This is a genomic window from Lentzea sp. NPDC037011, assembly GCF_055607425.1.
In genome coordinates this window covers 653130-710107 of the sequence record NZ_JBVJRT010000005.1, presented here as the reverse complement: position 1 = coordinate 710107, position 56978 = coordinate 653130, and the positions used below count along the sequence as shown (strand labels likewise).

53 protein-coding genes are annotated in these 56978 nt (G+C 69.4%); 28 read left to right on the top strand and 25 right to left on the bottom strand.

All coding sequences use genetic code 11. The annotated features are described in order from the left end of the window. Positions 1-62: 62 nt before the first annotated feature. The 4 genes from ACZ7CH_RS18960 to ACZ7CH_RS18945 are packed head-to-tail and all read right to left on the bottom strand — an operon-like array spanning position 63 to position 3404. Positions 63-2141, bottom strand: a complete 2079-nt coding sequence (locus ACZ7CH_RS18960) for a P-loop NTPase family protein (RefSeq protein WP_470374433.1) — start codon at positions 2139-2141, stop codon at positions 63-65. Further along, positions 2138-2740, bottom strand: a complete 603-nt coding sequence (locus tag ACZ7CH_RS18955) for a hypothetical protein (RefSeq protein WP_470374432.1) — start codon at positions 2738-2740, stop codon at positions 2138-2140. Before ACZ7CH_RS18955 ends, ACZ7CH_RS18960 begins: the two co-directional genes overlap by 4 nt. Continuing rightward, complete coding sequence (locus ACZ7CH_RS18950; RefSeq protein WP_470374431.1) at positions 2737-3069, bottom strand: hypothetical protein; 333 nt, start codon at positions 3067-3069, stop codon at positions 2737-2739. The genes ACZ7CH_RS18955 and ACZ7CH_RS18950 overlap by 4 nt, the downstream gene beginning before the upstream one ends. Then, positions 3066-3404 (bottom strand): WhiB family transcriptional regulator, encoded by a 339-nt coding sequence (locus ACZ7CH_RS18945; protein WP_470374430.1) that lies wholly within the window; start codon positions 3402-3404, stop codon positions 3066-3068. The genes ACZ7CH_RS18950 and ACZ7CH_RS18945 overlap by 4 nt, the downstream gene beginning before the upstream one ends. Positions 3405-3752: 348 nt before the next feature. Between ACZ7CH_RS18945 and ACZ7CH_RS18940 the strand changes: the two genes are divergently transcribed. The 3 genes from ACZ7CH_RS18940 (at position 3753) to ACZ7CH_RS18930 (ending at position 6183) form a co-directional block, all read left to right on the top strand. Then, on the top strand, positions 3753-4136 hold the full coding sequence (locus ACZ7CH_RS18940) for an XRE family transcriptional regulator (protein WP_470374453.1): 384 nt from the start codon (positions 3753-3755) through the stop codon (positions 4134-4136). A gap of 128 nt (positions 4137-4264) precedes the next feature. Beyond that, positions 4265-5836, top strand: a complete 1572-nt coding sequence (locus ACZ7CH_RS18935; protein ID WP_470374429.1) for a helix-turn-helix domain-containing protein — start codon at positions 4265-4267, stop codon at positions 5834-5836. Further along, a complete protein-coding gene (locus ACZ7CH_RS18930) occupies positions 5833-6183 on the top strand; it encodes a signal peptidase I (protein ID WP_470374428.1) in 351 nt (116 codons plus the stop codon). The genes ACZ7CH_RS18935 and ACZ7CH_RS18930 overlap by 4 nt, the downstream gene beginning before the upstream one ends. Here ACZ7CH_RS18930 and ACZ7CH_RS18925 read toward each other — a convergent pair. Next, a complete protein-coding gene (locus tag ACZ7CH_RS18925) occupies positions 6172-7722 on the bottom strand; it encodes a transcriptional regulator (protein ID WP_470374427.1) in 1551 nt (516 codons plus the stop codon). The two genes, ACZ7CH_RS18930 and ACZ7CH_RS18925, sit on opposite strands and share 12 nt — an antisense overlap. A gap of 205 nt (positions 7723-7927) precedes the next feature. Between ACZ7CH_RS18925 and ACZ7CH_RS18920 the strand changes: the two genes are divergently transcribed. The 4 genes from ACZ7CH_RS18920 (at position 7928) to ACZ7CH_RS18905 (ending at position 10093) form a co-directional block, all read left to right on the top strand. After that, positions 7928-8053, top strand: coding sequence for a hypothetical protein (locus ACZ7CH_RS18920; protein ID WP_470374426.1), 126 nt, complete (start codon positions 7928-7930; stop codon positions 8051-8053). 13 nt (positions 8054-8066) lie between these two features. After that, positions 8067-8240: a hypothetical protein gene (locus ACZ7CH_RS18915; protein WP_470374425.1), complete on the top strand. Its 174-nt coding sequence runs from the start codon at positions 8067-8069 to the stop codon at positions 8238-8240. Positions 8241-8288: 48 nt separating this feature from the next. After that, positions 8289-9188, top strand: a complete 900-nt coding sequence (locus ACZ7CH_RS18910) for a helix-turn-helix domain-containing protein (protein WP_470374424.1) — start codon at positions 8289-8291, stop codon at positions 9186-9188. A gap of 62 nt (positions 9189-9250) precedes the next feature. Next, complete coding sequence (locus tag ACZ7CH_RS18905) at positions 9251-10093, top strand: DUF5753 domain-containing protein (protein WP_470374423.1); 843 nt, start codon at positions 9251-9253, stop codon at positions 10091-10093. Positions 10094-10216: 123 nt separating this feature from the next. Here the strand turns inward: ACZ7CH_RS18905 and ACZ7CH_RS18900 are convergent, their stop codons facing one another. Beyond that, entirely contained in the window at positions 10217-10906 is a 690-nt protein-coding gene (locus ACZ7CH_RS18900; RefSeq protein ID WP_470374422.1) for a hypothetical protein, read from the bottom strand. 266 nt (positions 10907-11172) lie between these two features. Continuing rightward, positions 11173-11844, bottom strand: a complete 672-nt coding sequence (locus tag ACZ7CH_RS18895; RefSeq protein ID WP_470374421.1) for a hypothetical protein — start codon at positions 11842-11844, stop codon at positions 11173-11175. 1051 nt (positions 11845-12895) lie between these two features. Here ACZ7CH_RS18895 and ACZ7CH_RS18890 point away from each other — a divergent pair. After that, entirely contained in the window at positions 12896-13273 is a 378-nt protein-coding gene (locus ACZ7CH_RS18890; protein ID WP_470374420.1) for a hypothetical protein, read from the top strand. A 105-nt stretch (positions 13274-13378) separates the two neighbouring features. Here the strand turns inward: ACZ7CH_RS18890 and ACZ7CH_RS18885 are convergent, their stop codons facing one another. Together ACZ7CH_RS18885 and ACZ7CH_RS18880 are read right to left on the bottom strand one after the other, a co-directional pair. Beyond that, complete coding sequence (locus ACZ7CH_RS18885; RefSeq protein ID WP_470374419.1) at positions 13379-14227, bottom strand: serine peptidase; 849 nt, start codon at positions 14225-14227, stop codon at positions 13379-13381. 19 nt (positions 14228-14246) lie between these two features. Next, positions 14247-18461 (bottom strand): hypothetical protein, encoded by a 4215-nt coding sequence (locus ACZ7CH_RS18880; protein WP_470374418.1) that lies wholly within the window; start codon positions 18459-18461, stop codon positions 14247-14249. A gap of 667 nt (positions 18462-19128) precedes the next feature. On the opposite strand from ACZ7CH_RS18880, the gene ACZ7CH_RS18875 reads away from it, so the two are divergent. Beyond that, positions 19129-19341 carry a hypothetical protein gene (locus tag ACZ7CH_RS18875; protein ID WP_470374417.1) on the top strand — a complete coding sequence of 71 codons (213 nt, stop codon included), beginning with the start codon at positions 19129-19131 and terminating at the stop codon, positions 19339-19341. A 5-nt stretch (positions 19342-19346) separates the two neighbouring features. On the opposite strand, the gene ACZ7CH_RS18870 is transcribed toward ACZ7CH_RS18875, so the two are convergent. After that, positions 19347-20051 carry a hypothetical protein gene (locus ACZ7CH_RS18870; protein ID WP_470374416.1) on the bottom strand — a complete coding sequence of 235 codons (705 nt, stop codon included), beginning with the start codon at positions 20049-20051 and terminating at the stop codon, positions 19347-19349. A gap of 240 nt (positions 20052-20291) precedes the next feature. Between ACZ7CH_RS18870 and ACZ7CH_RS18865 the strand changes: the two genes are divergently transcribed. Then, a complete protein-coding gene (locus ACZ7CH_RS18865) occupies positions 20292-21296 on the top strand; it encodes an LLM class flavin-dependent oxidoreductase (RefSeq protein ID WP_360386459.1) in 1005 nt (334 codons plus the stop codon). A 10-nt stretch (positions 21297-21306) separates the two neighbouring features. Here the strand turns inward: ACZ7CH_RS18865 and ACZ7CH_RS18860 are convergent, their stop codons facing one another. Genes ACZ7CH_RS18860 through ACZ7CH_RS18845 form a run of 4 tightly spaced genes read right to left on the bottom strand, consistent with a single transcriptional unit; the run spans position 21307 to position 24104 of the window. Then, complete coding sequence (locus ACZ7CH_RS18860) at positions 21307-22047, bottom strand: zinc ribbon domain-containing protein (protein WP_360386456.1); 741 nt, start codon at positions 22045-22047, stop codon at positions 21307-21309. Continuing rightward, complete coding sequence (locus tag ACZ7CH_RS18855) at positions 22044-22868, bottom strand: Nif3-like dinuclear metal center hexameric protein (RefSeq protein ID WP_360386453.1); 825 nt, start codon at positions 22866-22868, stop codon at positions 22044-22046. The genes ACZ7CH_RS18860 and ACZ7CH_RS18855 overlap by 4 nt, the downstream gene beginning before the upstream one ends. Further along, positions 22865-23860, bottom strand: coding sequence for an Rv2231c family pyridoxal phosphate-dependent protein CobC (gene cobC, locus ACZ7CH_RS18850; RefSeq protein ID WP_360386450.1), 996 nt, complete (start codon positions 23858-23860; stop codon positions 22865-22867). Before cobC ends, ACZ7CH_RS18855 begins: the two co-directional genes overlap by 4 nt. A gap of 37 nt (positions 23861-23897) precedes the next feature. Further along, positions 23898-24104, bottom strand: a complete 207-nt coding sequence (locus tag ACZ7CH_RS18845; RefSeq protein WP_030472678.1) for a hypothetical protein — start codon at positions 24102-24104, stop codon at positions 23898-23900. 63 nt (positions 24105-24167) lie between these two features. Here ACZ7CH_RS18845 and ACZ7CH_RS18840 point away from each other — a divergent pair, with 63 nt between their 5' ends. Genes ACZ7CH_RS18840 through ACZ7CH_RS18825 form a run of 4 tightly spaced genes read left to right on the top strand, consistent with a single transcriptional unit; the run spans position 24168 to position 26719 of the window. Next, the gene (locus tag ACZ7CH_RS18840) at positions 24168-24620 is read left to right on the top strand and encodes a low molecular weight protein-tyrosine-phosphatase (protein WP_360386448.1); all 453 of its coding nucleotides are present in this window, start codon (positions 24168-24170) and stop codon (positions 24618-24620) included. Beyond that, complete coding sequence (locus ACZ7CH_RS18835) at positions 24617-25333, top strand: fructosamine kinase family protein (RefSeq protein ID WP_458429247.1); 717 nt, start codon at positions 24617-24619, stop codon at positions 25331-25333. The genes ACZ7CH_RS18840 and ACZ7CH_RS18835 overlap by 4 nt, the downstream gene beginning before the upstream one ends. A 5-nt stretch (positions 25334-25338) precedes the next feature. Beyond that, positions 25339-25887: a DUF1349 domain-containing protein gene (locus ACZ7CH_RS18830; RefSeq protein WP_458429248.1), complete on the top strand. Its 549-nt coding sequence runs from the start codon at positions 25339-25341 to the stop codon at positions 25885-25887. Between the two features lie 4 nt (positions 25888-25891). Next, the gene (locus tag ACZ7CH_RS18825; RefSeq protein WP_470369361.1) at positions 25892-26719 is read left to right on the top strand and encodes an SURF1 family cytochrome oxidase biogenesis protein; all 828 of its coding nucleotides are present in this window, start codon (positions 25892-25894) and stop codon (positions 26717-26719) included. Here the strand turns inward: ACZ7CH_RS18825 and ACZ7CH_RS18820 are convergent. Further along, positions 26627-27559 carry a cobalamin biosynthesis protein gene (locus ACZ7CH_RS18820; protein WP_470374415.1) on the bottom strand — a complete coding sequence of 311 codons (933 nt, stop codon included), beginning with the start codon at positions 27557-27559 and terminating at the stop codon, positions 26627-26629. The genes ACZ7CH_RS18825 and ACZ7CH_RS18820 overlap by 93 nt on opposite strands. Before the next feature lie 72 nt (positions 27560-27631). Between ACZ7CH_RS18820 and ACZ7CH_RS18815 the strand changes: the two genes are divergently transcribed. From ACZ7CH_RS18815 to ACZ7CH_RS18790, 6 genes are all read left to right on the top strand, one after another. Next, the gene (locus ACZ7CH_RS18815) at positions 27632-29104 is read left to right on the top strand and encodes a DUF2397 domain-containing protein (RefSeq protein ID WP_360386434.1); all 1473 of its coding nucleotides are present in this window, start codon (positions 27632-27634) and stop codon (positions 29102-29104) included. Then, positions 29101-30291, top strand: coding sequence for a TIGR02678 family protein (locus tag ACZ7CH_RS18810; protein WP_360386431.1), 1191 nt, complete (start codon positions 29101-29103; stop codon positions 30289-30291). Before ACZ7CH_RS18815 ends, ACZ7CH_RS18810 begins: the two co-directional genes overlap by 4 nt. After that, positions 30288-34436 carry an SbcC/MukB-like Walker B domain-containing protein gene (locus ACZ7CH_RS18805; RefSeq protein WP_470374414.1) on the top strand — a complete coding sequence of 1383 codons (4149 nt, stop codon included), beginning with the start codon at positions 30288-30290 and terminating at the stop codon, positions 34434-34436. Before ACZ7CH_RS18810 ends, ACZ7CH_RS18805 begins: the two co-directional genes overlap by 4 nt. Positions 34437-34728: 292 nt before the next feature. Beyond that, positions 34729-34863 carry a hypothetical protein gene (locus tag ACZ7CH_RS18800; RefSeq protein WP_360386426.1) on the top strand — a complete coding sequence of 45 codons (135 nt, stop codon included), beginning with the start codon at positions 34729-34731 and terminating at the stop codon, positions 34861-34863. A gap of 120 nt (positions 34864-34983) precedes the next feature. Next, positions 34984-36123: a response regulator transcription factor gene (locus ACZ7CH_RS18795; RefSeq protein ID WP_360386423.1), complete on the top strand. Its 1140-nt coding sequence runs from the start codon at positions 34984-34986 to the stop codon at positions 36121-36123. Between the two features lie 24 nt (positions 36124-36147). Then, positions 36148-37164 (top strand): DUF2399 domain-containing protein, encoded by a 1017-nt coding sequence (locus ACZ7CH_RS18790; protein WP_470374413.1) that lies wholly within the window; start codon positions 36148-36150, stop codon positions 37162-37164. Here ACZ7CH_RS18790 and ACZ7CH_RS18785 read toward each other — a convergent pair. Further along, positions 37150-37620, bottom strand: a complete 471-nt coding sequence (locus ACZ7CH_RS18785) for a MarR family winged helix-turn-helix transcriptional regulator (RefSeq protein ID WP_360386418.1) — start codon at positions 37618-37620, stop codon at positions 37150-37152. The two genes, ACZ7CH_RS18790 and ACZ7CH_RS18785, sit on opposite strands and share 15 nt — an antisense overlap. A 56-nt stretch (positions 37621-37676) precedes the next feature. Here ACZ7CH_RS18785 and ACZ7CH_RS18780 point away from each other — a divergent pair, with 56 nt between their 5' ends. Next, positions 37677-38882, top strand: a complete 1206-nt coding sequence (locus ACZ7CH_RS18780; protein WP_360386416.1) for an FAD-dependent monooxygenase — start codon at positions 37677-37679, stop codon at positions 38880-38882. Between the two features lie 18 nt (positions 38883-38900). On the opposite strand, the gene nudC is transcribed toward ACZ7CH_RS18780, so the two are convergent. The 4 genes from nudC to ACZ7CH_RS18760 are packed head-to-tail and all read right to left on the bottom strand — an operon-like array spanning position 38901 to position 44179. Continuing rightward, positions 38901-39863 carry an NAD(+) diphosphatase gene (gene nudC / locus ACZ7CH_RS18775; protein ID WP_470374412.1) on the bottom strand — a complete coding sequence of 321 codons (963 nt, stop codon included), beginning with the start codon at positions 39861-39863 and terminating at the stop codon, positions 38901-38903. Further along, positions 39860-41248: a M16 family metallopeptidase gene (locus ACZ7CH_RS18770; protein WP_360386412.1), complete on the bottom strand. Its 1389-nt coding sequence runs from the start codon at positions 41246-41248 to the stop codon at positions 39860-39862. Before ACZ7CH_RS18770 ends, nudC begins: the two co-directional genes overlap by 4 nt. Continuing rightward, on the bottom strand, positions 41245-42528 hold the full coding sequence (locus ACZ7CH_RS18765) for a M16 family metallopeptidase (protein WP_470374411.1): 1284 nt from the start codon (positions 42526-42528) through the stop codon (positions 41245-41247). Before ACZ7CH_RS18765 ends, ACZ7CH_RS18770 begins: the two co-directional genes overlap by 4 nt. 10 nt (positions 42529-42538) lie before the next feature. Then, entirely contained in the window at positions 42539-44179 is a 1641-nt protein-coding gene (locus tag ACZ7CH_RS18760) for a DUF2207 family protein (RefSeq protein ID WP_458429256.1), read from the bottom strand. Positions 44180-44688: 509 nt separating this feature from the next. Here ACZ7CH_RS18760 and ACZ7CH_RS18755 point away from each other — a divergent pair. Together ACZ7CH_RS18755 and ACZ7CH_RS18750 are read left to right on the top strand one after the other, a co-directional pair. Next, a complete protein-coding gene (locus tag ACZ7CH_RS18755; RefSeq protein WP_360386403.1) occupies positions 44689-45777 on the top strand; it encodes a neutral zinc metallopeptidase in 1089 nt (362 codons plus the stop codon). 15 nt (positions 45778-45792) lie between these two features. Next, positions 45793-46692, top strand: coding sequence for a neutral zinc metallopeptidase (locus ACZ7CH_RS18750; protein WP_360386401.1), 900 nt, complete (start codon positions 45793-45795; stop codon positions 46690-46692). A 32-nt stretch (positions 46693-46724) separates the two neighbouring features. Here the strand turns inward: ACZ7CH_RS18750 and ACZ7CH_RS18745 are convergent, their stop codons facing one another. Then, entirely contained in the window at positions 46725-48029 is a 1305-nt protein-coding gene (locus ACZ7CH_RS18745; RefSeq protein ID WP_470374410.1) for a sensor histidine kinase, read from the bottom strand. Further along, positions 48026-48694, bottom strand: coding sequence for a response regulator transcription factor (locus tag ACZ7CH_RS18740; RefSeq protein WP_053739297.1), 669 nt, complete (start codon positions 48692-48694; stop codon positions 48026-48028). Before ACZ7CH_RS18740 ends, ACZ7CH_RS18745 begins: the two co-directional genes overlap by 4 nt. 79 nt (positions 48695-48773) lie before the next feature. Here ACZ7CH_RS18740 and ACZ7CH_RS18735 point away from each other — a divergent pair, with 79 nt between their 5' ends. After that, positions 48774-49346, top strand: a complete 573-nt coding sequence (locus ACZ7CH_RS18735; RefSeq protein ID WP_360386396.1) for a single stranded DNA-binding domain-containing protein — start codon at positions 48774-48776, stop codon at positions 49344-49346. A 74-nt stretch (positions 49347-49420) separates the two neighbouring features. Further along, positions 49421-49849 carry a hypothetical protein gene (locus ACZ7CH_RS18730; RefSeq protein WP_360386394.1) on the top strand — a complete coding sequence of 143 codons (429 nt, stop codon included), beginning with the start codon at positions 49421-49423 and terminating at the stop codon, positions 49847-49849. Here ACZ7CH_RS18730 and ACZ7CH_RS18725 read toward each other — a convergent pair. Beyond that, the gene (locus tag ACZ7CH_RS18725; RefSeq protein WP_360386391.1) at positions 49821-50861 is read right to left on the bottom strand and encodes a potassium channel family protein; all 1041 of its coding nucleotides are present in this window, start codon (positions 50859-50861) and stop codon (positions 49821-49823) included. The genes ACZ7CH_RS18730 and ACZ7CH_RS18725 overlap by 29 nt on opposite strands. Further along, positions 50858-52267, bottom strand: a complete 1410-nt coding sequence (locus ACZ7CH_RS18720; protein ID WP_470374409.1) for a M20/M25/M40 family metallo-hydrolase — start codon at positions 52265-52267, stop codon at positions 50858-50860. Before ACZ7CH_RS18720 ends, ACZ7CH_RS18725 begins: the two co-directional genes overlap by 4 nt. Positions 52268-52329: 62 nt before the next feature. Here ACZ7CH_RS18720 and ACZ7CH_RS18715 point away from each other — a divergent pair, with 62 nt between their 5' ends. Together ACZ7CH_RS18715 and ACZ7CH_RS18710 are read left to right on the top strand one after the other, a co-directional pair. After that, a complete protein-coding gene (locus ACZ7CH_RS18715; protein ID WP_360386387.1) occupies positions 52330-52710 on the top strand; it encodes a DoxX family protein in 381 nt (126 codons plus the stop codon). Between the two features lie 75 nt (positions 52711-52785). Next, positions 52786-53325 carry a hypothetical protein gene (locus ACZ7CH_RS18710; RefSeq protein ID WP_197289137.1) on the top strand — a complete coding sequence of 180 codons (540 nt, stop codon included), beginning with the start codon at positions 52786-52788 and terminating at the stop codon, positions 53323-53325. A 53-nt stretch (positions 53326-53378) separates the two neighbouring features. On the opposite strand, the gene ACZ7CH_RS18705 is transcribed toward ACZ7CH_RS18710, so the two are convergent. Then, on the bottom strand, positions 53379-56738 hold the full coding sequence (locus ACZ7CH_RS18705; RefSeq protein ID WP_470374408.1) for an ATP-dependent helicase: 3360 nt from the start codon (positions 56736-56738) through the stop codon (positions 53379-53381). 38 nt (positions 56739-56776) lie between these two features. Here ACZ7CH_RS18705 and ACZ7CH_RS18700 point away from each other — a divergent pair. After that, positions 56777-56978: hypothetical protein (locus ACZ7CH_RS18700; protein WP_470374407.1), on the top strand; the 202-nt coding region annotated here is incomplete at its 3' end.

Here is a 56978-nt window from a genome sequence, read left to right as displayed (position 1 = left end):
GAGGACAGGTAGGGCCGCCGGAAGGTTGACCTTCAGCTCCGCGTGGTCCGGGTCCGCACCGGTCATAGCTGGTCCACGTCGGGTATGTGCGACGAGCCGATTTCAACAATCGCAGCTCGGATGTCCGCGGTCAGGTAGCCCCGGACCCGTCGTGTGCCCTCGTCCTCCTGGACGTACTGCCGCGTGGGTCGGCAGCCAAGGTCGCCCATGTCCTTGCCGAACGTCGTCGGCTCGACGTTCAGCGCCTCCACGAGCTCGGCCGTGGGCACGAACTCTCGCTCGTCCAGCCCGTCACCGAGGTAGTCCATGACCGCGGCCAACGGCTCCGGCAACTCGATCTCGTTCCTGCTCGGCCCGTCGATCTCCCGCACGACCTCCGCGTGATGGAGCAGAGGCTTGTCCTGACCTGCGGCCTGCCCAGTCAACGTCCCTTCGGTCTCCCGGAGCGCACGACCGCGTTCGCAGATCGCCCGCCAGTCCTCGTTGGGCATGTAGAACGTCCGCACGGTCAGTGCGAGCACATCGGCCCCGGCCTGTGTCTCTCCGTCCGGCCGCAGGATGCCGACGCCCTTGTGCGATGGGAGCAGTCGGCTGCTGTCGTAGCCACGGGTGTTCATCTGTTCCCCGAGAACGATGTTGCTGTCCCGCCAGTCCATGACCCGCAGTGCGAACCGCGATCCGAGCACCGCCCGCAGCTTGGACGGGATCGTGTTGCTGTCCGGCCGCTGCGTAGCGAGCACCAGCACCAGGCCAGCCGCGGGCGCCTTCTTCGCGAGCCACGTCAGCAGCTCACCAATCTGCTCCCCTGCGGTGAGCTTCTTCCCATGCACCACAACAGGAGTGCGATCTTCCAGCGCAATGTGGACCTCATCGACGATCAGCGCCGTGATCGGCATGTCCAGCGACGGATCACGGGACATCGCCGGCGTCACCTTCGACTCGGGACACGTGACGTCGTCCAGGTCCTGCATCCGCCCATACCGCCGCTGAACGTCCGCGACCAGCTCAACGAGCCAGTCCAGGAACGCCAACACGTGCTCGCTGTCGTCGCCGGCCATGAACCGGTGTGCGACCTGCTCCGCGGCCTGCCAGTCCTTCCCGTTTTTGAAGTCGGCGACGTACAGCCGCGCGTGTGGATCCAGGATGAGCCCAGCCGCAGCCAGCCGTTCCGCCATCGTCTTCCCCTGCCGGGGAATCGCACCGATGAGCACCGACGTCCACACCAACGGCAGGTCGATCCGCCGTCCGCGAGCGTCGGTGCCGAACGGCACCGGCCGCCACGCGTCCCACCGTTCGACCGTGAGCAATGGCGTGCGGATCGGCGGTGAGGCGTACGGATCCTCATCTGCCACCCACATCGCCACGCGACCGGCGTGACCACCGTTGCCACGCACCCGCTCGACGCTGAGCTGGATCTCGTCTACCGCCAGCGCCGACGCCAGATCCTCCCGATGCTTCACGACGTCAGCAGCCTTGCGCGTCGCCGGCAGGTCCACGGTGATCGCCCAACCAGCCCCCTGCCGAGACGCCCGCTCGACCAGCCGCAGCGACTCGTCCTTACCGATCAGCTTGGCGTCCCGGAACGCGTCGACCAGCACCTGAGAATCCATCGTCCACGTCAGAGTGCGCGGCCCTGCAAGCACCGACTTCCGCCCTGGTGAACCGTCCTTCACCCGCCCGACGATCGCCAGCACGGCCGCGCCGATGCCCCCAACGCTCCACAACACCAGGTCGCCATAGAGCACCCAAGCCACCGTGATCACCGCACCACCGGCGAGCAACACGATCCCGGTGACCTTCCACCGGAACAGCGTCAGCGCACGGATCTCGACGAACTTGTCCGCCAGCTTCTCCGACTGCTCGGCGGCGTCGCGGTAGTCCCTCACCCGAACCCAGTTCCGCCAGCCACGCGCCGCAACCACCAGGCCACGACCAACGGCACTCACACAGCGCAGTGGAGCCCGAAGCACCCATGCGAGCGCGTCCTTCGCGGCGAGCTTCAAGGCTTCCCGAGACTTCAGCGCCGGAGGCACGACCCGCGAGTAGCGCCAGGTCGTCTCGATCCGCCGAACGAGGGCCGCACGCTCGTCGACCAGCTCCCCTTCGAGAACCTGCTCAGCAGGCACCAGCTCGCCGCTCATGGCTGGTCCCCGTTCAACGCCGCGGCCAGCTTCGAGGACAGCCCGCGCGAACACCCCGTGACCTCGCGAATCCACGCCGGCGAGACCTTGGCACTCGACTTCCGAGCCTTGCGAGCCATCTCCAGGTACTCCGCGAACGACGTCCGCGGGCCGAGTGCCACGGCCTCCACCGTGGCACCCGCAGCGGTCCCGAGCTTGTCCCGCAACTCCGTCACGGCCTCCGCGGCGACGAACACGACGAGCGGCGGCACCGAGTGCAACACCACGAGCGCCGCGGACCCGGCCACGAACGCACTCCAGGTGTTCATGACGTACGTGGCCCCGAGCGTGAACCACTTGGCCGCCCGCACCCATCCACCGAGCCGCACCCCGTGCCGAGCAGTCACCTGCTCGGCACGGAGGATCGCCAGCAGCACCAGCAGCACCAGCGACACCATCGGGTCCAACAGCCACGCCGCGAACCAGGCCAGCGACCAGACGGCAGCGCCAGCCGCGGCGAACTGCTGGACGTTGGTCATCGTGAACGCGAGCCCGAGCAAAATCCCGGTCCAGCACAACCGGTCCACCTGCACGGCAACCCGCTCGATCGGCTCTCTCACTTCCGATCACCACCACGGCCGCGAGGCTCGTACGTGGTCACGGTGAGCGCCTTCGTCAGCGTGTACGACGCAAGCAACGCTGGCACCCCGAGCACCGCGAACAGCAGCCAGCCGTTCCCGCCGTGCGTCACGACCACCCACTGAACGATCACGATCAGCACGGCGTTCACGACCACCCGGCCACCGAGCGACATCAGCCGGACGCTCGACCGTGCCGCGTTAGCCGCGGCCTTCGCCCGACGAGAACCAGCCCGCCAGACCAACACCAGAACCAAGAGGACACCGACCGCGGCCAGCACCTGAGTGGGCGTGACGCTGATGGCGTTCATGAACGCGGCCCCCTCTCGGCCCGTTCACCACGCTGGAGCCAGTGCCGGTGCACCTCGCGCCGCTCGTCTTCCGGCAGCGCACCCCACACCCCGACCGTCTCAGCGCCGGCCGTGCGCAACTCCAACTCCAAGCACTCGTCCCGCACGGGACACCCCGTGCACTGGCGCTCGGCCAGCTCTCGATCGGTCAGGTCCTCGTCCGCCCACGGCGGTTCGCCCGTGAACGCCCACATGCACAGTCCGTCGCTCTCAACGACGTCAGTCAACTCATCGGTCAGTACCCATCGCAGGTGGTCCAGCGACCAGGCGATGCCGACCAGTCGCAGATCAGTCACGAGGCACCCCCGGCTCCGAGAGCAGTCGCCGCAGCGAGCTGTTGGAGACGACGAGACGTCCGTACTGACGCTCAGCGGTCAGGAGCCCGAGCCGGATCGCCCGGAAGACGACGGACTGGCTGACGCCGAGCACCCAAGCGGTCTCGCGGATGGTGTGGACAGAAGACACAGAAGTACGCATAGGAATAGGCCCTTCAAAGAGTGAGCTGACGATTTCAGCTCTAAATGATTGATTTCAGCGCGCATGAAGACGCGTTTGATTGCACGCGGCGCGGAATGCGCCGTGTCACGTCACCGAAGAACGAAAAGCGGCTAATCTCAGCGCTGAGGCGGAGCGCGGAGGAATACGTGTCGGAGGATTGGGCGGCAGTCGCCAAAGCCATCAACCAGCGCGTGAACGAGCTGGGTTGGCGTCAGCGTGAGCTCGCGGAGCGTTCGAACGTCTCGCAGGCGATCGTCCGCGAGATCCAGCACCACACAGTGGAGCGCCGGCGGGGGCCGCGGACGCTGGAGTCGTTGTCCACAGCCATGGGCTGGCACCCGCAGCACCTCGACGCAGTGCTGCACGGCCGCCGCCCGCCAGAACGGGACGAGCCGATCACCGACCCCGGCGACTCGCTCTGGTCGCGTTTGGACAGTGTCGAACAGCGCCTGATCGACATCACCGAACGCCTGGACGACCTCAAGTCGGACCTCGCGTCCGTAGCGAAGCAAGTTCGCGAGAACCGGTAGCGCAGTGCGTTTCTGCTGGTTGAGCGCTTTGATTTCCATGCACCAATTCCAGCGCGAATCGCCACTCAAGCCCATGCATGTCCAATGCAAGTTCAATGCAGCTTCAGCGCTCCGGGGGTAGCGCGAGCATGAGCGAGAACACTGAGTGGACCGGCCAAGCAGCGCGCTGTCTCCAAGCCGCGCTCCGCATGACTCACGAAGCCTTCGCCGAACACCTCGGCGTCGGCGTGCGCACAGTGGCCTCGTGGCACCAGAAGCCGGATACCAAACCGCGCTCGGGCATCCAGCGCGAGCTGGACGCCGCCGTGGCGAACGCTTCCGACGACGTCGTCGACCGCTACCTTGAGCTGCTCGTCGGCGGCCCGCTGAACCTCCCGGACGGCGCTTCCGAGGACGCCGAACTCCGTTTGAGCAAAGACGCCACGATCGTCGCCGCCCTGAACTGGCTCGACGAGCGAGCAGGTTGGGACCCCGGCACAGCACGCCGCGAGGTGGCCGCGCGCCTAGCAGCCCTGGATCTCCACGCCCTCCAAGACCGTGGCGTGCGCCGCGGCCGCGTGAACCAACGCGACACAGCGCGTGCACTCGCCGCCTACTACGGCAGCTCGACGACCGGCCACGGCCGCTACTCAGCCACGTTCGGCGCGAGCACGTCCACCTCAACGACGGTCCTGACGCACCCGGACTGGCTCGACCTCGACTGCCCGCTGTTCCCCAAGCACGACAAGCTGAAGCTCGCCGGCGTGACCCCAGCCGATAACATCACGATGGACGAGGCGAGCGCAGACCGCGCCGCGCAACGCCTGGCCGAAACCCTGGCCCTAGGACACCGCATGGTGAACATGCCGCTGTTCCGGCTGCTCGACGTGGACATGCGAAAGCACCAGCTCGCGGGAACCGTGGGCGTGACGGACTTCGTGGGCTACGTGGTGACGATGGATCTACTCGAAGGCGAGCTGGTCGACGCCCTCACCACGGAGCGGCCGACGAACCCCGGCTCACTCCCCCTCCGCGACACCTACATGCCGAACCTCGCGGCAGCGCTCAACGTCGGCGATCGAATGTGCGCAGGCGGGGCCCTCGCACTAACCGCCATCGCCCGCCCCGCAGACGCGTTCCGGAGCGAGCCGGACTACCTCCTGCTCGTACAGGAACGCTCAGGCCACGTCATCAACGCCGCTCGCCGCCTAGCAGTGATCCCGAAGGGCTTCCACCAGCCGCTCACCGACTTCCGCGCTGACGCCCAGGTGGGCGCGACCCTCCGCCGCGAGATGGAAGAGGAGCTGTTCGGCCGCGACGACGTCGACAACACGGTCGGCGAGCAGCGCCACGCAGACCCAATGCACCGGAGCCGGCTTTCCGAGCCGATGAGCTGGCTACTGGCCGAACCCGACCGCCTGCGCATGGAGTGCACCGGCTTCGGTCTGAACCTCGTGAGCGGCAACTTCGAGTTCGCCAGCCTCATCGTCATCGAGGACGAGAGCTTCTGGACGCGATACGGCGGCGACGTCCAAGCCAACTGGGAAGCGTCCCGTCTGCACCAGTACTCCAGCCGTGACCCGGAGCTGCTGGACGAGCTCGTGAACGATGTAGCTTGGAGCAACGAAGGGCTTTTCGCCCTTCTGCAGGGCCTACGCCGCCTTTGCGAGATCGGCGGCGAGCGCGTAGACCTGCCAGAGATCGAATGGGAGATCAGGTGACCGCCAACTGGCAAGCCGGTAACGCCGCGGACGACAGCACGGACACCCGCGGCTGGCTAGTCGGACACTTCATCGACCCATCGATCGGCGTCCGCTCCCAGAAGGACGTCGAAGTGAAGTGGGGAATCCACCCCGCCGGCGACAAGCGTCCGGAGTGGACCGCAGACGACCAGCGCACGACGCTGGTTCTGTTGGTAGAGGGTAACTTCCGTGTGGACACCACCGATGGTAGCAAGACCATGAGCCGCCAGGGCGACTACATCATGTGGGGTCCAGGCGTCGACCACTCGTGGGAAGCACTCGCCGACTCTGTCGTCATGACCGTCCGCTGGCCGTCACAGACCTGACAGCTCGAAGTTCGGCAGGCTTACCCGCGGGCCGCCGATCTCACGCAGCCGCCGGAGCCCTTGGAGCAACGCGAACAACCCCTCGTTGCTCCAAGCCTCCTGTTGAATCAGGTCCGTGAGGAGTTCGCTGTCCAGGCTTGAGTACAGCGTCAGCCCGGATGTCTCCCAGTTCGCCTCAAGTTGCCCGCCGAACCGCGGCCAAAACTCCTCGTCCTCGATCACCACGAGCGTCGCGAACTCGTAGTTGCCGCTCACGAGGTTGAGCCCGAACCCGGTGCACTCCATACGCATCCGCTCCGGCTTGTCTTCCAGCCAACTCATCGGCGCTGTCCAGCGACTCGGATGCATCGGCGACACCGCCCGCGGGACACCTCCGGTCGCGTCCACGTCATCTCGTCCGAACAGCTCTTCCTCCAGCTCTCGCCGGAGCGTGGCACCGATCCGCACGTCAGCGCGAGGATCGGTGAGCGGCTGGTGGAAGCCTTTCGGGATGACCGCCAGCTTCCCAGCGGCGTTCACCACCTGGTCTGACCGGGTCTGCACAATCAAGGCGTAGTCCGCATCGCCGCGGAACGGGTCCGCTGGCCGTGCGATCGCCACGAGCGTCAGAACCCCACCGGCACAGACTCGTCCGGCGACATCGAGCACGGTATCCATGTTCGGCAAGTACCTGTCCCGCAACGGATTCACTGCACCGGAACCGCTCGCCACCGAATCCGCCAGCTCCGCTTCGAGCAGGTCTAGCGTCAGCGCGTACTCGACAAAGCTTCCCACGTCCACCGTCCCGCCGATGCCCCGTGCACTGACGTCGATCTCCGCCATCCGGTACAGCGGCAGGTTCGCGAACCGCACGCCCAAAGCCGCGGACGTCACGAGCCGCTGGACAGCCGCCTCTGCGTAATCTGCGTCCAACACGCGTGCCGCTCCAGTTCGCTGCACCAAGGCCAGCCGCTCGTTGCCCGCGTCAAGCGGTAGCCCAAGCTCGCTCCATTCCGGCTGCGTGAACACGCTGGTCCGAATATCCAAGCCAGGACCGCGGATGCCGAACGTGTCGCCGGTTCGGTAGTACCGCCTCACCGCATCCGCGACCTGACGCCGGCCGATCCGGCTCCGCCGCGCACGCTGGCCGTGGACCGCTCCGATGTCAGCGAGCTTCAGCCCAGCGCCCACCTTCGCCGCGGCCGAACCCTTGGCCCAACCAGCGGCGTCATCCAGCCACTCGAACGCACCCATCAGGTCAGGGTGAACCGGCACATCAGCCACACGTCCCGCAGGACTGCGCTCCATCGGCGCAGACAACAACTCCTCGACCGGCATACCGAGCATGCTCTCCAGCAACCGGGCGGTACTCGCCTTCACCTGGCCAAGAGACTCTCCAGCGGACCGACGACCGGCAACGAGCCTCTGAAGGTGCCGGAGCCCGAGCGTGCCTGGCTCCCGATGCTCGCGCGCGTACAGCTCGGCTTCCTGAACGAACTCCTCCAGCGTCAGCCGACGCTCCCATATGCGCTGCTCAAGCACCGTGCGGAACGTCCGCATCACTCCTCCTAGCTCCCCAGGTCGCAGCAGGTCGTGCCAGGTCGCCCACAGGCCGTACCGCCGACCGAGCGCTGATGGAATCTTGATTTCAGTCTGACACGCCTGCTCCGCAGACGTCAGACCGTCCGGTGACGTGAGGACTCCGCGTCCGCCTCAAACACGTCACCGGACCCCGCAAGCACGTGCCGCTGAGAAGGGAGCCGCCATGACCGCGCTCACTGTCGCGCTCGGTCTCGTGGCAGGGGTGACGTGGACGTGGGTCATCGGCGACCACCTCGACTGGTGGCGGCGAGCAGCCGCGCGCCGCCGATACCTGAGACACCGCCATTAGGCGGGGTTAGCGGATGAGCGACCTCCCAGCAGAGGCGTATGGCGAGGCGTGGTTGTCGCTCACCAACGAACAGCGCTCCGAGTTGCTGTCACTGCGACGAGACAACCAACTCAGCGAGAAGGCACTGGACAAGGCGCCCACCACCCAAGGCGAGCACGAACAGTCCCGCCGGCCGGAGACCACGTAGCCAGCGAGCTTCTCATCAGTCCTTCACAGCAGAGCAAGGAATCGGGACATGCCCAAGAGGAACTCCACCGCGCGCGGACGCGAGTTCGGCGAGAGGTTGCGAGCGACCATCGCGCAAGCGGGCATGACTTCCCGACAGCTCGCCGACCTGCTGGGCTGGGATGAGGCCAAGGTCTCGAACGTACTCAACGGCAAGGGAGGGATCACCACCTTGGAGCTCGCAGTGGTTCTCGGCATCTGCCGAGTCTCCGAGCCCGAACGCGAGTACCTGCTCAGCCTCTTCCCCGCTACCGAGCTGCACGGCTGGTGGCAGGCACACGGCAAGTACGCGCCAGTCCGGTCACACACAGCCCTCACCAATCTTGCCGCGGCGAAGACCCTCGTCAGCTGGCATCCTCATGCGATCCCGGACCTCCTCCGGACAGCCGACTACGCGCGTGAAGTGCTGGCCGCGTCAGCCACCGTGCCAGCGGCCGAACTGGACGAGCGGCTGCGCGCGATGCACGAGATGCAGGAGTTGCTGCGCAACGACCTCCACTGCACGTTCTACGTCCACGAGTTCGCGCTCGAACTCCAGGTCGGTGGCCGCGAAGAGCACATCGCCCAGCTGCAATACCTCATGCGCATGGCGAACTGGACGAAGATCAGGATTTTGATCGTGCCCGCGGCAGCCGGTGCGCATGCCGGCATGGCTGGACCGTTCACGCGGCTCACGTTCCCGAAGTACCAGCCGCTGATCTGGATCATCATCGAGAACTCCAGCCTCTTCGTCGAAGAGGAACACGCGGTCGAAGGATATGAGGCAGTCGTTCGAGCGCTCGACGCGATCAGCCTCGACGAGGACCAGTCGCTGAAGTGGATCTCGCGCCGATGCGTACGCCTCCAGGAGTCCGACGGAGCCGAGCACGTGATCCACGAGGACGAGGACGAGCCCTTTCCGCCGCTGTAGGCGACAAGTACTTCGCACAGAGATGAGAGCGAGCAAAGTGATCGTGAGGCGTCGAACTCCACATGCCTAAGAACTTCCGAGCTACCGCGCTCGAACGCGCTGTTGGTCGAAAGCTGACCAGGTGGCGAGATCACCACGACCTCAGTCTCGTCGAAGCAGGCAACCGCGTCGGTTTCAGCAGCGCCAAGCTGTCCATGATGGAGAACGCGATACAGCCCTCCGCAGCCGTCGACATCATGGCGCTGGGCTACGTCTACAAGGTGCCCACGCCTGAGTGGCAGTTCGTGATGACGCAGGCGCAGCATGCCGCGGACCTCAGAGCGGTCCTGCAGCCCCAAGCGACCATCTTCGATCCGGCTGAGGACTTCCCCCTCCTGATCGCTGACGCGACACGACTGCGGACGATCGCCACGGACACCGTGCCCACCGTCTTCCAGCTCGCCGACTACACCAGGGCGACGACCCAGTGGGACGCCCCAGCGAAAGCTGCGCAGCTCTCCGGCGCCAGGGAGGCGTGGACAATCCGATCAAGTGGGGACGACTCTCTTGCCGTCGAGGCAATGTTCCCAGAAGCGGTGCTGCGACAGCTCGTGGGCGGCAGGCGCGTGATGAAGGCGCAACTACTACACCTCATGGAGGTAAGCGAACTGCCCGAGGTAAGTCTTCGGGTGGTGCCGCACGCGGCTGGGGCCTATCCCGCGATGAGCTGCCCTTTCACCTGGCTGAGCTTTCCTCACCGACAACACAACGACGTTGTGTACGCAGAGACGTTCCTGCAGTCCGAGTACTTCGAAAACGATGCGCAGGTCGCGCAGGTCGCGGACCGGTTCTCAGCTCTTAGGATGTTGGCGCTCAACGAAGGTGAGTCGTTAGAACTCATCAGTAAGGCCGCCGCACTCATCTAGTCAAGCCCGCTCCTAAAGCGGGTGGTCGAAATCTCGAAGGGCGCACGTGGGAGGAAAGTTGGATTGACAGCAGCACAGAGCCTCTGCCCGTGTGCAATTGAGATCGCGCGCAACCAAACTAGATCATTGCACAGCATCCGAGTTCCTCGCCGACGAATCAAGTGCCAATTCCATCTTTACTGCGTTCATGAATTCTGCTCGCTGGTGCACGTAGTGCTCCTGCAGGTCGCGCAGCCGCACGCGAATATTCTCGTCCACAAGACTTTCATACTGACTACCACCCCGGCCACCTTCACGCTGTTGGAGCGTGATTGATTCGCGCAGGAAGTACATCGTTCGAGTACTTATTTCTTGAAGCTTTCGCGCTGGCCCTAGCGCCCCTTCCCCAGCCACAAACTCCACGGCAACGAGATTTGCGTCGATGTCGGCGATACGGAGGACGATCTCATCTTCATCCATCAGGAGATCATTTAGCATCGCAGCCTGCCGAAGGAATCCCGCAATCCAGCTGCGCTCTGAAAACCATATATGATCCACCGCATTAGCAAACTGTCGATAAATTTCGAACCGCTGCAACCTCCACTCGATTCGCGATTCATGCGCTTGGCGCAGCTCATCCTTTCGCCTGTCCATTTCCAGGCGCCACTGATCTCTCTTATACTCACGCTCCCAGCGAATATCCTCGCGCTCTAGCTCGCGCCGCCATCGACGATCTTCCCGCCACGCGTTGATCAATTGTCCGCTCACAATGCCGATAATTCCCAGCATTGCAACGGCGATAGGCACCCATACCGAGACCTGTCCTGATGGCACGCCATGCATGATATCGGCAACTCGAACTTCACGACAGCGATCAGATCACTGCAGCTCGCGACACGTGAGAAAGAGGGCCCAACCTAGGTGGAGGAACTGCACCCCCCCGGAAGCCACTGCGGGGAGGGGCGAAGTCGTCGGCGACCTTAGCTCGCGATCATCGAACGGCTCCAGCTTCAGCTACTCGCTTCCACTGCCTGTCTGACTGTCACAGATGCCGGCAGACGACCCTACGATGACACACCAACACCCCTTTACCCTGGCAATTATCTAGCTGACGGCAGCATAAATTCAAATGGTTGCTCTTTCATCTGCGCTCCGTCGCAAGTCCACGTTATTACAGTTGGCCAGTCGCGGACTTCGACAGAGCTCAAGGATAGATCGAGATCAATCGGCGGAAGTGTGTATTTAAACCCTGGATACACTACAGTTTCACCGCCATACCACGTCAAGACCCTATAGTAGCCATCGGCATCAAACTCCTCATAAATCCATCCTTCATTTGCCCCGTCCCGATAGAACACCCCTTCATTTCCGACACGAATACGGACAACTGGCCTAAGTGCACCGACATTACCGACGTTAGCTAGAGTAAGCTCGATCACACTTAGGGAATTCCTTGCATGCAATTCAAGATCCGGGCGCCGAATACTGTTTCTATAGGCAACAAAGGCAACGAGTGAAGCGATCAACGCAAGAACAGCCGACCACCAAGAGGTCGCCGCCTGCACGATGCCCATTTTAGTTGGAACATCCATATTGGAGTTCAATGTCACTATCGGAATAATAGCCAAAAGGACAATTGTTGGCACAGCCCCAAGGAGAATCGCTGCTGCTTGCACACCTGAGCCGATGTGATGACGATGGATCACCACTCGGCCGGCGCGGACCTGCGGTCCATGCAACCGGCTTACCTCGCCTGGCTGGTCAGCGCTCATACTTGGCGAAGATACAGAGCTGTGTCCGCCTGGGCGGCACTGTCGGCCGTCCCGTTACCTCAGGCTGCTGGCACAGCCACCAAGACGGGCTCGTCAAGGTCGCCGAGACGGCAGAGCAGACCGGGACCATCGCGACCGCGAGGTGCCAAACGGTCTGACAAACCCGTGAGGAGTCTAGGTGCCGTCAACTGCGCACGGCACACCGACGACGATCAGAGCATCGCCACCCGTCCGCGCCCGCAGTCTGTCGACACTACGTTGACACCAGCCAGCCTGCCGACATACGGGACAGGATCTCGGCTCACGCGTCCTGCCATCCGCGGGACCATCGACGCAGGTGACAAAGCCAGATCTATGGTGAGAGGCCCGTCCCTTGTGACCACCGCGCGGGACGGGCCTCCGATGCCGAACGGCCAGGTCGGCCTACGAGCACCGTGGTACGCACAGCTGGCGCGAACCTCAGAGGATCCAGGGACAAGAGGGGGCGACTGACCGAGGCGACCACCTCGCGGCACGCAGGTGGGACGTTCCGTCCTCTACATACCGACTTCCTCATCAGGCAACCACGTGAAATGACTCTCAGTCGGTCAAGCGCTATCAGAGACACTTACTGTCAATCGGATTTCCGTTGACGGAGACAATCTCGCTTACCCCACTTATTCCGGTTTTGACTCGAATGTCTGGCACGTCCTCAAAATCAAACCGTAGCTCGATTCTAACCTGCGCCACGAGCACCTCTTCGGCGCGATGCACTGCCTTCATCGATGCCTCATACTTATCATGCGGCCGAGGATTTTTCAATCCTCGGCCGCTTTTTCGTCGTGGCGTCTGCTGCCGAGTACGTGAACCCCCTTGTCGAGCACACATCACGACGCACTGCGGAGCCCGCATCATTTCGGACAGTGTCAGCTCGCTGTCTTAGCCAGCCGAACAGCAATCGCAACCTAGCCATGGAATCAGCTCCGATGCCGGATTCCTGGGGAGCTCGCTGGATGTGCACGCACAGGACCCTTCGGCCGTCTTGCCAGAGGCGATCTGGTAGCTCTAGATCGTGTACGTCTTCGGGGGAACGATCAGCGGCGCACATACCGCCATGCAGAAGTCGCTCGATCACTTCGTCGGCGGTTGTGTCGCCGAGTTCAAGCGGGCACGAGCCGAGGAGCTCGGTGAGTCGGAGGAGGCCAGCTGGCGCAACAGCTGGCCTGAGCTGCTCGACGCGCTGGCACAGGCAGGGCTCGGTGACTTGCGACTGTTCCTCGATCGAGCATCTCCCCGCCACCGCAGGCGTGCTGCACAAGTCCTCTCAGTCTCTAAAGCACTTGCCGGACACTGTGGAGATCCTGCACCAGTCATCTGGGCGCTTGGTTTCGACCACCGACTACATCGGCTCGCTCTACAGCGCGGCAAAGCAGCTCCGCAACTTGCCTGATCACGCCGGAACCCTCTCCGAAACAGCCCAGATGACCTACGCAGACCGAAACAGGGCTACGTGGGTGAATAGTGTACAACTTCGTCCTCGCGCAAATCTCCACAACTACAAGTACGGTCGCAAGGCATCCCGCAGCGCAGCCGAAGAAAGGTAATTGTTGAATCTGTGGAAATCGACCGGAGCGATACAGGTCTCGACCTCCAGGTCGATACCTGAGAATTTGTGGCCCAGCAGGCGCGGCACCGCGACCAGGTCACCCACATCTGAGATATTGATCCACGTGCCGACATTCGGAGGGCGACTCCCCCAACCTTCCAAAGGCTGCGGATGAAGTTTGTCGAAGATCGCTCCAGGCAAAGCGAGAGGTGAACCGACTGTCACCAAGAGATCGACATGCCAGTCCAATATAGTCCACAGCGCCTCATAGGCGACCACACTTCCTAGAGAGTGGGCGATGACGACGCGCGGGTGCCTCTGCAATATTTTCTGTGCGACGATTTCTTGAACCGCCGACCGGCGCTCGGGCCGGTTCAGATACCAGGAAACTTCGCGAACAAAACGGACCACCAGGCGAATCAAGCCATGCGACGACTTTCCGGTTTTGTCAACCAGCCAACTGAGCTGCTGTCGGATCGGCATGGTCAGCCACCCTTGTCGCACTGGATCCGGCACACCGATCTCGGCGAACCAATCATTCAGTACTTCAAGCTCCACCTGACTAAACCGATCCAAATCATCTACACCCGAGATGATGTCGCCAGACTGAACTCCGCGCTCTCGCAAAGCGTGTGCGTAGTACGCAGCCGCGACCGAAACCCTCGACGCTCCCGACCGCCCGCCAATAGATTCATCTAGCGACGCTTGCCAGGATTGCCCCAGAGATGAAGCTGCTGCTTCAGGCGATAGATGCGCCTGGTAGTTTCCGATCCCATGTATTGCAACAATTTCCACCATCGCCCTGAACGATAACCCTTCAGTCTTTCTCAATGAAAAGACACTCGACGAGTAGAACGTCGAGACCACAGCCGATAGCCACACCATTCCCGAATCCTGCGATAGCCCGAGGGACGTCCGGAAGTTGCAGCGCCCCCGCTACAGGGCGACCGGTCTTCAAATCCACCGCGCGGACCGAGCAGTTTCTATGTCCCGTAACCGCAACTGCCCGCTGCCGGCCGTGTAGGACGGCAGCACACGTTACTCCAGCCGCAGGCGTGAGCAGTTGCCGTTGCTGAACGGGAGAACTACGCCTGGTCAAAACGTAGTCTAGGACCCAAACTGAGCTGTCCGACAGTAGTACCACAATATCCCCACCGGAGATATGCAGAGAAACCACATGGTGGCTTTCAAACAGCACGTCCTCTGACACGACATCACCGCGCGCCAGATCCACCAGCACCAACTTTCCACTTCCAGTCGCGCATACCAGCAACCTCGCTGTGCATGCGCTTGCGGTAACTGTCTCAGACAACTCAGTCGACCAATGCGTCTCGGCTCGATAGCCGACCTTTGGATCGTCGTGCAACGACCACAAGCGCATACGGCGCCCTGCGATGCTGAGGAACCGCAGTTCTTGTTCCGACGATCCAGCTGTCATGATGCGACTAACCGTGTTCTTGTGGCGTCCAACCTTGCACGCTAGCGCGGCATAGCCATTGGAAGGCAGCACGCGGATAACTCCTCGCACGCCAGCGACTACGTACACTGGACCTTCGAACGTCTCGACAACCGATACCGCACTAACCCCAGTCACGCGGGCGACGGCAGCGTTCCCCCACTTACCATCCTGCCGGACGTCCGTGATCCGAACTGACTCGTCCCCGGCACGAGTGATCACGTGACCACTCGTACCGTTCGATTTCGCGGATTCCGCTGCGACGACTTCTAGCACCGGTTTGCTGTGCCCCGGCTGTGGGTCACCGATCAAGCTCTCCGACAACAGGCGCCACACGTGGACGGGGCCTTCAGGAGAAGCGACGACGGCCATAACATGACCATCGACGCTGGTCAGCGCATGAGCTGCTGTCGCTGCGGGGAGAAGCGCCTCGATCTCGTTGCGGAATCTGTTGGACGTACCGAGAAGAAGCTCGCCTGCATCGGCGGCAAATGTCCTCTGACGTGCCCAGGGACGGAATTCGGGAGAATACTGGTTACGACGATGACGGGTGTCAAGGCTGAAGTGTTTTCTCTCCCAATTCCATACAAGCACTTCGCCGCCTCGCTTCTTGCCTCGCGCTCGCACACGCAGGCCGAGAACGTTCTTTCCTAGTGCCAGCGGAGAGATCTGAGATGAAACAGGCCGACGGACCTCCCCTAGCTTCCGCTCGTCCATCAGGTTCCAGATCTCGATTACTCCGGCATTCGTCCGCGTCAGCAGGTAAGGTCCGCAGTGGTGGGGATAGGGGTACATCTCGATAAAATCCCGATCTGGGTTTCCGAACAACACTGTTCGCTGCACCAAGTTGGGCAGGTCCCACATCACGATCTCACTTCGATTGAGCGTTAATAGTACTTCTTTTCCAGCGACGAATGCGGTGACAATCGACTTTGCAGTTACGTCCGCTCGCCCCTCTTCCTGGAGCGATTCGACGTCCCATGAACGGATGGTGCCGTCTCCGCCTAGCGAGACGACCCGCCTAGCCGAACTTGTAGTGATCCGCAATTCGCTTACCGTCGCATTATGTCCCTGCAAGCTGCCCAGATAGCTGAATCGAACACCCTCGCCTGTGGCGTGTGTGCATATCCACTCAGGAGGGGGCGCGTCAGGGGAGGTTAGTATCAAGGCACCCTTGGCGGGGTCGCCCCAGCGGGCGAGATCGATGTTGAGCAGTTGCCGACGCTGGACTGGGGATGCGGCAAATTGTCGAGGCCCACTAGTCCGATAGGCGGCGGCGAGCAACTGGGCTGAGGGATTCTGGACATCGTGTAAAAACGCGACCACGTGTCGCGGATCTGCGTGGATCAAGTACTCAGTGTCCGCAATCAACTCGTCCACCTGGCCGGCCTCCGCAGCGTGTTCGAGAAGATGACGCAGGAGGTAAGGGTCGGCGTTTCGCCAGTCTGGGAGGTGGCGCGCAGATGCTCGCTCAGCGTCCCGCAGCACCTCGAACACACGCTGCGCGACGGTTCGCGCAGCGGTTTCATTCAGGACGGCGGTCGATGTTGGGTAGGCAGTCATGTGATCCGCAAGCGCCTGGTGGAAGAAGCGGTAGACAGTCAATCCGTCCGGGCCAGCCGTAGAACGCAAGTAGAAACGCACCAGATCCAGCATGGCCGCGACATCGGCTTCATCCGGTGCATTGTCAGTGGTGAATGCCTTCGCTGCGGCGGTCAGCAACCTCCGTGACATACCGTCGCCCTTGGCCCGGCCAAGTGCGGCGAGGACCGGACGAAGGCACGCGTTGTCAGCGCTGAGCTGACCTATGTGAAGTTCAAGCACTTCGCCGAGCGATCTCGGCACTCGAGAGGCAACGTCTTGCACGGTCGTCTGGCCCTCGGGTGTATTGACTAGTACGTTGACGTACAAACCGGCAACTAGGAAGGCGCCCCCGATGCTGGTGGTCGTCAGCGCCCCGGCGATTGCCTGCGCCGCCGCTGATCTGAAGTCCCGATACTCCGGCGCCCGATAGACGGGTGACGTGGACAGCAGCGCTTGAACATAATCTGCAATATCCACGCGAGTCTGCGCGACAGGCACAAGATCAAGGTTAATCAGTGCATCTACCTGAGCAGCGGAACCGATGATATCAGCTGCCTTGAGTAAAGGATCAAACTCGTCCCAAGGCCGCATGCCGACCAGTAGACGACATACAGGCGAGCCAAAGGCCTCTTGAATCTCGATCAGCGGAACCAACAGTTCAGACATAATGGCGATCGGTTCCACTGCTTCGTCAAGCGCGTCAATGACGACCACACCGCCCGTCCTCGCCACAACTTCAAAACAGAAGTCACGGGCGTTCCAGCGGCCGGTACTTGGACTCGAAATATCGAGTTGACGTGCGATTGAATCGATCACTTCATTCAGTGAGAGACCGCGCGCATGCACTGCCACCAAGTTCTCGGTCACTGAGGGCAGCATGCCTGGCCCCACCCTAGAAACAATGCCGGTGGCCACTTCGGCCAACAGCGGGTGGGCAGCGCACACCAGCATGCCGATCAGCGCTGACTTGCCCACGCCGGGGCTACCAGTCACAACCCGCAATGCGCCAGCTTGCTCACGCGAACCGTCCACCCACGCGCTCAGCGCCCGCAGCTGATCGGCCCGACCAGTAAAGAAGCATCTACCAGCAACTGCGGCCTGGTCAGGGTCACCTGATGCGCGACTCATGTAGTGAACGGCGTCGAAAGCTGGATCAAGGTTGTCGAGGAAAGCCCGCAGCTCCCGTTCACGAACATTCCGCGCACTGCGCACGAAGTCACTGTTGAAGCGACGGTTAGGAAAGAACTTTGGCGGCGAGCCAGGTACTCGAAACCGCGGGGTCATTTCCAGTTGCTGGGGCATCCCGCTGCCCTCGTCTGCGCACAACCGGTCCAACTCCCGCTGCACTTCGCCTGCAAACAGGTCGACTGGCACATACTCAAGCGAAGGATCAACGTCGATCACCCCCTTGCTCAATCTGTCCAATGTGCGCGCGACCGCAAGGCTGAAGTAACCCCCGAAGGCATCCGAGTTGTACCCTGCCGCGCCAACGACCCATACCTTCCTTGACGATTCATCGATAGGGTTGCGGATCTGCGAGCGAACAGCCAACCCCGCTCGGCAGACGTCGAGCAGAAGCAAGACGTCTGGGCCGTCCCGGTTGCTCTCGTAGTAGCGAATCAAGCCCTCCACGTCCACACAGGTCTTGCCCTCCCACCCCGGTCGCCACTCGGGTCCGGGCAGCAACAGTGCACCGTCGCGACTGGTCAGACCGTGACCTATATAGTGGACGAGCAACGCTGAACCGGGTACTTCCCCCGCGCCGCGCAGCCTGTCGTTGAGCTCATCCGAACTCAGGTTCAGCAACGGTACGTCCGCTGCGATCTCGAACCCGGTTCTCGTCAGCGAGTCGACCACCTGTGCGACGCGAACGGGCACGAAGGGGAGCGGCTCAAGCTGTTCGGCGTCTTCATCGAGGAGGGGGCCCGTATCCGCGGCGGCCTGCTGCTCCAGGCCGAACCCTGCCACGCCGCTGATGATCGCGGTTCGCATGAAGCCTCCATCCCGATACCCTGACAACCTGCTTCACCGAAGGCGTTCCGAGCACCGCGTTCCGTTGTGCTCCGCGGCTTCGCCCCGTGCGAGGCGGGACCGGTTGGCCGAGCGGCCTCCGTACAATATCGCGATCATGCGCCGAGACTGAGGCCTCTGCACCCGATCTTTCCTGGCACACGTCCACCTCGTATCGCGATGATCGCCTTGGCGCACTAGAGGTGAGGCGCCCAGATTCAACGTATGAGGCCCGTTGCGCGTGGCTATCACATGCATGGGGCCTCAGGTGCCGAACGGGCTGCGTGGGCCTACTCCGGGCCAGGGAGGGTTACGTGGGTGAATAGTGTGCGACTTCGTCCTCGGACACCAGCGTTAACCACACGCACTGAGAGGTCGTCGTACAGACGGCCTCTTTGCTGTCTCCTGCTCAAGGTTTTCGCGCGCCCGAGAGGCACAACGTCCCCCGGCATCACACCCCGAGGACCCTCTGCACGCCGCTGGAACATACCCACCGGTCGTGCCAGTCGGTGGCCACCACCGGCCACCTGTCCGGCTCAGGCCACAGCGAAAACGGCACCTGGCGCGGGAAGTCCTGCCAGCGCGCCCAGCAAGCTCGTCCACGCCAGCAGCTACGGCGGCAACAAGGTCTACTCGATCAACGCGGTCGGTGGCCGTCACGCCGAACGGGCGGTACCGGCTGCTCATGCAGTCGGACTACAACTTCGTCGTCTACACCACGGCGGACCGGCTGGTGGCGCAGAACGACTCCAACGTCGTGCTCTTCGGCCCCGGCCGCACCGTGCACTGGCATCGTCGCCTGCCCGCCGGCGGGCAGGCGACGAAAATCCAGACAGTGCCAACACCCCATCATGACGAGTGAGCCGATCACGCAAGGTCGAAGGTCAGCTTCGTAGCCTTGCCGTGGTCACCGGAGAAGTAGCCGGAGGCGGTGACCCCGACCTTGTCCTTGCCGCCGTCGCTGAACTTGACGATCTCGACCGCGCCGTCGCGCGCCGGGTAGCTGACCCAGCTGACCGAGCCGGCAGGCGTCGTGCCGGGCAGGACGGCACCGTGCGGCATCAAGGTCATGGCGAGCAGCTGGAGGGCGTGGAGCTTGTCGTCGCCCTCCTTGCCCTCCAGCTCGTGCTTGATGAAGGCGAGCATCCCCTTCCACGCCCAGCTCTCCAGGACCACGTGCTCACCTGACTCCCTCACGCAGGCCAGTCGATCGGAGGCCGGGTCGACCTGCCGCACCCGGTGCACGCTCACCAGCGTCGTGCCTGGAACGGCGTGGCCGTAGATCGTGGTCCCGAAGTACGCGAACCCTTCGGCGACCTGTTTCGTCTTCATGTCCGAGGTGGGCTTCTCCCACTTCTTCCACAGCTCCTCGAACGCCAGCTTCCCCTTCTCGACGGCCTTCGCCGCGATGTCGGCCTTGATCGCGTCGCCCAGCTCCGCGAGCCAGGCCCCCGCCGCTCCCGCGAGCATCGGCTTGGCCGCACCGCAGGCGGTCAGCGCTGGTGAACCGACTGCGAGAACCGCGGCACCGCGACCGGCGTTCACCAACGCCTGCCTTCGAGACATCGCCATTTCGCCCACCTTGACAGAGAGGAGCAAGACCCTTGGAACGTACGTCATGAGCCGAAAATCCGCAGAGAATAAGATTTGCGCAACAATCTCGTAGTTTCGGGAACCTGTACGAGGCATGCACCCCGCTTGATCGCAGTTGTCCACAATTCACGAAGAATTGTGTCCACTTTTGAAAATGCGCGCATACCAGCATGTGGACGTGGTGGCCGGGTAGTTGAGGTGTCACCTACCCTGGCGGGCATGCCGTTGCGAAAGCTGGGGTTCCTCACCATCGGGCAGTTCGACGAGCACGATCCGGCTGCCGGCCACCGGTCCACCCTGGAGCTGATCGAGCTCGGCGAGGAGCTGGGCTTCGACAGCGCGTGGGTGCGGCACCGGCACCTGCAGCACGGCATCTCGTCGCCGGTCGCGGTGCTGGCGGCGGCGAGTCAGCGGACGAGCCGGATCGCGCTCGGCACCGCCGTCATCCCGCTGGGGTGGGAGAACCCGCTGCGGCTCGCGGAGGACCTGGCCACGGTGGACGTGCTGTCCGGTGGGCGGCTCAACCCCGGGCTGAGCGTCGGGCCGCCGATGCACTGGGACGACGTCAAAGGTGCGCTTTACCCGGACACGGCCGAGGTGGAGGACTTCGGCTACGGGCGGCTGGAGCGGTTGCTGCGGTTCGTGAGGGGTGAGAAGGCCGTCGAGTTCAGCGGCAGGGAGGGCATCGAGGTCTGGTCGGACCGGGTGCAGCCGCACTCGCCGGGGTTGGGCGAGCGGATCTGGTACGGCGGGGGCAGCCTCAGGTCGGCGCGGTGGGCTGCGGAGAACGGGCTGAACTTCCTCACCAGCAACGTCGTGCAGGCCGAGGAGTCCGAGGACTTCGCGCGGATTCAGCACGCGCTGGTGCGGAAGTTCCGCGAGCACCACCCCGACGGCGACAAGGCGCGGGTGTCGCAGGGGCTCGTGGTGATCCCGACCGACTCGGCCACGGCTGAGCAGCGGGAGAAGTACCAGCGGTACGTGGACGAACGGACGCCGCGGACGGCCAGTCCGGTGGGGCCGCGGCGGATGATGTTCGCGCGGGACCTCGTCGGCACGTCCGAGCAGATCGCGGAGCAGCTGCACGCCGACCCGGCGTTCCGGGAGGTCGACGAGGTGGCGTTCGCGTTGCCGTTCAGCTTCGAGCACGCCGACTACGTGCAGCTGCTGACCGACATCGCCACGCGGCTGGCTCCCGCGCTGGGGCGGCAGCCGGCCGGGTGACGAGGGTGGGTCAGGCGCCCGCGGGCTGGGCGATGCGCACGAGGATCGCGCCGCACTCCTCGCAGCGCACGACCTCGTCCGCGGCGGCCTCCCTGACCTTGCCCAGTGCGCTGCGGTCGAGCTCGATGCGGCACGCGCCGCAGCTGCGGGTCTGGAACACGGCCGCGCCGATGCCGCGCTGTTCGCGCTGGCGGTCGTAGAGCTTCAGCAGGTCGTCCGGGAAGCCCTTGGCCATGAGGGTGCGGTCGGCGGTGCGGCGGGTCTCGGTCGCCTCCAGGTCGGCCAGTGCGGCGTCACGGCGGCGCGCGGCGGCTTCGAGGGTCTCGCGGGCCTTGTCGAGCTCCACGCGGGCGAAGGAGGCGTCGGCGGCCACGGCCTCGCGGCGCTCCATCAGCTCCAGGAGGTCGTCTTCGAGGACGCCCTGGCGGCGCTGGAGGGTGGCGAGCTCGTGTTCGAGGTCGGTGAGCTGCTTGGCGCCGACGGAACCTGACTGCATCAGCTTGCGGTCGCGGTCGGTGCGGGCGCGGACCTGGTCGATCTCGGTCTCCTGGCGCTTCACGTCGCGGTCGATGTCGCCGAGCGTCGTCTCGACGGCCACCAGCGCGTCCTGCTTGGTGCGCACCAGCTGCTCGACCTCGGCGATCTCCGCGATCTCCGGCAGCGTACGGCGCCGGTGGGTGACACGCGCCAGTTCGGCGTCGACCTGGGCCAGGTCGAGCAGCCTGCGCTGCACTGCGGGATCGGCTTTCACGCAAGTCCTCCTGCTGCTGAGCTCGTCGCACCGACGGTCCACGGATCGGTCCGGCGGGTGGAGACGAGTACGTCGACCCTACCGCCGAAGGCCTCCCGCAGGATTTCCGCCGCCTGCTCGCACCACGGCCACTCGCTGGCCCAGTGCGCCACGTCGACGAGCGCGGGCCCGCCGGCCTCGACGTGCTCGGAGACCGGGTGGTGGCGCAGGTCGGCGGTCACGTACGCGTCGACGCCCGCCGCGGTGGCGGCGCCGAGGAAGCTGTCGCCGGCGCCACCGCACACAGCGACGCGTTTGACCGGGCGGTCCGGGTCGCCGGCGGCGCGCACGCCCTGCACGGTCGCGGGCAACGCGTCGGCGACGCGCTGGGCGAACACGCGCAACGGCTCGGCGGCGGGAAGCTCACCGATGCGGCCGAGGCCGACACCGGGCTCGTCGGTCGGCTCCAGCGGGCCGGTCACCTGGAGCCCGATGGCCTGCGCGAGCGCGTCGGACACGCCGTTCAGCGCGCTGTCGGCGTTGGTGTGCGCGCAGTACAGCGCGGTGCCGCTGCGGATGAGCCTGTGCACCAACGCGCCCTTGGGCTCGTCGGCGGGAACACCGTTGACGCCGCGCAGGAGCAGCGGGTGGTGGGCGACGAGCAGCTGCGCGCCCACCTCGACCGCCTCGTCCACAGTGGACCGGGTCGGGTCCACGCAGACGAGGACCCTGGTGACCTCCTCCGCGGGGTCACCGCAGACCAGGCCGACCGCGTCCCACTTCTCCGCGATCCGCGGCGGGTACGCGTCCGCCAGCACCGCGATCACCTCGGCGAGCTTCACGCCAGTTCCTCCATCACTACCCGCAGCGCGTCCACGAAGACCGCGAACTCCTCCGGCGGCCGGATCGCGACGCGCACGTACGTGTCGTCCAGTCCGGGGAACGTGTCGCAGCGCCGCACCGCGATCCCCTTGTCGCGCAGCGCCTCACGCGTTCCGCGCGGCACCCTGAGCAGCACGAACGGGCCCTTCGGCGGCACGACGACGAGGTCGCCCAGCTGCTGCACGGCGTGCGCGGTGTGCGCGGCGGCCTCGAACGCGAGCCGTTCGCCCTCCCGCAGCGCCGCCGGTTCGCAGCACGCGGTGACTGCTTCGAGCGTGAGGCTGCCGACCGGCCAGTGCGGGCGGCCGAACGCCAAGCGCCGCAACGTCTCCGGGTCGCCCAGCAGGTAACCGGCGCGCAGCCCGGCGAGCCCCCACGTCTTGGTGAGGCTGCGCAGCACGAGCACGTCCGGGTCGTGCGCGAGCGACTCGGGCTCGCCGGGGACGGCGTCCATGAACGCCTCGTCGACCACGAGGAGACCGGGCAGCCGCTTGACGCGCGCGGCCGGGTGCAGCACGGAGGTGGGGTTCGTGGGGTTGCCGACGACGGTCAGGTCGACGTCCGCGCTGACCTCGGGCAACGTGAAGTCGCCGCTCAGCGTGACGTGCTCCACCGGGACCCCGGCGTCGCGCAGCGCCACCTCCGGCTCGGTGAAGCCGGGGTGGACGATCGCGGCACGGCGGGGCGCGAGCTTCGGCAGCAGCGCGAAGCCCTCGGCGGCACCGTTGAGCAGCAGCACCTCGTCGGGTGAGCGCCCGTGCCGGCCGGCGACGGCCTCACGGGCGCGTTGTTCCGCTGCCGCGGACGGGTAGCGCCCCAGGTCGTCGAGCGCGGCGGACAGCCGGTCGCGCAGCCAGGCGGGCGGGCGCGGCACCCGCACGTTGACGGCGAAGTCGGCGAGGCCCGCTGCGGCGTCGACGTCACCGTGGTGGCGCAGGTCTGGGCTGGTCATCGCGGCAAATAGTAAGCGACCAGCCCAGGCGCGCGCGTCACTGCATGTAGCGGCGGAGCTCGGTGAGGTGGCTGATCAGCTCGTCCAGCTGGAACGCGTCGAGCTGCGCGGACTCACCGGGCGGGGTGCGGAAGCACACACGCCCCTTCTCGTTGAGGTACACCTCGAACGCACGACGGCGCCCGAGGGCGTCGGTGCACCCGATGATCTCCCGTTGCGGGGGCACGTCAGTACCGGTCTGCATGGGCGGCCTCCATGTCGTTTGTCCGTACATCTTGCGACAAGGGTTGAGCGTTACCGTGTGGCGGTGAAGGTCGCCTTTGTCTGCACCGGCAACATCTGCCGGTCCCCCGTGGCAGCGCTCGTGTTCCGTGAGCGGGTGTTGCGCGAAGGATTGTCCTCCCACGTCGAAGTGTCCAGTGCGGGCACCAGCGGCTGGCACGTGGGGGACCCGGCCGATCCGCGTGCGCTCAAGACGCTGGCGGACAACGGCTACCCCACCGACCACGTGGCCGCGCAGGTTGGCCCAGAGCACCTCGACGCCGACCTGCTCGTCGCACTCGACTCCGGTCATGCGCGCGCGTTGCGCCGGATGGTCGATCCTGGTCGCGTCCGGTTGCTGCGGTCGTTCGACCCTGACGCGGACGGCGTGGACGTGCCGGACCCGTACTACGGCGACCGGCAGGGCTTCGACCAGGTGCTGGGCATGATCGAGGCGGCGGTGCCGGGGCTGCTGGCGTGGGTGCGGGAAAGGCTTTGAGGCGCAAGGTCCAGTCCGCGCGGGCCACGGCGGCGGAGGCGGCCGGCCTGCGGTGGTTGCGCGTCGACGGCGGCCCCGCGGTACCAGTCGTGCACTCGGCGGACGGCGGCGAACTGGTGATCGACGAGGTCCCGGTCGGCCCGCCGGATCTTCAGGCGGCCGTGACCTTCGGGCGCCGGTTGGCCGCACTCCACCAGGCGGGCGCGCCGGCGTTCGGCGCACCGCCACCCGGTGGGCCGCGGGAGGCCACGATCGGACAGGCGCCGATGGTCAACGAACCTGCGCCGTCGTGGCCGGAGTGGTTCGCGTCACAGCGGATCGAGCCCTACGCGGTGCGGGTCGGGCTGGACCTGGGCGAGCTGTACGAGCGCATCGCCGACCTCGCCGGGCCTGCCGAGCCGCCCGCGCGGCTGCACGGGGACCTGTGGAGCGGGAACGTGCTGTGGGGCGCGGACGGGCAGGTGTGGCTGATCGACCCCGCGGCGCACGGCGGGCACCGGGAGAGCGACCTCGCGATGCTGCGGTTGTTCGGCTGCCCGTTCCTCGACCACGTGCTCGGGGCGTACCGGGAGGTCGCGCCGCTGGCCGACGGGTGGCGGGAGCGGGTGCCGCTGCACCAGCTGTTCCCGCTGCTGGTGCACGCCGTGCTGTTCGGTGGCGGATACCGGACAGAGGCGGTGGCGGCGGCGCGGACCGCTTTGCGGGGAAGATGAGGGTCATGGACCTCACCACCTGGACCTGGCTCAACGAACCGGCGAAGTGGTCGGCCACCCCGCTGACCGTGCACGCCGACCCCGGCTCGGACTTCTGGCGCCGCACCGGCAACGGGGTCGTGCGTGACAGCGGTCACCTCTACGGCGTCACGCTGGCCGGCGACTTCACCATCACCGCGACCTTCTCCGGCGAGTACGCGGCGCAGTACGACCACGCGGGCATCGGGCTGCTCGTCGACGACGAGACGTGGATCAAGGCCGGCGTCGAGCTGTTCGACGGGCAGCTGCGTCCCAGCGCGGTCGTGACCCGCGGTTTCTCCGACTGGAACCTGGCTCTGACCGGCGACTTCGAGCGGTTCACCGTCTCCGCCGAACGCCGCGGCGACGCGGTCTGGATCCGGTACGGCGTCGACGGCGAGGAGCCGACCACGGTGCTGCGCCAGGCCTACTTCCCGCCGGACATCGAGACCAAGGTCGGCGTCATGGCCGCCAGCCCGGAGGGTGAGGGGTTCGTGACCCAGTTCCAGGAGGTCCAGGTCACGCATCTACCGTGAGGTGGTGCGGTTCAAGTTCCTCCTCAAGCCGGGCTGGCTGGCGCTGACGCTGGCCGTCTGGGTGTTCGCGGGTGCGTGCGTCTACTTCCTGGCGCCGTGGCAGTTCGGCCGCAACGACGAGCGCCAGGGGCAGAACTCCGCGATCACCAAGTCGCTGGCCAGTGCCGCGGTGCCGTTCGGCGCGCAGCACGACGAGTGGCAGAAGGTCGAGCTGAAGGGCCGGTACCTGCCCGACGGGGAGGCGCTCGCCCGGCTGCGCACGGTCCAGGGCGAGGCCGCGTTCCTCGTCATCACGCCGTTCGAGACCGACAGCGGCAAGAAGGTGCTGGTCAACCGCGGTTACGTGCGGCCGGTCAACGGCATCAAGCCGCCGGGGTTCGCCCCTGCCCCCACGGGCGAGGTCACGATCGTCGGGCTCGCGCGCACCAACGAGTCGGACGCGCGACCGGCGATCCAGCAGGACGGGCACCGGCAGATCTACTCGATCAACAACGACGCCGTCGGGCCCGGCATCGAGCCCGGTCACTACCAGCTGATCGACGGCCAGGCGGGCGCGCTGGACACCATGCCGCTGCCGCGGATCGAGTCAGGGCCGTTCTACTCCTACGCGCTGCAGTGGATCGCGTTCGGCGTCATGGCGGTCGGCGGGTGGTTGTACTTCACGATCCGCGAGGCGCGGCCGGGCGGTGCGCTCGACACCGCGCCGAAGGCGAAGGCGAAGCGGAAGTCGATCGCCGAGCTACTTGCGGAAGACGGCGACGAAGGCGCTGACCAGGGCGGCACCGTGGCCGACGACGCGGGACAGCTCCACGGCACGCGTCACGTGACCTGAGTCGGGGTTGCGGCCGTGGCCGAGCACCGGCCGTTCCTCGACGCCGTGCGAGTACACCGTGCGGCCGCCCAGCCTGATCTCCAGCGCGCCCGCGAAGGCCGCCTCGACCTGGCCCGCGTTCGGTGACGGGTGGGCGGCAGCGTCACGGCGCCACGTCTCCCACGCCTGCGGGGCCGAGCCGCCGACGACCGGCGCACCGCCGACGGTGAGCAGCGCCGCCAGCCGCGAGGGCAGCAGGTTCAGCACGTCGTCCAGCCGCGCGGACGCCCAGCCGAACCTGAGGTACCGCGCGGACCTGTGGCCGACCATCGCGTCGAGCGTGTTCGCCGCGCGGTAGCCCAGCAGGCCGGGCACGCCGAACGCGGCACCCCACACCAGCGGGCCGACGACGGCGTCGGACGTGTTCTCCGCCACGGACTCCACGGTCGCGCGCGCCAGGCCGAAGGTGTCCAGCCGGGCTGCGTCGCGGCCGCACAGGTGGGGCAGCCGGGCGCGGGCGGCCTCGACGTCACCGGAGTCGAGCTCGCGGCCCATCGACGTGCCCTCGTCGGCCAGCGACCGGCCGCCGAGCACGGTCCACGTGGCCACGGCGGTGGTCAGCGCCTGCGCGAGCCAGTGCCGGCGCGCGAGCCGTTCGACGGCGACCCCGCCTGCGACGACGGAGCCGACCAGGACGGTGGTGTAGGCGACGCCGGCGGCCCTGGAGTCGGCGTGCACGCACTCCTCCAGCGCCGCGGCGGCGGTCCCGAATGCCGCTACCGGGTGAAATCGGCGTGGATCGCCGAACACCGCGTCCGCGGCCACGCCCAGCACCAACCCCAACGCGCGACCCGCGCCCACGGCATCCTCCCCAGCTCGTCGAAGGCACGGTAGCGCCGCACCGCCCGGGCACGCGCATTAGGGTGGCCGGTCGTGGAGCACAAGAGGCTGAAGCTGTACGCCTATCTGGACGCGCGCGATCACCAGCGCACGTACCTGGCGATCATGCGGCTGTTCACCTCCACGTTGCTCGCCGACCTCAGCGCGGGCGAGGTCGCGGGAGCGCTCGCCGGCCAGGAGCGCGAGGGCCGCGTCGAGCAGGGCGAGTCGCGCATCGAGAACGTGATCAACCGGCTGCGGCAGCTGGTCGAGTGGGGCAACCTGGTGCAGGGCCGGCGCGAGGTCGTGGCCGCGAGCATCGCCGAGTTCCAGCACGGCAGCGTCCGCTACCAGGTCTCCAAGCTCGCCGTCCGCGTGCAGCGCGACGTCGACGAGCTGCTGCGGGTGCCCGAGGGCGCCCGCGAGGTGTCGCGCGAGCTGCTGCCCGCGATCGAACGCGGCCTCAACGAGCTGGGCGGGTCGCTGTCGGTGGCGTTGCTGAACGAGGGCGACAAGACCAGGGAGCTGCTCGCCGAACGCGTCACCACCCTGTTCCTGCAGCACGCGGAGCTCGCCGCCACGGTCCGCGACTTCTACGCCTACCTCGGCCAGGTCGTGACGCGCAACCACCTGGCGCCCGAGGAGATCGCGGGCTTCCGCAGCCTGCTGGTCGAGTACATCCAGCGGGTCGTCGAGGACGTGCTGAAGTACACGCCGCCGATCGCGGCGGCGCTCGCCGCGCTTGCGAAGGCCCGTTCCGAGCTGCTCCGGCTGCTCGGCACCGACCTGGGCGCCCACGTCGAACGCGCCCGCGGCCGCACGCCGGAGGACTGGCAGGAGCTGACCGACTGGTTCGTCGACCGGCCCGGCCGCCCGAGCCAGGTCACGGCGTTGCGCGAGGCCACCGCCCGCGCGATCGGCAGCCTGCTGGCGAGCGTGAAGCGCGCGACGTCCGGTGGTGGCCTGCTGCCCGGCCGGCGGGCCGAGCTGCTCAAGCTCGCCAGCTGGTTCGACGGCGCCACCCGCGAGGAGGCGCACGAGATCTACGCCTCCGCGTTCGGCCTGTACTCCTCCCGCCACCTCTCCCCCGCGCCCGAGCACGACTCCGACAACGAGCGCACGCCGTGGCGGGACGGCCCGGTCTGCGACGTCACGGTCAGCGTGCGGTCGCGCGGTGACCGGGGTGGGCGCGGGCGGCCGTCGCGCATCCTCGACGACCCGATGACCGAGCAGTCGCTGCTGGCGGAGGCGCGTGAGGCGGAGGAGGTCCGCGCGCGGCACGTGGCCGAGCTGACCTCCGCGGCCGGGAACCTCGGCGGCACAACGCTGTCGCACGGTGCGCTGGAGGTGTTCTGCGAGCTGCTGACCCTGGCGATGGCGCAGCGCGACTCACCGCGCGACAGCGGGTCGGCCAGCGATCCCGTGCGCGGGTTGAAGCTCGCGATCACCCCCGGCACGACCACTCAGATCAAGTCCGCCGCCGGGACGCTGACGCTGCACGACGCCACGGTGGCCCTGGAGCGATGAACCACTTCGACACCCTCTCCGAGATCGACGCCGCGAACGTGGTGCGGTGCGCGCGAACGTTGCTGCGCAGGCCGTTGCTGCGCTCCGAGGGCCCGGACGGCGAGCTGCTGGCGCTCGTCTACCGGCACCGGGCGGTGCTGCAGGACCTGTTCGCCGGGCTGCTCGGGTACCGGCTCGTGGTGGAGCGCCGGTTCGCGCGGTTGTACAAGTCGGGGCCGGGCAACGACGACACCCGCGGCGTGCTGAGCATGTCGCCGCGCGGGTACGCCTACCTGGCGCTGACCCTGGCCGTGCTGACCGGGACCGGCCGGCAGGCGCTGCTGTCCCGGCTGGTGGCCGACATCCGGTCCGCCGCGGCCGAAGCGGGCATCAGCGCACCCGACGACGTGACCGAGCGGCGGGCGCTGACCGCGGCGCTGCGGCACCTGGTGTCCCTCGGCGTGCTGCAGGAGACCGAGGGCTCGGTCGCGCAGGACGTGGTGCCGCAGGAGGCGCTGATCACGATCGACACGGACCTGCTGGGCCAGCTCGTGACCGGCCCGGTCGGCGAGGCCGACTCCCCGGCGCGGCTGGTCGAGCTGGCGGCCAGGCCGGGTCCGCGCGGTGTCGAGCACGCGGTGCGGCGCAAGCTGGTCGAGACGCCGCTGGTGCTCTACGCGGACCTGCCCGCCGACCAGGCGGAGTGGCTGCGGCGCAACCAGCGCAAGGAGACGGCGCTGCTGGAGCAGGCCTTCGGGCTGTTCACCGAGTGCCGCGTCGAGGGCGTGCTGGCCGCCGACCCCGAGGACTACCTGACGGACCTGTCGTTCCCCGGTGTCTCGACGGTCGCGCGCATCGCGCTGCTCGCGTTGCCGGACCTGCTGGACGACCCGTCCGACGACGCGCCCGCACGGCACGTCGTCACGGTCGACCGGCTCCGCGAGGTCTGCGCGCGGCTGGTGGAGGACTACCCGGCCGCGTGGTCGAAGCAGTTCACCGACGACCTCGACCGGCTGGTCGCCGAGGTGGCGGAACTGCTGCGGCGCATGGGACTCGCTGTCCCGTGCGCCGAGGGCTGGTCGATCAGCGCTGCCGCGCACCGCTGGTTGCCGTCACCCGACGGCGACCCGGAACGAGAACAACCGGAACCCGTTGTGGTGCGCGAAGTGCCGAGCTGGTCCCTGTTCGACGAGGAGAACGTGTCATGAGCAGGTGGCGGCTGCACCGCGGCGGCGTGGTCAACATCTGGCAGTACACCGAGCAGACGTTCGACTTCTCCGGTGGCCGCGCGATCTTCCAGGGCACCAACGGTTCCGGCAAGTCCCGCACGCTGGAGCTGCTGCTGCCGCTGTGCCTGGACGGCGACCTGCGCCAGCTCGGGTCCAAGGGCTTCGACACGGTCAGCATCCGGCGGCTGATGCTCGACGACTACGACGGCGGGCCGAACCGCATCGGCTACGCGTGGGTCGAGCTGGTCCGCGAGGCGGCCGACCACTCCGGCAACGAGTACCTGACCTGCGGTCTGGGCGTGAAGGCGTCCAAGACGTCGCAGGCGATCACGGACTCGTGGCGGTTCGTCACGCCGATGCGGGTGGGCACCGAGCTCCAGCTCGCCGGCCCGGAACGCGTGCCGCACGGCCCGGCGCAGCTGCGGGACCTGATCGGCGCGGACTGCATGTTCGAGGAACCGGCGTTCCGCGCGAAGGTCGCCGACGCGGTCTACGGCGTGCCCGCCGCGCGCTACGGCGACCTGCTGCACCTGCAGCGGACGCTGCGCAACCCCGACGTCGGCCTGAAGGTGCTCGAAGGCCAGCTGGAGCAGATCCTGTCCGACGCGCTGCCGCCGCTGGACCAGGCGATGGTCGAGCAGCTGGCGACGTCGTTCGACGACCTGGAGTCGATCCGCGAGAACATCGTCCGGCTGTCCACTGCGGACAGTGCGCTGTCGACGTTCCTCAAGACCTACTCGGACTACGCGTTCGGTGGACTGCGCTCGGCGTCCGAACGGCTGGACGCGGCGGAGAAGGCGCTGACCCGGTTGCAGCGCGAGCAGTCGAAGCTGGTGTCGGAGCTGGACCTCACGCGGGTCGAACGTGCGGCGGCCGAGCAGGCGCTCGTCGACATGGAGACCGGCGAGCAGCAGGCGGAGGAGACCATCGCGGCGCTGAAGGAGCTGCCGGCGTTCCGCGACCTGCAGGACCTGAAGACGCGCGAGAACCTGGTGGCGCAGATGCGTTCCTCCGCCGTCGCGGCGCTGGAGACGGCGCACCGGCAGCGGGCGCAGGAGGACGCCGCGGTCGACACCGTGCTGCGGTTGCTGCGGCGGCTGGCGGAGGACCTGTCGGCGGCGGACGCGTTGACCGAGCCGTTGCGGGAGAACCTGCGCCTCGCCGGCATGGACGTCGACCTGGCGCCGGTGGTGCCGCAGGTGCCGGCCGCCGAGGCGACGGTGACCACGGCGACCGTGCGCGCCAAGCCCGACCCCGAGGCCGCACCGCTGCCGATCGACCGCCGGGTGCCGCCGGCCGCCGCGGGCGAGGAGGTGCTGGCCGAGCTGGCGACCGCGGTCGACCAGGCCGCCGGGATCGCCTCGCTGGCCCGGCAGCGGGGCGCGCTGACGCTGGCGCTGCACGAGCAGGCGCTGGCGCTCGACGCGCAGCAGCGCGAGGTGGAGTCGTTGCGCGGCAAGGCCAGGGACGCGCAGCTCGCCGCCACGGAGTCCACCGCCCTGCGCAACCAGGAGGCGCAGGAGCTCGCCGAGGCCGTGCAGACGTGGCTGGCGCAGGTGCAGACGTGGACGACCAGCGGGCCGCTGGTCGACGAGCGACCGGGTTTCACCCCGTCGAGTAAGTCTCGATTCGCCGGTTCGCCCGCCTCGCAAGGAGGAAGCGCGCGGGAGGGCGACGGGGAAGCACCGGACCTCGACCACCCGGCGTTCCCGCTGCCCGCCACGGTCACCCCGGCCTCGGCCAAGGCGCTGACCACGGCGGCCCGCGAGTGGGTCGGCCCGCTGGTGCGCGCGGCCCGCGACGCCGCCCACGCCCACGCGCAGCAGCGCGCGGACCTGCGCGCCCGCCTGGACGCGCTGGACGAGGAGCTGGTCGGCCTGCGCTCCGGTGCCGAACGCGTGCCGCTGCCCGGCCGGTACGTCTCGGCCGACCGCGACCCGGCCACCGGTGCCCCGTTCTACCGCCTGGTGGACTTCGCGCCGGCGCTCACCGACGCCGAACGCGCGGGCCTGGAGGCCGCCCTGCAGGCCAGCGGCCTGCTCGACGCCTGGGTGACGCTCGCCGACACCGAGCTCACCGACGTGCTGGCCGTCGCCAGCCCGCCGGTCGAGGGCCGCACGCTCGCCCACGTGCTCGTGCCCGCGGTGGAGGGGTCGCCGGTGCCGGAGGGGTTCGTCGCGGACCTGCTGCGCGCGGTGTCGCTGGACGACCGGGAGGGCCTGAGCCTGACCACGGACGGCGTGTGGCGCGCGGGGGTGCTGACCGGGTCGTGGACCAAGCCCGAGGCCGAGTTCATCGGTGCCGGCGCGCGGGAGGCCGCCCGCGGGCGGCGGATCGCGGCGCTGGAGGAGGAGCTCGCGGAGCTGCGCCGGCGGCTCGGCACCGCCGAGGACGAGCTGGCCCGCGCGCACGAGCACGTCGCGACGTGGGAGGCGCACGTGGCGGCGTTCCCCGGTGACGGCGAGCTGATCGCGAAGCACAGCCGGGTGCAGGCCGCGGAGGAGTCGGCGGCACGCGCGCGGCAGCGGACGTTCGAGCTGCGGGAGGCGCTGGAGGACGCCGGTTCCCGGCTGGAGGCGGCCCGCGGCGAGCTCACCCGCCAGGCGGGCGACGCGGGCCTGCCCGCGGACACCGAGGCGTTGCGGCAGGCCAGGACGGCGGCCGCGGACGCCCAGCGGACCGCGGACCTGCTCGCCGACGCGGTGCGCAGGCGGTGCCAGGGCACGATCTCCGACCTCACCGACGCGTCGCACCGCTACCACGAGGCCGTCGCGGACCGGCAGACCGCGGAGGCCGACGCCGACGCGCGGTGCGTGGACCACGCGGCGCAGGCGGGGACGCTGGCCGAGCTCACCGACGCGGTCGGCGGCGAGGCCAAGGAGATCAGCGAGCAGCTCACGCAGCTGGAGAGGTCGCGCAAGAAGATGCGCGCGGACCTCAAGGGCGTGCGCGAGGGCATCACGACGGCGCGCGAGCAGGCCGCGAAGCTGGAAGCGTTGCTGGAGACCAACTCCACCCAGGTCACCGAGGCCGCTGCGGCGAGGGAGCGGGCGAGCGGCACCTTCGCGGCGACCGTGCGGGCGCCGGGATTGCTCGCGGCCGCGTTCCCGGACTGGGACGGCGAGACGGGCGAGACCGCGGTGCGCCAGGCGATCGCGGCGGCGGGCGACCGGCGCGGCGGCACCGAGGCCACGGTGATCGCGAAGCTCCAGGCGCTGCAGACGTCGCTCGCGGGCAGCCACGACATCGCCGCCGAGCAGCACGCGGGCCTGCTGACCGTCACGGTGACCGGCGAGGAGGGCGCGAAGCCCGTCGCCGTCGCCGCACGGCAGGTCTCGACGAGGCTCGGTGAGCAGCGCGGGTTCCTCGACGAGCAGTACCAGGGGATCTTCGCCGACTACCTGATCCGCGACCTGGCGGAGTGGCTGCGCGGGCAGGTCGCCGTGGCCGAGGACCTGACCAAGCGCATGAACGAGGTGCTGTCGCGGGCGCGGTCCAGCCAGGGCGTGCACGTGAAGCTGGCGTGGAAGTCGTCGGCGGCGCTCGACGACCAGACCCGGCAAGCGCTTGCGCTGGTGCGGTTGCCGTTCGGCGAACGCACGCCGGAGCAGGACGCGACGCTGCGCCGGGTGTTCACCGAGCGGATCGAGAACGAGCGCGACACCCACTCCGGCGGCTACGCGGAGATCCTGTCGCGGGCGCTCGACTACCGGACGTGGCACCAGTTCACGGTCACCGTCGGCGACACCGGCCCCGACGGCAACCCGCGCGAACGCCGGCTGCGGCAGCTGTCGTCCGGCGAGACGCGGCTGATCTCGTACGTGACGCTGTTCGCGGCGGCGGCCAGCTTCTACGACGCGGTCAGCGACGAGTTCGACCCGCTGCGGCTGGTGCTGCTGGACGAGGCGTTCGAACGGCTCGACGACCCGACGATCGCGCGCATGCTGGGGCTGCTGGTCGACCTCGACATGGACTGGGTGATCACCTGGCCGAGCGGCTGGGGCGTGTCGGACAAGATCCCGCGCATGCACATCTACGACGTGCTGCGGCCCAAGAACGGCCGGGGTGTGGCGTGCACGCAGACGACGTGGGACGGCGCGGTGCTGGACCGCATCGACCCCTAGCAGGACACCTCGGCACCCCCGCCCGGCAGACCGGCCCCGCCGGTGCTGCCGGGCCGTTGTGTTGTTGACCTGATCTTGTGCGGACTCCGGCGCCCCCGTGACGGTGGCTCCAGCGGGCCCGTCGCGACAACCGCGACGGTCGCTCCGCTGTCGAGAGGAGGTCGTCGAGGTGGTCGTTCCCGCACGTCGAAGAACCCGGTCGAGGGCGCGGCCGCGGACCGGCCGGCCGCGTGCCGCGCTGTGTCAGGCCGCCAGGTGGTGCCGCACGCGGGCACCCCGGGTCTGGAAGGGGGTGCGGCTCGTCCTCCTGCTGGTGGAGGGCGTGGTGGCGCCGTTGAAGGGGGAGGTCGCCCTCGCCGTCGCGGCGAGGGCGCTCCGCGTGGTGGGTGACGCGATCGTCGACCCTGGCAGGCACGGGCGATCGTGACACCGGGTCCGGTCGCCTCGGCGGCCGGACCGTCCCCTTCCCAGGGAACAGCACAGCGGCGCCGGAGCCAAGCGCCGGTTGTCCCGGCGATGTCGCAGGACCGACACGAAAGTGGTTTCGTTGCAACGAACGGGGAAGGGGGACGCCGCGGTGCCGATGTGCGAGGAGTGCGACGGACCCCTGCCGGAGGCGACCGAGTCGGGACGCCCGCGCCGGTACTGCTCCGACCGGTGCCGTTCCCGCGCCCACCGCGTCCGCCTGCGCGAGACCAGGCGGGCCGAGGCGCGCCGGTCCCGGCAGTGCGACATCGAGGTCGCCGGTCACCGGTGCGGGCGGGCCGCGGTCTGCGTGCTCGCGGTCGACGGGCGGGAGCTCAAGGTCTGCGCCGCGTGCGAGGACCTCGCACTGAGGTTCCTGGTCGGTCAGGGCACGTCCGCGACGGCGGTGGAGACACGGCGCATCGACCGGCCGGACACCGGGCCCGCGCCGATCCCGCCGCGGCCGGTCGGTCAGGGGAAGGTGCTGCTGATCGAGGACGACAGCCGGGTGGTCGACGCGCTGAGCGCAGCACTGGGACGCAGGGGGTACGAGGTCGTGGCCGCGCTCACCGGCAGGGAGGGGCTGGACGCGGCGCTGGCGCACCGGCCGGCGGTGGTGCTGCTCGACCTCGGCCTGCCCGACGTGGACGGCATCAGCGTTCTGCGCAGGCTCCGCGCCACGAGCGACCTGCCGGTGATCATCACGACCGCGCGGGGCGAAGCCGCCGCCAGGGTGCTCGGCTTGGAGACGGGCGCCGACGACTACCTCGTCAAGCCGTACGACATCGGCGAGCTCGTCGCCCGCATGCGCCGCGTCACCCGGCACCGCGCCGCCGCCCGCCCGCTGGTCTACGACGACGGCGCCCTGCGCGTGGACTTCGAGCTGCGCCAGGTCCACCTCGGCGGCGAGGAGGCGCACTTCTCGGAGCGCGAGTTCCGGCTGATCGAGGTCCTCGTCCGGTCAGCGGGTACCGCCATCCCGACCGGCGTGATCGTCGCGCACGTCTGGGGCGACTCCGAGGTGACAGGACCCAGAAAGCGCACCTTGGCGGTCCTTGTGGCCGTGCTGCGCACGAAGCTCAACGAGCACCTCGGTCCGAACGCGATCGTCGCCGCACACGGACTCGGCTACTACTACCTGCCACCGAACCGGCCCGCTTCCGGCCCACCGGTCGGGTACGGCCACGCCGATCGGCTGCTCAACCCTGACCGGCCCGGATAGGCCAGGTCCGGCTATGTTGGCGCGGTGAGCGTGTACGACCGCCCCGAACTCGCCGAGCTCTGGCGCCTGGCCCGCGAGACCCTCGAAGGCGGCGGGCGGTCGGCGTTCAGCCTGCGCGTCGAGGACGAGCAGACCGCGCGGGCCCTGTCCGAGCTGCTGCGCAAACCGGTCGCGCACCCGGCGCGGCGGCAGATCTCGTTGGCGCGGCTGGACGAACACGTCCGCGCGCACGGCAGCACGTTGCCCGAGGTGCTGGAGGCGGTGCACGGCGAGCCGGTCGGCCTGTCCGCCGGGACCGAGGCGTCGACCGCGGACGCGGTGCTGCGGTACGCGTTGCGCGAGCACGGTCTGCTCGGGCGGCCGTGGGCGGCGGAGTGGATCGAGCACGTGCGCCGGTACGGCAAGATCCCGCAGCCCGCGTTGCCGATGCTCGCGAACCAGGCCGCCGAGGTGCTGGCGCGGCTCGACCCCGGCCGCGTCACGACCCGGTTCGCGTTGGCGGGCAACGACCTCGACGACGGCCGCCCGCTCACCCGCATCGTGCAGAAGGCGTTGCAGCTCGCGGGCACCGACTGGGAACGCATGGGCGTGCTGCCCGACGCCTACGGCGACCCCGTGCTGACCTCGCAGGGCTACCTGACGCTCAACGACGTGCTGGCGGCCCGGGAGGTGACCGTCGTGCACAGCGCCCGGCTGCTCGAATCGGGTGTGCCGGGGCCGCTGGTGGTCCTGCCGGCCGGGCTGACCCCGCAGGCCCGGCACCACCTCGCCGGCAAGACCGTCCGCTGCCACGACGACTTCACGCCCGACGGCGTCCGGCGGATGAACGAGCTCCTCGACCACACCGGCGGGACGCCGTGGCGCATGTCCGCCGCCGACTACCGCGAGGCCGTGGCCACGCTGATCGCGCGCGGTGTCGAGCTGCCCACGCTGAACACCAGGCCGGAGGAGGCGAGCTGGGACCCCGACCTCGCCGCGACCATGGCCACGACCGGCCTGGTGGTCACCGAGGAGCACGTCCTGCCGTCACTCCTCCTCTGAGGGCGCGAACCGCTTGACGTCCCACCGGCCGTGGCCCTCCATCAGCTTGCGGCCGATGCGGCGCAGGTCGGCGAGGTCGCGTTCGTTCAGCAACGACGTGAAGTGCTCGGCGATCGACGCCCGGTAGACCCGCGCGGTGACACCCAGGCAGGCCTCCTCGCCCTCCGGTGTCAGGACCGCGAACACCAGCCTGCGGTTGTCCTGCGGCTGCTCGCGCGTGACCCAGCCGCGTTTGACCAGGCGCTCGACCAGCCGCGTGACGCCGGACGGGCTGACGTCGAGCAGCTCGGCGAGCTCCAGCATCTTCAGCCGCCCGCCGTTGTGGTGCAGCTGGTAGAGCGCGACGTGCTCCAGCAGCGAGCACCCGGCCTCGGCCTCCATGCGCTCCCCCAGTGCGGCGCGCACCGCGTCGACGCCCTGCTGCGCGTACAGCCACGAGTAGATCGGCTCGCTCACCGGGTCATCCTAAATCAGGTTTGACGGCGCGATGTTTTCACGCTCAAATGTTGAGCATGAAAACCTCAGCGGACGTCACCGTCGTCGGCGCCGGGCCGGTCGGCCTGCTGCTCGCCTGCGAGCTCGCGCTCAACGGTGTGCGCACCACCGTGCTCGAACGCCTCACCGCGCAGGCGGACACCATCAAGGCCCAGATGATCAGCGGCCGGACGTTCGAGATGCTCGCCATGCGCGGCCTCGGGCCCGCCGTGCTGGCCGAGAGCGCGGCCGAGACCGCGAGGCTCGCCTGGTACCGGCCGTCCGGCGGGCACTTCGCCGGACTGTTCAAACTGGACGGTCTGCCGCTCGTCATGCTGACGCAGCAGGCACTCGAACGGGTCCTGGAGGCCCGCGCCCGCGAGCTCGGCGTCGAGGTCCGCCGCGGTGCCGAGGTCACCGGCCTGGACCTGGGCAGCGAGTTCGTCGTGGGCTGCGACGGCGGCCGCAGCACCGTCCGCAGGCTCGCCGGCTTCGACTTCCCCGGCCAGGGGCCGACGCTGACCGGCTACCAGGCGGTCGTCGACCTCGACGGCGACCTGCCGTTCGGCTGGCACCGCACCCCGGCGGGCGTCTTCGCGTTCGGTCCGCTGAAGGGCCGGATCATGATGATCGACCACTCCGGCCCGCCGGAAGCGCGCGAGGTCACACCGGAGGTGCTCGAAGCCGTGCTGCGCCGGGTCAGCGGCCACGACGTGCGGATCACCGCCGTGCACACCTCGACCGTGTGGACCGACAACACCCGCCAGGCGAGCACCTACCGCCGCGGCAACGTCCTGCTCGCGGGCGACGCCGCGCACGTGCACTCGCCGTTCGGCGGCCAGGGCCTCAACCTCGGTCTGCAGGACGCGCTGAACCTCGGCTGGAAGCTCGCCACCGGCGACCTCGCGCTGATCGACACCTACACCGCCGAACGCCACCCGGTCGCGGAACGCGTGCTGCGCAACACGATGGCCCAGGTCGCGCTCACCCGGCCCGATCCGCAGGCGCGCGAGCTGCACGGCCTGTTCAGCGACCTGCTCGACCTGCCCGCGGTGCGGGAACGCATCACGGCGATGGTGCAGGGCACCGACATCCGATACGGGACCGGCTGCGAGCACCCACTTGCGGGCACGTTCGTTCCGGGGCTGGACCTGGCCGACGGCAGGGGAACGACGACCGTGCTCGCCGGTGAGGAGGCGACGATCAGGCCGGACGGGTACGCGTCCTGGGTCGGGTCGCGCTGAGCCGGCCCAGGACCCCGCTCACGAGGAAGAGCCGGCGCCCGACCAGGACTGCAGCATCCGGAACGCGATCGACGCGCCACCGGCGAGCCCGAGACCCGGCACGCTGCCCGGTTCCTCGATCGCCTTGCGCACGTCCGCCCGCGACACCCACTTGGCCTCGGCGATCTCGCCGTCGGCGAGCAGCAGCGGGTCGGCGGGGTCGGCCACCGCCTCGAAACCGATCATCAGCGACCGCGGGAACGGCCACGGCTGGGACCCCAGGTACCGGATGTCCCGCACGGCCACGCCGACCTCTTCGAGGACCTCGCGGGCCACGCAGGCCTCCAGCGACTCGCCGGCCTCGACGAACCCGGCCAGCACGGAGAACCGGCCCTCCGGCCACTCCGGGCCGCGTGCGACGAGCACCTGGTCGGCGCCGTCGTGCACCAGGCAGATGACGGCGGCGTCGGTGCGCGGGTACTCCTCGCGGCCACAGCCGGAGCACGCGGTGTGCCAGCCGGACTTGGCCGGGACCGTCGGCGAGCCGCACTTGGCGCAGAACTTCGCCAGGCGGTGCCACTGGAACAGCGCCGCCGCCGTGGTGAACAGGCCCGCCGACATGTCGTCGAGGGTCGCGCCGGCCTGGCGCAGGTCGAGCCACTGCGGCTCGTCGGTCAGCTCCGGCGCCGACCACGCGCGCGGCGTCACGGGGGCGGCGTCGTCCTCGGCCGGCACCGGCACCGGCACCGCCCAGTAGGCCACGTCGTCCCGCACACCCAGCAGCACGGCGTTCAGCGGCGGCCTGTCCCCGAAGTCGGTGGCCGGCCGGTCGACGACCCTCGTGCCGCGGCCGGACACCAGGGTGCGACCCCTGGTGTCGACCACGATCATGCGCGCCTTCGGCCAGAGCGCGGCGATCTGCTCCTCGTCGCCGCGCACCGGCTCGGTGCGGTCGACCGCGGCCCGCGACAGCGCGGGCAGGCCGACCAGGTCGAAGCTCACGGAACCCGGACCCCTCCCAGCGCCCGGAGCTTCGGCGCGAGCTGCTCGGCGTCGCCGACCAGCACACCGGTGAAGTTGCCGGGGGCGAAGAACTCCAGCGCCGCCGCCGCGACCTGCTCCGGCGTGACGGCCGCGAGCCGCTGCGGGTGGGCGACCAGCCAGTCGATGTCCAGGCCCAGTCCGGCGAGGTTCACCAGGAACGACGCGAGGCCGCCCTGCGACGACGTGGACGTGAGCAGCGACCCGATGGCGTACCGGCGCGCGACGTCCACCTCGGACTCCGACGGCGGCACCATGCCCAGGCGGGCCAGCTCGTAGCGGGTCTCCAGCAGCGCCGCGGCCGTGACCTCCGACGCCGTGTCCGCGTCGATCAGCAGCGTGGCGCCGTGGACCGTGAACTCGGGGTGCGACCGCGCGCTGTAGGTGTAGCCCTTGTCCTCGCGGATGTTCTCGACCAGGCGCGAGGAGAAGAACCCGCCGTAGACCAGGTTCGCGAGCTGCAGCGCCGGGTAGCGCTCGTCGGTGCGCGGGATGGCCTGCGCGGCCAGCCGGATCTGCGACTGCACGGCACCGGCGCGGTGCACCAGGTGCACGTCACCGCCTTCGACCCGCGGCAGCGGCGGCAGCTGGACGGCCTCGCCGTCACCGGCCCACGACTCCAGCGCCGCGCCGATCTGCGCGACCGCCTCGGACGGCTCCACGTCGCCGACGACGACCAGCACCGACCCCTTGGGCAGCAACGCCTTGCGGTGCAGCGCCAGCACGTCGTCGCGGGACACGGCGGCGACCTCGTCGGCCTCCGGCATCTCCTTGGCGTACGGGTGGTCGCCGTACAGCACGCGCTGCAACGCCTCGCGGGCGATGACGTTCGGCTGCGAGCGGGCGATCGTGATGCGCTCGACCAGGCGGCCGCGCTCGCGCTCGACCTCCTCGGCCGGGTAGGAGGCGTTGGCCAGCACGTCGCGCAGGACGTCGAGCACCGTGCCGAAGCCGGTGGCCAGCGCGTTGCCGGTGAAGCTCAGCCGCTCCGGGTCGACCACGGCGTCGAGCTCGCCGCCGACCAGCGCGAGCTCGGTGTCGATCTGCACGCGGCTGCGGTTCGCGGTGCCGGTCAGCACGGTGTTGGCGAGGATCTCCGCCTGCGCCGCGTGCGTGGAGCCGCTGCCGGGCTCGGCCGGGTCGGCGAACGGCACGCGCAGCCGCACCTCGACCATCGGCACGGTCGCGCGCTGCACGGCGATGACGCGCAGGCCGTTCGGCAGCGTGGTGTCCACAGTGGACAGCTCGGCGGCCACCTTCTGCGCGCCCAGCTCCGGCAGCGGGCGCGGACCGGTCTCGGTGCGCCCGATCTCCTCGGCGGAGCGGTGGGTCTTCGCGGCGGTCACTGCGTTCCTCCGGTGGGCTTGACGAAGAGAAGTGCACGGGCGTCGGGGCGCAGCGCCTTGGCGGCGGCCGACACCTCGTCCACGGTCACCGAGGCGATCCGCTCGGGCAGTTCGTAGATGAGCTCGGCGCGGCCGAACAGCAGCTCCGCCGAGCCGAGGCCCAGGGTGCGGTTCGTGAGCCGGTCGTGCTCCTTGTGCATGGTCGACGCCCAGCGGGCGGTGACCTTCGCGAGCTCCTCGACCGACGGCGGTTCCTGCGCGAGCTTCTGCAGCTCCTCGTCGATCGCGGCCACGACCTGGTCCGGCGAGACCTCGGCGGTGTGGATCGCGGTGATGCTGAACGTGTCCGGGTCGCGCGCCTCCAGCGGGCCGAACAGGCCGCAGCCGGCGTTGAGGTCGATCACGATGCCCTCGCGGTGCACCAGGCGCTGCTGCAGGCGGGAGCTGTCGCCGTCGGTCAGCACGCCGGCGAGCACCAGGTAGGCGAGGTAGCCGTCGATGTCGGTGCCGGGGTCGGGCACGCGGTAGCCGATCGCGATAGCGGGCAGCGGGGCCAGCGCGTCGCCGTGCTCGTGGCGCACCTCGCCCTGCGGCGCGGGCTCGGCGAACGAGGGCCGCTCCGGCTTCGGCCGCGTGGGCACGTCACCGAAGTGCTTCTCCACCAACGCCTTCGTGGCCTCGACGTCGAGGTCGCCCGCGACCGTCAGCACCGCGTTGGACGGCGAGTAGTAGGTGTCGAAGAACTCCGCGCAGTCGTCGACCGTCGCGCTCTCCAGGTCGACGAAGTCGCCGTAGCCGTTGTGCGCGTTGGCGAACGTCTTGAACAGCACCGGCGGCAGCAGGATCCACGGGAACCCGCCGTACGGGCGGTTCAGCACGTTGAGCCGGATCTCCTCCTTCACCACGTCGATCTGGTTGCGGAGGTTCTCCTCGGTGAGCTTCGGCGCGCGCATGCGGTCCGCCTCGAGGAACAGCGCGCGCTCCAGCGCCGCCGAGGGCAGCAGCTGGTAGTAGTCCGTGTAGTCCGGGTGCGTCGACCCGTTGAACGTGCCGCCCGACGACTGCACGTGCCGGAAGTGCGCGAGCTTCTCCAGGCTCTCGCTGCCCTGGAACATGAGATGTTCGAACAGGTGCGCGAAGCCGGTGCGCCCCTCGGGTTCTGAGCGGAAGCCGACGTCGTAGTGCACGCTGACGCCGACGACCGGTGCGCTGGCGTCGGGGGCGAGCACCACCCGCAGGCCGTTGGGCAACGTGAACCTGTGCAGTTCGGGTGAGGCCATGCCTGCCAGCCTACGGGTTCGGCGCCCGGAGCGATCGCAGGTGGCCCGCCTGGGCGAGCACGCCGTCGAGCGCCCCGAGGAACGCCGGGAAGCTGCGCCGGAAGTCGGTCGCGCCGCCGTACCAGTAGAGGTCCTGCCGGCCGAACGTCGCAAGCCACCGCTCGGTCTCCCCGAGCACCACCGCGTACGGCAGCGACCGGGAGAACACCAGCTCGCGGTCCTCCTCCGGCACGTCGTCGGGCGTCACGCCGTGCAGGTACCCGCGCAGGCCGCGGACGTGCACCAGCAGCTCGCTGCCGCGCTTGGTGCGGGCGGGCATCGAGCGGGCGCCGAACGCCAGCGCCACGCCGGCGACCGCGACGGCCAGGCCGAACAGGGCGTTGCCGACGGTCAGCGCGAGCGCGACCGTGGCCACGACGCCCAGCGCCGCCACCACGACACCGACCCACCAGAACAGGCTGCGCTCGGAGTCCGGGCGGCGGGCGAACCAGCGCTTCTCCACCACGTCGGCGTAGAGGCGGTCGCGGACCAGTGCCAGGTCGATGCCGCGGCCGCGCAGCTCGGACACGGTCACCGCGTCCGCGCCGGCGGGCAGCAGCGCCTCGTAGACCGCCCGCTCGTAGCCCGACAGCGAGGCGTCGGCCGGGTTGCGGCGCACGATCTGCCAGTCGTGGCCGAAACCACCCTCCTGGCTCGTCTCGGCGATCCACAGGTAGTTGCGCACGGCCAGGTCGATGACGGTGGCGGTCACGTCGACGACGTCCACGTGCTCGTCGACGACCGTGCCGACCTGGCCGGGCAGCACACCATCGGGTGAGGCGAAGGCGACCCGGTCGTTCTGGTCGCGGACCAGCACGCTGACCGCGCCGACGTCACCGGCGAGCGCCGCCGCGTCCCGGCCGCGCAGGAACCACAGCAGGGCGACGCCGCCGAACAGGAGCAGCAGCAGCCCGCCGAGCGCGGCACCGCTGACCGGGGTGAGCGCGAACGCGGCGGCCAGCCCGGAGGACTCGACCACGACGGCGTTCGCGGGCACGACACCGGCGGCCAGCCCGACCGCGACGTCGACGCGTTCCCCCGCGGCGAGCTTGATCTCCTGCGCCCGCACGCCCTTGCCGTCGGCGAGGTCCGCGCTCGTGCACGGCTGCGACGAGCCGACCGGGCCGGCGAGGCAGTTGACCGACGTCGGCGAGTCGGGCGCGGAGAACGTGGCGGAGACCTTGTCCAGCTCGACGTCCCAGCCGCCCGCGACCTGCCAGCGGACCTCCAGCGCGTCGCCGACGGGGGCGACCGCGCCCCCGACGGTGTAGGTGACGGTGGCGTCGCCGCCCTCCAGGCGCAGCGTCAGCTCGTCCCCGCTGACGGTCGCGCTGCCCCTGCCCTCGACCTTCGCGTCGGTGATCGTGAACTGGCGCTCCAGGTCGTTGCCCACCGCGAGTCGCAAGGGGACGGTCCGGTTGACGGTCTTCCCGTCCGGCACGTGGACCTTCTCGGTGACGGAGAGCCGCGCGTCGCGCTCCAGCTTCATCCGCACCTCGGTGCTGACGGTCCCCGGCAGCGGCTGCGCGAGCGCACCGGCCGCCGCGCCGACGGGCACCGCGGTGGCCAGCGCGGTGGCGGCGAAGAGCGCCAGGCCCCAGTTTTTCAACACGGCTGCGGACAATAGCGGAGTCCCCATAAGCTCTGGCGCTGTTCGCACCAGGCGCCATCCGGGGGATTTCCGACGATGACGGCACCACCGCCGTGCCTGCGACACGAGCTCGGCGGACGGCACGTGAACCGACACCCCGTGCGACGCGTCCCACAGAGGTGGGCGGGACGCGTTAGCCCGGTCGGGGGACGTGCAGATCCCGTCCGCCTATGCTCGTAACCGACCCAGGCTCACCGTTGGGGGGACCTCAGGCGATGACGCAACCACCGCCACCGGGCAACTGGCCGCCGCCGCGCCCGGTCGGCCCGCCGCCCATGCCCGCACCGCTCGGGCAACCGCAGCGTCCGCCTTACGGGCCACCGCCCGGCATGCCCCCGCAGGGCCCACCGCCGCAGGGCCCACCGCCGCAGGGCCCACCGCCGATGGGCCCGCCGCCCCAGGGCCCGCCGCCCCAAGGCCCACCACCTCAGGGGCCGCCGCCGATGGGCCCGCCACCGATGGGTGGCCCGATGGGCCCGCCGCCGCGGCACTACGGCCCGCCGCCCGGTCCGTACGGGCCTCCTCCCGGCCAGGTCATGCCGCCGCCGCAGCCCTCGTGGGGCGGTTACGGCGCGTATCCGCCTCCGCCGCGGAAGAAGAGCAACGGCCCGATCGTGGCCCTCGTGCTGGGTGGCGTGGTGATCCTCGGCCTGGGCGCGATCGGCCTGTTCGCGGCGACGCTGAACAGCAAGGTCAAGGACGCGGGCTACTCGGGTTACACGACCTACAGCCCGACGTTCAGCAACGAGCCCACCGCGGAGACGACGACGGGAACGACGGCCCCGTCGCGGTCGGCCCCGTCACGCGCGCCGTCGACCCAGTCGACGCCCGTGGGCCCGAAGGCCGTGTACGCGCTGGCGGACCACCCGTTCCTGAAGCCCAACATCGGCGCGAACCGCCTGGCGAGCTGCCCGTTGCCCGCGATGGACTACTCGCCGGCTGGCCAGGACCGCTACCTGCGCGCGGCCCTGCCGTGCATCGAGGCGATGTGGAAGCCCGCGATGCAGGCGGCGAACATGCCGTACCAGCCCGTCGAGCTGCACATCGTGACCGAGTCGGTGCAGTACCCGTGCGGCACCGTGCGCCCGGACTCGACCGCCCGCTACTGCCAGGGTGGCATCTACTGGACGGCGAACGCCTACGCCTCCGAGCGCAACCCGAACAACCCGAACCACCCCGGCAAGTACCTGGGCCAGCTCGCCCACGAGTACGGCCACCACATCCAGTGGCTCACCGGCATGCTCAAGGCCTCGGACCGCGCGCAGTACGACGCGGGAGGGTGGGATACTCCGAAGGGCCTCGACCTGAACCGCCGGATGGAGCTGCAGGCGACCTGCTTCGGCGGCATGACGCTGGCACCGCTGTCCCACGGCGCGGTCCCGATGGACGTGATCCAGACGGGCCTCAACGACGCGGGCAACCGGGGTGACTACGACATCTACCCCACGAAGGACCACGGCACACCGCAGAACAACGCGGCCTGGGTGCGGCAGGGCTACTCGTCGAACCAGGCGTCGCAGTGCAACACCTGGGCGTCGCAGGCCCAGTACGTCTCCTAGCGAAAGGCGCACCACGTGACCCAACCGGCGGGGAACAACCCGTTCGTTCTCGCGGGCGTGTTCGCGCTGGTGGTCGCGTTCGTCCTGGGCATCGGCCAGCTGACGGGCCCGCAGGTCGTCGCGGGCCGCGCTCTGGCCGAGTCCTCGCGCCCGCTCACCCAACCGTCGACGACGGACCCCTCGACCCCGATCCGCCCGCGCGCGGTCCTGCGCCTGGCGGACCACCCGTTGCTGCTCAAGCCCACGCCGCTGGCCGAGGTGACCTGCGACCTCCCGCGCTTCGGCACCTCCGACCCGGCCCTGGCCGCCTACTACGCGGCCGGCGTCGCCTGCCTCGACGCGGCCTGGGGCCCGCTGCTCACCGCGGCGAACATGCCGTTCGAGAAGCCCCTCCTGGACGCCTCCCCCGTCCTGCACGACGGCCCCTGCGGCGCCGCACCGGAGTCCGACCACGCGGTCGCCTACTACTGCGGCCGCAACCACACGATCTACATGCCGACCTCCCGCCTGCGCTCCAACGGCGGCGGCGAGGCCCCGGCCACCCACCTCGCCACGCTGTCCCACGAGTACGGCCACCACGTCCAGGCCCTCACCGGCCTGCTGCGCGCAGCCGACCTGAAGATCACCGACGCGGGCGAGCGGACCCCGGCGGGCCTGGAGATGTCGCGCCGCGTCGAACTCCAGGCGAACTGCTTCGCGGGCATGTTCCTCACCGCCGTCTCCGGTCGCGGCTCGGTCACCCCGTCGCTGGCCAGGCAGGCGCAGGAGGACTTCCAGTACGCGATCGAGGAGAAGCCGGAGGACAACGCGCACGGTTCCGCGAAGAACCAGGCCCAGTGGGCCGGTGCGGGGTTCACGGCGAACTCGACCTCGGCCTGCAACACGTTCGCGGCTCCGCCCGCGCAGGTCTCCTGACCGGTTCCCGACCGAGCCGGAGGCGAGGCGCCTCAGCCCGGCTGGGCCGAGGGCTGCGCAGCAGGCGTGCCCTCTGCCCGCGGCAGCACGACCCGGAACACCGCCCCGCCGCTGGCCGGCTCACAGCTCAACTCCCCACCGTGCGCCCGGACCACCCCCCGAGCGATGGCCAGCCCCAGCCCGGACCCCCCTGACCGCCGGTCCCGTGCGTCGTCCAGCCGCACCAACCGGTCGAAGATCCGCTCGCGTTCCGCGTCCGGCACCCCCGGCCCGTTGTCGGAGACGGTGAACCCGGTCAGGTCCACCCGGATCCGCACGGTCCCGTGTGGACCGGTCGCCTGCCGCGCGTTGTCCACGAGGTTGGCCAGCACCTGGGCCAGCCGCTGCCCGTCCCCGACGACGACCGCGGGGACGCCTTCGGCGGCGATGTCGAAGTCCGGTGCCACGAACCGGGTGCGCGCCACCTCGGCTTCGGCGAGCGCGAGCAGGTCGACCTGTTCGCGTTGCATCTCGTAGCCGGCGTCGAGCTGGGCGAGGGCGAGCAGGTCGTCGACGAGCCGGCCGGCCCTGCGGGCTTCGCGGACCAGCAGGAACGACATCTGGTCGCGGTCCGGCGAGTCCACGGGGGCCTGCACCAGCGCTTCGGCGACCGCTTGCACGCCGGTGATCGGGGTGCGCAGTTCGTGGGCGGCGTCGGCGACGAACCGGCGGGTGCGCAGCTCCGAACCCTCCAGGGAGTCCAGCATGCCGTCGAACGCCGCCGCGGTGCGGCCGAGCTCGGTGTCCGTGCGTGAGGGGTTCAGCCGGCCGCCGCGGTGGCCGGCGGCGATCGCCTGGGCCAGGGACGTCATCGCGTCCAGAGGGGCCAGCGCCCGCCGCACCACGAAGAACAGCAGGGCACCGACCAGCACCACGGCCCCGAGGCCCAGCAGCACCAGCAGTTTGCGCAGCCGGCCCTGGGCGGCCGAGATGGCGCCGTAGTCGGCGTCGACGGTGACCTTCACGCCCTGCGCGGTCCGTTCGCGGCGGCCCGGTGAGGCCTCGTCGGGGGTCTCGCCGAACTCGCGGCCGTCGGGGAAGCGGAGCTTCACGCGCATGTTGTTGCGCGACAGGTCCTTCGCGATCTGGCGGGGCGGGCGGCCGCTGCGCAGCATCTGCACGGCGCGGTTCTCGGTCTCCATGGCCACCGTGCCGAGGTCCTTCGTGGACTGCTGGGCGAAGGTGCGGTCGACGGAGATCACCAGCGCGACCATCACGACGATCAGCACCAGCAGCACCGACACGGCCACGCGCCGCCGCAGCGACACGGTGCGCAGGGACGCCGGGCGCAGGTTCACTCCTCGGCCCGCAGCACGTACCCCAGGCCGCGCACGGTGTGCACCAGCCGCGGTCCGTGCTCCTCCAGCTTGCGGCGCACGGCGGAGACGTGGACCTCGACCAGGTTCGGGTCGTAGTCCTCGTAGCCCCACACGGCGGTCAGGATCTGCGTCTTCGACACCACCCGGCCGCGCTGGGCGGCCAGGTACACGAGCAGGCGCAGCTCGGTCGCGGTCAGCTCGATCGGCTGGTCGGCGCGCATCACGACACCGGCGTCGGCGTCCACGACGAGGTCGCCGACCTGCACCGTCGACGGCGTGCGGCCCAGCCTGCGCAGCACGGCCGACACCCGCGCCACCAGCTCGGCCAGCACGAACGGTTTGCCCACGTAGTCGTCGGCGCCGCCGGACAGGCCGCGCAGCCGGTCGGGGACGCCGTCGCGCGCGGTCAGCATCACCACGCCCGCGCCGGACGCGCGGCGGATCACCTCGAGCAGCTGGAAGCCGTCACGGCCGGGCAGCATCACGTCGAGCACCACGAGGTCGGGGCGGAAGCGGCCGAGGTCGGCCTCCAGCTGGCGCCCGTCCAGGCGGTGCTGCACCTCGTAGCCCGACTCGCGCAACGCGGACGAGACGGCGGCGCCGATCGCCTCGGCGTCCTCGATCACCAACACCCTGGCGGACACCTCCCCATTCTGCTGATCATCCGCGAAGTCGGCGACCCACCTTCAGCTCAGATTCAGGCTTCGCGCGCACGCTGGGCGCATGTCGAAGAAATCAGCGTGGGCCGGCGCCCTCGTCGCGGCCGCCGGGCTCACCGTCGGCGGCATCGCGGTCGCGACGGCGGCCGACAACCCCGACGGCCCGCCGGCGGCGTTCGCCGAGCGCCACCCCGGCGGCCCCGGCAAGGGCCACGGCCGGGACAAGGCGCAGAACCTCAAGGACAGCACGCTCGTGGTCGGCCGGGTCAAGGCGGTCGAGACGGGCAAGCTCACCATCACCAGGGACGACGGCGGTGAGGTGTCGCTGACCACCGACAGCGGCACGAAGCTGCGCGGCGGTGACCTCGCGGGTCTCAAGACCGACCAGCGGGTGACCGTCCGCGCCAAGGACGGCAAGGCGCTGAACGTGGCCCTCGCCAAGGCGCGCGCGCAGGGCACGGTCAAGGACGTCAACGGCGACAACGCCACGTTGATCCAGGTCGACGGCCTGCAGACGCCGCTGGACCTGTCCGCCGTGAACGAGAAGCCGAAGAACGGCGACCTCGTCGCGGTGACCGGGACCGTGTCCGACGGCAAGACCGTGAAGGTCGATCAGTTGCGTCAGCTGCCGAAATAAAACCGGTCTCCCACGCGGGCCGCCGCGTCTGCGAACATCGCAGTGTGGCGGTTCCGCGAAGCCCGGACAGATGGGTGTTCATCCTGCTGGTCGTAGGACTGGTGGGCATCGGTGTCGCGGTCGCCCTGCTGGTGCCCACCAGGGTCCTGGGAGCGGCGGAGCCCCCGAGGCGGGTGACCGCGACCGTTGTCGAGAGCGGCTCCTGCGGCCAGGGCATGGACACCGTCGAGTGGGACGCCGACGGCCGGAAGGAGCAGGCCAAGCTCGACGGGTGCGGCCACCGCAAGGGCGAGACCGTCGAGGTCGTGATGTCCGCGGGGAACACCGGCACGGTCCAGTCCGCGGCCTCGGTCCCGGCCGGGATGCCGATGGCGAGCCGCCTCACCGCGCTGCTGCTGTGCCTCGCAGCGCTGGCGGGCGGCTTCTACGCGTTCCTCTTCCGCTACGCGCCGCTGCGCGCACCGGCCGTGCTCCCTACTCCCCGGCCGGGGTCACCTTCTTGACGTAGAGCAGCCGGTCACCCGGCTCGATCGCGTCCGCCTCCGGTGCGTCGACGCGGTACAGCGTCTTGCCCCGCACGACGCCCAGCACGATGTCGGACAGGTGCCGCGGCGACCCGCCCACCTCGCCCGGTTCGACGTCGCGCTCGGCGATCGCCAGGCCCGCGTCCGGCGTGAGCAGGTCCTCCACCATCGCCACCACGGACGGCGTCGCGGTGGCCATGCCCAGCAGGCGGCCGGCCGTCTCCGACGACACGACGACCGAGTCGGCACCGGACTGCTTGAGCAGGTGCTCGTTCTCCCGTTCCCGCACCGACGCCACGATCTGCGCCTTGGGTGCGAGCTCGCGGGCGGTGAGGGTGATCAGCACGGCCGTGTCGTCGCGGTTCGGGGCGACGACGATGGCGCGGGCACGGGCCGCGCCGGCGACCCTCAGCACGTCGTTGCGCGTACCGGAGCCGTGCACGACCACGAGCCCCTTGGCGGTCGCCGCGTCGAGCGACTCCTGCACGGTGTCGACGACGACGATCGAACCGGGGTCGACGCCGTCACCGAGCAGCGCCGCGACCGCGGACCGCCCCTTGGTGCCGTAACCGACGACCACCACGTGGTCCCGCACGACCCGCCTCCACTTCTGAATGCGCAACGCCTGACGGGAGCGCTCGGTGAGAACTTCGAGTGTCGTGCCGACCAGCACGATCAGGAACAGGACCCGCAGCGGCGTGATGACGAGGACGTTCACCAGCCGCGCGGTGGACGAGGCGGGCGTGATGTCGCCGTAGCCGGTCGTGGAGAGCGACACCGTGGCGTAGTAGAACGCGTCGAGCAGCGAGACGCCGTCCTCGTTGACGTCGCGGTAGCCGTCGCGGTCCAGGTAGACGATCAGCACCGCGAGCAGCAACGCGGCCATCGCGCCGACGACGCGCTTGAGGATCGCGCGGACCGGGCTCTGCACCTGGTCCGGCATCCTGACCACGCCGACGAGCGAGTGCGAGGCCTCGTCAGACAGGCTCATCGGGTCAACCTCTCGGGGAGCATCCGCCACAGGTGAGCGGCCGCCTCCGCGCCTTTGAGGAGCAACGGCACGACTACGCGCTCGTTCGGCGCGTGGACGCGATCATCCGGCAACGTCGCGCCGAGGTACACGAGGGGCACCCCGAGCCACGCCTGCAGCACCGCCGCCGGCCCCGACCCGCCCGCCCGTGCGAACCGCACCGGCTGGTCGAAGGCCAGCTCGAACGCCTCGCGGACGGCCTCGTTCGCCGGGTCGTCCGGGCTGATCGCGTACGGCGGCACGCCCGTGCCGCGGAAGCTGACCTCGGCCCTGATGCCCTCGGGCGTGTGCTTCGCGACGAACTCGCGCAACTGGTCGGCGACGTTCTCCGGCAGCTGGTCCGGCACGAGCCGGAAGCTGACCTTCGCGGTCGCGGCCGCCGGGATGATCGTCTTCAGGCCGGGTCCGGTGTACCCGGCGGACAGGCCGTTGACCTCGGCGGTCGGGCGGACCCAGAGCCGTTCGAACGTGGTGTAGCCGGGTTCGCCGGACAGCGCCTGCGCGCCGCCGCCGTTGGCCGCGAGCCACTTCCGCTCGTCGAACGGCAGCGCGGCGTAGTCGGCGCGTTCCCGTTCGGTGGGCTCGCGGACGTCGTCGTAGAAACCGGGGAGTTGAACGCGGCCGTGCTCGTCGTGCAGCGCCGCGACCAACCGCGCGAGTGCCGTCGCCGGGTTCGGGACCGCACCGCCCGCGCGTCCGGAATGGACGTCGTCGATGCCGCCGAAGAACGTGATCTCACCGCCGAGAACACCGCGTTGCCCGGTGTTGACCGTCGGTGCGTCGCGATCGTGCAATGCCGTGTCGGTGAACACGACGAGGTCACATCCGAGATCGCTTTCGTGGTCTTCGAGGAGCTTTCGCAGGTGCGGGGAACCCGATTCCTCCTCACCCTCGACGAAAAGCTTCAGGGTGACGCTCGGCGCATTCTGCCCGGTCGCGGACAGGTGCGCCCTCACCGCGAGCAGGTGCATCGCGACCTGGCCCTTGTCGTCGCTCGCACCCCGCCCGCGCAGCTCGTCGCCGCTGAGGACGGGCTCGAACGGCGGGTGGTGCCAGCGTTCCACCGGGTCCACCGGTTGCACGTCGTGGTGGCCGTAGACCAGCACGGTCGGTGCGCCGGGGTCCTCGGCGGGCCAGCACGCGTAGACCGCGGGCAGCGCCGGACCGTGGTCCCAGACCTCGACCTGCGGCCACCCGTCGACGCTGAGCCGATCGGCCAGCCACCGGGCGGATCGGTGCACGTCGGCGTGGTGCGCCGGGTCGACGCCGATCGACGGGATGGTCAGCCACTCGCTGAGCCCGGCCACGAACTCCTCGGCCAGCGCGGCGACCGCGGACCGTTCTGGATGATGAGAATCACCTGCCACGCCGCAGGACAATAGGCCAGCCCGCGCTCGCCTACGCGGTGCAGGCATGACAGGGTGACGGCATGGAACCGAACCGTTCCCGAGCGCGATCGGCGTTGGCGCTCGCCGCACTGCTCGGGCTGGCCGGGGCAACCCACTTCACCAGGCCGAAGTACTACGACGCGATCGTTCCGCGTGCGCTGCCCGGTACCCCGCGGCAGTGGACGTACGCGTCGGGCGCGGCCGAGCTCGCCGTCGCGGCAGCCGTCGCCGCACCCCGCACCCGCAGGCTCGGCGGTCTCGCCGCCGCGGCGCTGTTCGTCGCGGTGTTCCCGGCAAATGTGAAGATGGCTCTCGATTTCCGGGACAAATCACCCAAAGCCAAGGCAATTGCCTACGGTCGCCTGCCGTTGCAGGTCCCTCTTGTGGCATGGGCGTGGAAAGTGGCGAAGTCGTCGCCCTGACCACCCCCGGTGGTGAGTGGCGGGGTGTCGGCAAACGCTGTCATTTCTTGCGCGAGAAACCTTAGGATGCGCCCTGTGCAAACGCTTCTGCAACGCGCCGCGGCCGCGCTCGGCTGGGACGGGGTCGCCGTTCCGGACGTCGCCGTGCTCGGCCAGCAGGTGTCCGCGGTGGTGCGTTTGCTGCCCGAGGTCCACGAGTGGAGAACCCAGAACGGCTGGCCGCCGCGCGCGGACCCGTCGTGGTTCCGCTCCTGGTTCGAGCCGGCCGCGCACGACCGCCTGCCCGTTGCCGCCGTGGAACTGGTCGGCGTGCTCGTCAGCGAGTCGACGACGGACCGGGCGCTCCAGTCGTGCGGCACGTTGCTGACCCTCGCGCCGTGTGCGGTCATGTTGCCGCGGACCGGTGAGTCGCAGGCGTGGTCGTTCATCGAGCTCGACTACTACGGCATCGGTGTCGTGGTCGCGGACGAGCACTCCGCCGACCTGATGGTGCCGCCGGAGGACCGCTCACCGGAGTTCGGGCCGTCGCTGTTCGGCCGGTGGCTGCTCGAAGTGCTCTACGAACGCGTGCTGAAGGCCTCGCACGCACCGGCCGGGACCAGCCCGCAGTCCTGAGCCAGCCCCGGCCCTGAGCCAGCCCGCAGTCCTCGGTCAGCCCGCGGTCCTGCCTAGCCCACGGTCCTGATCAGGGCCTTCAGGCCGTCCTCGTCCAGCAGGTCGGCCGGGCGCACCGTGTGGTCGTGCCGGACGTAGTGGAACGCGGCCCGCACCCGTTCCAGCGGCTCGTGCACCAGCGCCGCCCACGCCAGCCGGTACGCGGCGAGCTGCACCGACAACGCCGGCAGCGCCTCGTCGTCCGGCACCGCGCCGGTCTTCCAGTCGACGACGGTCCAGCCGTCCGGGTCCCGGTAGACGGCGTCCATGCGGCCGCGCACCGAGATCCCGTCGAACTCCGCCTCGAACGGCACCTCCACGTCGTGCGGGGTGCGGTCGGCCCACGGGCTGCTCAGGAACGCCTCCTTGAGGCGGTCCAGGTCCGTGTCGGGCGAGGCGTCGGCGTCACCGGCGCCGGGCAGCTCGTCGATGTCGAGCAGGCGGGTGGCGCCGAAGCGGTTCTCCAGCCACGTGTGGAACGCGGTGCCGCGGCGGGCCAGCGGGTTCGGCGGGAACGGCAGCGGCCGCCGCAACCTGCGGGCGAGCAGGTCGGGGTCCTTGGCGAGCTCGACGAGCTGGCTCACGCTCAGGTGGTCGGGCAGCAGGACCTGCTCACGCCGGTTCATCGAGGCGGCCCGCTCGGCGAGCAGCACGTCGACGTCCGCGGCCCAGCCCTCGGGGTCGGCGTCCTCCGGCAGCTCCGGGTCGTCGGGGACCACGTCGTCGGGCAGCGGTTCCGGCTCGGGCGGGAAGTCCTCGTCCGGTGGCTCGTCCGGTGGCGGGTAGTCCTCGTCGGCGGGGGTCTCCGGTTCCGGTTCCGGCTCGAAGATCAGCGGCAGCGGCTCCGGCGGTGCGGTGCGGAGCCGGTCGAGCGCGGCCAGCACCAGCTCCGCGCCCTCGACGACGGCGTCACGGCGCTTGCCCAGCGGGTCGGCGGGCCACTGCGCGGCCTTCACGTCCTCGGCGAGCGGGTTCGGGGTGCCGGGCTCGGGTTCGTCGGCCCAGACGCTGATGTCGCCAGGGGCGTTGTCGCGCTGCAGGACCGCGTGCATGTCGGTGAGGAACACCGAGGGGCCCTTGGGCTTGTCGCCCGCTTCGCCCCACCAGTGGCCGGACAGCAGCAGGCTGTGCTCGGCACGCGTGACGCCGACGTAGAACAGCCGTCGTTCCTCCACCTGCCTGCGGTCCTCGAACTCCTCGGCGTGGATCGTGAGGGCCTCGTCGACCTCCTTGCGGTTCTGGCCGGCGCTGAGCTTCAGCTCGGGCAGGTCCTGCGCGTCACCGCGCAGGTCGGCGGGCAGTTCGGTGACCGCCTTCAACCAGCACGACGACTTCTTGCGGCCCGGGAACACGTCCTTGACCAGGTGCGGCAGCGCGACGATGTGCCACTCCAGGCCCTTCGCCGAGTGCACGGTCAGGATCTGCACCCGGTCCTCGGACACCTCGACCTCGCCCGGCTCCAGCCCGTCCTCGGCGTGCTCGGCGGTGTAGAGGTAGTCGAGCAGCGACGGCAGCGTCGCCGACGGGCTGGCGGCCGCGAAGTCCGCGACGACGTCGGCGAAGGCGTCCAGGTGCGCGCGGCCGACCATGCCCGGCCGCGACATGGCCTCGATGTCCAGCAGCAACGTCCGTTCGACGTCCGCCACCAGCTCCGGCAGCGGCTGGTCGAGCCTGCGCCGGATCGCCGCCAGCTCACCGCCGAGCCTGCGGATCCGCCGGTACCCGTCCGTCGAGTACGCGTCCGGGTCGCCGGGGTCGTCCAGCGCGTCGGCGAGCCCGGCCTGCTCGGCGTGCTCCCCCGGCAGCGCGTCCGCGATCACCAGCAGCGGATCGTCCACGGCGGACTGTCGTGACTGGACACCGGCCAGGTCCCGCGCCCTGGTCCACAACGCGGCCAGGTCGCGCGCCGCGAGCCGCCAGCGCGAGCCGGTGAGCAATCGCGCGGCCGCCGTGCCCGCGAGCGGGTCGACGAGGACGCGCAGCGCGGACACCAGGTCCCGCACCTCGGGCTCGTCGAGCAGCCCGCCGAGCCCGACGACCTCGACGGGCAGCCCGCGTTCCCGCAGCGCCGCGGCGATCGCCGCCATGTCGGACCGGCGCCGCACCAGCACGGCCGCGGTCGGCGGCGCCCCCTCCGCGTCGAGGTGCGCGATCCACTGCGCCGCGAGGTTGTCCGCCATCCAGTCGAGCTCCTGGCGGATGTCGGCGTGCAGCGCGAGCCGCACGTCCCCCGGCCCCGCACCCGGACGGGCCTTGAGCTCCTCGACGTCGAGACCGGCCTCCCGCAACGGCAACGACACCGCGTTCGCGAGCTCCAGCACCTCCGGCGGGTTGCGGAAGCTCGTCAGCAGCCCGAACTTCGTCGTCGGCGGGAAGTCGTCCGCGAACCGCGGCAGGTTCGCCGCCGACGCACCGCGCCAGCCGTAGATCGCCTGCGCCGGGTCGCCCACCGACGTGACCGGCATCGGCGCGCCCTCACCGAAGAGGCTGCGCAACAGCACGCGCTGCGCGTGCCCGGTGTCCTGGTACTCGTCGAGCAGCACCGCGCCGTACCGGGCCCGTTCGCCCTCGCTGACCTCGGGGAACCCGGCGAGCTGCGCCGCCAGCGACATCTGGTCGGCGAAGTCGAGCGCCGCCTCCCTGCGCTTGCGCTGCTGGTAGGCGTCGAGCAACGGCAGCAACGCGACCCGCAACCGTTGCGCCGCAACGATCTCCTTGAGCTTCTCGGGCAACGCGTCCCGCTGCCGCGGCGCCTTGGGGGCGTTCTCGACGAGCTCGGTGAGCCGCGCGGCGTGGTCCTGCAACTGCTCGGGCGTGACGAGGTGCTCACCCAGCTCACCGGCGAGCGAGAGCAGGTACCCGGTGATGGTCGCGGGCACCTTGTCGGTGTCGAGGTCCTTGGCCCACGTCGACACGACGCGGTGCGCGAGCTGCCACGCCGCGGTCTCGGTGAGCAGCCGCACCCCGGGCTCGACCGGGAGCCGCAACCCGTGCTCGGTGACGAGCCGCCCCGCGTAGGCGTGGTAGGTGAGCACGACGGGTTCGCCGGTCAACACCGCCATCTTGCGCTCGCCGCTGGGGTCGAGGTCGTCGAGCAGGGTGGAGCCGGCGAGCCGCCTGAGCCGCGCCCGCACCCGGTCCGCGAGCTGACGGGCGGCCTTGCGGGTGAACGTCAGGCCCAGGACGCGGTCCGGCTCGACCAGCCCGTTCGCCACCAGCCAGACGACCCGCGCGGCCATGGTCTCGGTCTTGCCCGCACCCGCGCCGGCGATGACCAGGGCCGGGCGGGCGGGGGCGGCGATGACCTCGGCCTGCTCGGGGGTCGGCTTGTTGAGGCCGAGGGCTTCGGCGATCTCGAAGGGGCTGACGGTCATGACCGCCTGCCCTTGGGGTGGGGAGCGGGCTCGGGACGATGGCGGTCGACGCGCGCATGGCGGTCAACACACGCACGGCGGCCAACGCGCGCACGGCGGCCAACGCGCGCACGGTGGTCAACACACGCATGGCGGTCAACGCGCGGCCGGTGCTCGACGTGCGCACGGCGGTCAACGCATGGCCGGTACTCAACGCGCGCACGGAGCCCGACGCACGGCTCGTGCTCAACGCGCGCTCCG

What these genes read in the sequence shown, in the direction of transcription:
- ACZ7CH_RS18960 (WP_470374433.1), bottom strand. Translation starts at nt 2,141, where the DNA reads ATGAGCGGCGAGCTGGTGCCTGCTGAGCAGGTTCTCGAAGGGGAGCTG.
- ACZ7CH_RS18950 (WP_470374431.1), bottom strand. Translation starts at nt 3,069, where the DNA reads ATGAACGCCATCAGCGTCACGCCCACTCAGGTGCTGGCCGCGGTCGGT.
- ACZ7CH_RS18935 (WP_470374429.1), top strand. Translation starts at nt 4,265, where the DNA reads ATGAGCGAGAACACTGAGTGGACCGGCCAAGCAGCGCGCTGTCTCCAA.
- ACZ7CH_RS18925 (WP_470374427.1), bottom strand. Translation starts at nt 7,722, where the DNA reads ATGCGGACGTTCCGCACGGTGCTTGAGCAGCGCATATGGGAGCGTCGG.
- ACZ7CH_RS18920 (WP_470374426.1), top strand. Translation starts at nt 7,928, where the DNA reads ATGACCGCGCTCACTGTCGCGCTCGGTCTCGTGGCAGGGGTGACGTGG.
- ACZ7CH_RS18915 (WP_470374425.1), top strand. Translation starts at nt 8,067, where the DNA reads ATGAGCGACCTCCCAGCAGAGGCGTATGGCGAGGCGTGGTTGTCGCTC.
- ACZ7CH_RS18910 (WP_470374424.1), top strand. Translation starts at nt 8,289, where the DNA reads ATGCCCAAGAGGAACTCCACCGCGCGCGGACGCGAGTTCGGCGAGAGG.
- ACZ7CH_RS18905 (WP_470374423.1), top strand. Translation starts at nt 9,251, where the DNA reads ATGCCTAAGAACTTCCGAGCTACCGCGCTCGAACGCGCTGTTGGTCGA.
- ACZ7CH_RS18895 (WP_470374421.1), bottom strand. Translation starts at nt 11,844, where the DNA reads ATGAGCGCTGACCAGCCAGGCGAGGTAAGCCGGTTGCATGGACCGCAG.
- ACZ7CH_RS18885 (WP_470374419.1), bottom strand. Translation starts at nt 14,227, where the DNA reads ATGGTGGAAATTGTTGCAATACATGGGATCGGAAACTACCAGGCGCAT.
- ACZ7CH_RS18880 (WP_470374418.1), bottom strand. Translation starts at nt 18,461, where the DNA reads ATGCGAACCGCGATCATCAGCGGCGTGGCAGGGTTCGGCCTGGAGCAG.
- ACZ7CH_RS18870 (WP_470374416.1), bottom strand. Translation starts at nt 20,051, where the DNA reads ATGGCGATGTCTCGAAGGCAGGCGTTGGTGAACGCCGGTCGCGGTGCC.
- ACZ7CH_RS18865 (WP_360386459.1), top strand. Translation starts at nt 20,292, where the DNA reads ATGCCGTTGCGAAAGCTGGGGTTCCTCACCATCGGGCAGTTCGACGAG.
- cobC (WP_360386450.1), bottom strand. Translation starts at nt 23,860, where the DNA reads ATGACCAGCCCAGACCTGCGCCACCACGGTGACGTCGACGCCGCAGCG.
- ACZ7CH_RS18845 (WP_030472678.1), bottom strand. Translation starts at nt 24,104, where the DNA reads ATGCAGACCGGTACTGACGTGCCCCCGCAACGGGAGATCATCGGGTGC.
- ACZ7CH_RS18830 (WP_458429248.1), top strand. Translation starts at nt 25,339, where the DNA reads ATGGACCTCACCACCTGGACCTGGCTCAACGAACCGGCGAAGTGGTCG.
- ACZ7CH_RS18810 (WP_360386431.1), top strand. Translation starts at nt 29,101, where the DNA reads ATGAACCACTTCGACACCCTCTCCGAGATCGACGCCGCGAACGTGGTG.
- ACZ7CH_RS18805 (WP_470374414.1), top strand. Translation starts at nt 30,288, where the DNA reads ATGAGCAGGTGGCGGCTGCACCGCGGCGGCGTGGTCAACATCTGGCAG.
- ACZ7CH_RS18780 (WP_360386416.1), top strand. Translation starts at nt 37,677, where the DNA reads ATGAAAACCTCAGCGGACGTCACCGTCGTCGGCGCCGGGCCGGTCGGC.
- ACZ7CH_RS18765 (WP_470374411.1), bottom strand. Translation starts at nt 42,528, where the DNA reads ATGGCCTCACCCGAACTGCACAGGTTCACGTTGCCCAACGGCCTGCGG.
- ACZ7CH_RS18755 (WP_360386403.1), top strand. Translation starts at nt 44,689, where the DNA reads ATGGGCCCGCCGCCGCGGCACTACGGCCCGCCGCCCGGTCCGTACGGG.
- ACZ7CH_RS18735 (WP_360386396.1), top strand. Translation starts at nt 48,774, where the DNA reads ATGTCGAAGAAATCAGCGTGGGCCGGCGCCCTCGTCGCGGCCGCCGGG.
- ACZ7CH_RS18725 (WP_360386391.1), bottom strand. Translation starts at nt 50,861, where the DNA reads ATGAGCCTGTCTGACGAGGCCTCGCACTCGCTCGTCGGCGTGGTCAGG.
- ACZ7CH_RS18715 (WP_360386387.1), top strand. Translation starts at nt 52,330, where the DNA reads ATGGAACCGAACCGTTCCCGAGCGCGATCGGCGTTGGCGCTCGCCGCA.
- ACZ7CH_RS18705 (WP_470374408.1), bottom strand. Translation starts at nt 56,738, where the DNA reads ATGACCGTCAGCCCCTTCGAGATCGCCGAAGCCCTCGGCCTCAACAAG.